This is a genomic window from Achromobacter sp. 1012554356 (assembly GCF_059760815.1).
Window position 1 is genome coordinate 1 of the sequence record NZ_JCBANC010000021.1, and the last position, 55073, is coordinate 55073.

Here is a 55073-nt window from a genome sequence, read left to right on the forward strand (position 1 = left end):
CCCGGGTGTATGGTGTAGCAGCGCCGGCCATCGCGGCCGGCCTTTCGTGTCAACTTCGCCAAACAGGAGCGCGTTGGATATGGAATGGAAACTGCATCGGTCGGGCTGGATCGAAGAACGCAACTTTGACATCGAATTTGCCGAAACGCCTGACGGGTATCACACCCGCGTGCGCATCTTCGGCTTTCCCATCCTGGAAGACACCAAGCACGTGTTTCCCAACGAGGCGCTGGCAGAAAAAGGCGCGCTGACGCTGCTCAAGAGCCAATTTGCCGGCACGCCCGATCTGGAAGAGAAGTAGCCTGCCAAGGGGCGGCAGCGGGGGCGTTCTGCAATAATCTTTTGGTTTCCATCCAGGCCCGGCGGGGGTGCCGGGGGGGCGTATCGGGAGGCGCATGAGCCCACTGGAGTTGTTTCGGTCGAACGTCCGCGCGATGCGGATCCTGAGCGGCGAGGCGCGCCATGGCTGACGGCGAAACGCTTGCCGGTGCGCGCCGGCGCCGGACGCGCCGCTATTCCATGCGGACGGGCCTGCTGGCCCTCGTCTTTGCCTGTATTTCTCCAGCGCTCCTCGTGGCGACGGTCGCGGTCTACGAAAGCTACGTCATCCAGAAGGAACGCATCTTTCGCGACACGATCTTCCTGGCGCGCAATCTCACGGCAATCCTCGATCGCGAGCTCACTGGCGTTGAAGCCGGCCTGCAGATGCTGGCTTCGTCTCCGGACCTGGTCGAAGGAGACCTTGCCGGCTTCCATCGCCGCGCGCGCGAGTCCGTGCGGTTCCAGATCGTCGACAGCTACGTCCTGACCAATAAGGAAGGGCGCCAGATCATCAACACGCAGGTGCCCTATGGCACGGCGTTGCCGTCCACGGGTGCCCCTGATCAACTGCTTCGCGTCTTCCAGTCGCGCATGCCCGTGCTGACGGGTCTGTTCGCCGGCGGTCTGAACAAGGATCCCACCATCGCGCTGGGCGTGCCGGTCGTGCGAGGCGGGGAGGTGGTCTACAGCCTGAACGTGGGACTGTCGCCCGAGCGCATCGGCAACGTGTTGGGCCGCCGCGCCTTGCCCGAGGGCTGGGTGGCCGCGGTGTTGGACGACTCCGGAACCATCGTCGCCCGCACCCGCGACACGTCGAAATTCGTCGGCCAGAAGGCGGTGCCGGCGCTGGCCCGCGCTGTCCAGCAGGAAGGCGAAGGATCGCTGGAAACGATTACCAAGGAAGGCACGCCGGTCTACACCGCGTTCAGCCGGTCGGCGCTATCGGGCTGGACGGTTGCCGCGGGTGCGCCGATGCAGTTGCTGACCACGGACCTCTACCGCTCCATTGCGTGGATCGGTTTGGGCACGTTGTTCGCATTCGGCCTGGGGTTGTGGCTGGCCCTCAGGCTGGCGAGCCGGCTGACGTCGGCAGTGCAAGGGCTGGTCGCGCCAGCGCTGGCGCTGGGCGAGGGCCGCACCGTGGAGCTGCCGGCCACGCGCATCAAGGAAGCCCAGGAGGTCGGGGCCGCGATGCTGCAGGCATCGCGCATGCTGGCGCGCGCGCAGCACCTGGCGCACTACGATCCGCTGACCGGCTTGTGCAATCGGGTGCTGTTCGGCGAGCTCGTGCTGCGCGAGCTGGCGGTCGCGCAGCGCAGCGGCGATTCGTTCTCGATCCTGGCGATCGACCTGGACGGCTTCAAGGCCGTTAACGACATGCACGGCCACGCCGCGGGCGACACGGTGCTCAAGGAGGCCGCCGACCGCATGGCGAGCGCCATCCGGGTTTCCGACGTGGCGGCACGCCTCGGCGGTGACGAGTTCGCGGTGCTACTGCTGGGCGCCCATCAAGAGGACGCGCGGCTGGTGGCCGAGGCGCTGGTCGAGAGCCTGTCGCTGCCGTATCCCAACATTCGCGTCGCGGTGTCGGCGAGCATCGGGATTGCGGTGTATCCCCAATCGGGCGCCACCATGCTGCAATTGCTCGAGCGCGCCGATGTGGCGTTGTATCGGGCCAAGGGCCTGGGCAAGCGGCGGGTGGCGCTGGACCAGTGAGTCCGGCGCCAGGCCGGACGCGTCAGGTGCCGTGGCGCGGCGTCAGGGCCGTCACGACTTCGCCTGATCCCAGGCGATAGCGCTTATCGTCCAGCGCGATGACGGAATCGCCTTCGGATGTTCTGAATATGTAGCGCAAGCCGGCGCGCGGCACGGCATCAGCCCCTGCATCCTCCGTCCGCAAGAACACTTCAATGCGGTAAAGCCGCCCCGAATTCGTGCTTGCCAGCACGTCGCTCAACCTGCGTGTGGAAATAGCCATGCCGCGATTTCTCCGTTCGGTTTTCGCTAAACTTGCCGCCTTGGCGCCGGGCCAGCCCAGTTCTTGCACAGGCACGGCGCGCAATCGGAAACAGTAATGCAATTGAATCCTGGCCGGAATGCGGCCACTTCCCTCGGTTTGCTGGCGATCCTGCTGTGGGGCACGGTCGTCGGACTGATTCGAGGCGTCAGTGAAAACTTCGGCCCGATCGGCGGCGCCGCGCTCATATATTCGGTGGGTTCGATCTTCCTGGTGTTGTTGCTGGGCTTTCCCAAGCTGCGCACGTTTCCCCGGTCCTACCTCATCGTGGGCAGCCTGCTGTTTGTCGCTTATGAGATCTGCCTGTCGCTGTCGCTGGGATTCGCAGTCGATCGCGGACAAGCCATCGAGTTGGGCATCGTCAACTACCTGTGGCCGTGCCTGACGGTGGTGTTTGCCATGCTCATCAACGGCCAGCGGGCAAGCGTCTGGGTAGCGCCGGGCATCTTGTTGTCGGTTTGCGGCATCGTGTGGGTCGTGGGCGGAGCCGGCGGGCTGTCGTATGAACGCACCGTCGCCAATGTGTCGAGCAATCCTCTCAGTTATGGATTGGCCTTCAGCGGCGCCATCATCTGGGCCGTGTATTGCAACGTGACCAAGCGCTTTGCCGACGGCAAGAACGGTGTCGCGCTGTTTTTCGTGCTGACCGCTGCTGTCCTGTGGATCAATTACGCGATCAGCGCGGAACCCGCGCTTGCGTTCACAACGCCGGCCACGATCGAGCTATGCGTGGCCGGTGGCGCAATGGCCAGCGGCTACGCATTCTGGAACGTGGGGATACTGCGAGGCAACCTGACCTTGCTGGCCACCGCGTCGTACTTCACGCCTGTCTTCTCCACCTTTTTTGCCGCGCTCTGGTTGGCGACGCCGCTTACCCTGTCGTTCTGGCAGGGCGTGGCGATGGTCACCGCCGGTTCATTGTTGTGTTGGACGGCAACCCGCGGCAGACCGGCCCGTAACGGATAGTCCGGGCCTGGCCTTCGGTGGGGAGACTACTCGACGAGCATCGTCAGGGCAACGGCGAACCCCAGCGGAACCAGCATTAGCGATGCAAAGGTGGAACTCACTATCGCCGCCGATATCTTCAGCCAGGGTTCGGGCCCTGCGCTTCGTATCGTTTGAATCACCAACGCGACGATACCCATAACCATCAAACAGCTCATGAAAACTGCTACGTAAGTCATGTTGTCTCCGTCCTCGCCTTATTTAGGGGATTCGGCGCCGCTGAGCGGTCTTGATGTTTGAGACGATTGTGCGCCTGTATTGCAGGACTGCACCCTAGGGTTTTCCTTGCCGGTCGTCGGCTTTGTGGCGTATTAGCCGCGCACGCTGCAGCATGAAATCGGTGTGCGGATGCAGCATTTTCCAGGCGTCGTGTTCGGGGGCGGCGGCTTGGCGCGATTGCGCTACGATGGCGTCATCGAAACACCGAAGAGGCCGCCAGATGCCGCAAGAATTACGTCCCGGCACGCGCGCCACCCTGCAGGTCCGCCAGCTTTCGCCTGGTGAATTTGCGTGGATCATCACCTTGCTTGATCCCCAATCCGGGAATGTGCGCAGCACCAATTACTCGGACAGGCGATACGCCAGCCAGGATGAAGCCTCCGCCGCCGGCAAGGCCGCCGTTGTTGCTTTTCTTGCGGGCGATGCCCCCGACCGTGGGGTCGCTTTGACCGGCAGCAAGCGCAAGGACTGACGGATTTGCGCTTTCCTCAAAGGCACTGAACCCTTGAAAGGTCTCGGGCACGCCATTTGCTGATGCTCAACCGAAGCGCGTCTTGCGCTGCTTGAGGAGAGGCAATCATGTCCCAGATCCCGCATCGAGAACCCGGTCAACCGGACGATCTTACGCCCGACGATCCGGCGCTTCCGGGCAATGCCCCTGCGGACGATCCGCGTCCGGACCCGGGTCGTCCCACCGACAATCCCGGCGTCATCGATCCCACGCCGCCCGCGCCGGATCCCCGCGCCCCGGGCACCATCGACCTGGCCTGATTCCGGCCAGCGACATTTCCATCCAGATCCATTCATCGAAGCAAGGAGGTTTCCATGCGCTCCATCCTGTTGTGGCTGCTTGGCGTGCCCATTCCGATCATCATTCTGCTGGCGTTGTTCTGGCACTGAAGGCCGGTTCGTCATTCCCGCTTTGGCACCCGCGTCTGCGCGGCTGCGTAAGACTCTGGACAAGGATCGATCATGCAAAATACATCTTCATTGAGCCAACCCTATGCCGATGGCGTGCCTCCACGTGAGTCCGCCATTTCGGCCGTGTCGTGGGCGGCGGTTTTCGCCGGCGCGGTGATTGCCGCCGCGCTCTCGCTCGCGTTGTTTGCCGGTGGCACCGGCCTGGGTTTCCTGTCCGTATCGCCGTGGGGCGACGAGGGCGTGTCGGCCCCGACCATCGGTATCGGCATCATTGTCTGGATGCTGATCACGCAAATCCTCTCGTACGGCATCGGCGGCTATGTCGCCGGACGCCTGCGCACCAAATGGGTCGACGTGCACTCGGATGAGGTCTATTTCCGAGATACGGCGCATGGCTTTCTGGTCTGGGCGCTGAGCGCCGTGGTCAGCGCTGCGCTGCTGGGATCGGCGCTAGCGTCCATGGCATCGGGCGCGGCCAAGGCCGGCGCGGCCGTGGCGGCCACTGCCGGCACCGCGGCGACCGCAGCTGCGACGGCTGGCGCGGCGGGTGCGAGCAATGGCGGCGGCATGGAACGCGCCACCGACTATCTCACCGACACCCTGATGCGCTCGGAACGCCCCGAAGCCAACACCGACCCCGAAGCGGCCCGTGCCGAAGTCGGCCGCGTCGTCGCCATGAGCATCACGCGTGGCGACATGACGCCCGCTGATCGCGACTACGTTGTGAAGGTCGTGGCCGCGCAGGCCGGCGTGGAACCCGCCGTGGCGCAACGCCGCGTCGACGAGGCGATCCAGAACGCCAAGAAGACCGCGGAAGAAGCCAAGGTGAAGGCCAAGGAAGCCGCGGACACGGCTCGCAAGGCCGCTGCGGCGTTTGCGCTGTGGGGCTTTGCGTCGATGCTGATTGGCGCGTTCGTGGCGAGTCTGGCTGCGACGTGGGGTGGGCGTCGACGCGATACGGTGTATCGGACTTGATGGGTTGAGGCTGGTATTGTCCGAATGAAAAAGGCCCGCACAATGTGCGGGCCTTTTTGAATTCTTTGGTGGCGCATCCCTGATTCGAACAGGGGACCTGCGGATTATGATTCCGTCGCTCTAACCGGCTGAGCTAATGCGCCATCTTCTTAGCTGAACAGTTTGCGTTGCAATTGCTGCTCAACGAAGAACGAAATTCTAGCACGAAGTTTTTTTGGAGTGCAAGTGGACGGGCGCAAAAATCCCCTCAATCATCCCGAGCCAGCCGGATGCCCGAGAACTGCCACCGCGCCTCGGGCGGAAAGAAGTTCCGGTAGCTTGGCCGGATGTGATCGCGGGGCGTGGCGCAGGAGCCGCCCCGCAGCACGTACTGGTTGCACATGAATTTGCCGTTGTATTCGCCGACGGCGCCGGCGCTGGGTTTGAATCCGGGGTAGGCATCGTAGCCGCTCGACGTCCATTCCCACGCGTCGCCAAACAGTTGCACGGGACCGCCCTGGCCATTGCGTCCGGGGGCGGGGCGGGTGTCCAGGTGGCCGTTTTCCAGCAGGTTCGCACGGGCCGAGTAGGTGTCTTCCGAAAGCTGGCGGGCGGCGTGTTCCCATTCGGCTTCTCGCGGGAGCCGCGCGCCTGCCCAGCGCGCGTAGGCATCGGCTTCGAAATAGCTGACGTGCGTGACGGGCGCCTCCCATTCCAGGGGCTGCATGCCGCGCAATGTGAAGACGTGCCAGTCGTCGCCGTCGCTTTCCCAATAGAGCGGCGCGCGCCAGCCTTGCGCGCACACCATGTCCCATCCCATGGACAGCCACAGTTCGGGACGCTCGTACCCGCCATCCTGTATGAAGTCCAGGAATTCGCGCTGGGTCACGAGGCGATCGGACAGGGAGTAGGGCGTCAGCAAGACATCGTGAGCCGGGCCTTCGTTGTCAAAGGCAAACCCGCGTCCGTCGTGGCCGATGCGTGTGACGCCACCTTCGTAGCGGGTCCACCCTGCGTCCGTCGCAGGCGGCAGCGCGGGCTGGCCGGGCGCGACGTACGCGGGCCTGAGCGGATTGGCCGACAGCATGTGCTTCAGATCGGTAAGGATCAGTTCCTGGTGCTGCTGCTCGTGGTTCAGGCCAAGCTCAAGCAACGCGTCGAAGTCGGCATCGTTGCCGCCCAGGCGCGAGATCAGCGCGTGCATGGCCTCGTCGACGTGTTGGCGGTACCGCAAGATCTCGGCGAGCGGGGGGCGCGACAAGAGGCCGCGTTGCGGCCGCGGGTGCTTGGCGCCGACGGCGTTGTAGTAAGAGTTGAAGAGCATCCGGTATTGCGGATGGAAAGGCGGCGTGGATGCGTCGAAGCGCGCCAGCAGGAATGTTTCGAAGAACCAGGTGGTGTGGGCCAGATGCCATTTGACGGGGCTGCAATCCGGCATGGATTGCACCTGGCAATCTTCCGGACTGAGCGGGGCGGCGAGGGCCGAGGTGGTCGAGCGTACGGCATCGTAGCGGTCGTGCTGTCCGGCCTGTCCGCTGGCATAGGGCGCGATGGCGGGATGGGTCAGCAGGCATGCGGGGTCCATGGCGATCCTCCGGGGGCGTCGTGGGTGGTCCCGCGTCAGGCGCGGGCGCTGAAAACAGAAAACCAGTCGCGGGCATCCGACCAGTGCGCGACATCGCGAAAGCCCGCGCGATGAAGCAGGTCGCTGAAGGCCTGTGGCGTGAACTTGTACGAGTTTTCCGTATGGATGCGCTCGCCGCGCTTGAAGTCGCGATGACCGCCGGGCCAGGCGACGCGCAACGCGCGCTGCGCTTCCAGGTGCATCTCGACCCGCGAACGTTCGCTGTTGAAGATGGCCACATGGCGCCAGTCGTCGACATTGAAATCGCTGCCGAGCACCGCATTTACGTGGCGCAGCAGGTTCAGGTTGAACGCGGCCGTCAAATGCAGGGCGTCGTCGTACGCGGGTTCAAGCACGCTTCGGGGCTTGACGCGGTCGACGCCGATCAGCAGGCCACCGCCGGAACACGACTCGCGGATCCGCCGCAGCATGGCGTACGCGTTGTCGGGACCAAGATTGCCGATGCTGGATCCTGGATAGAAGAAAAGGCGCTGCGGTGTCGGTATGTTGTCGGGCAACGCAAGTTCATGCGAGAAATCCTGTCCCACGGCCGTGATCCGCATGTCGGGATAGGACAGCTTCAGCCGCCGTACAGCCGCCTGCAGATAATCGGCCGAGATGTCGACCGGCACGTAGTGGCTGGGCCGCAGGCTGGCGAATAGCCGCTCGGCCTTGACGCAATCGCCGGCGCCCAGGTCGACCATGGCCTGCACCGGACCGACATGGCGGGCGATGTCAGCGCCATGACGCTGAAAGATTTCGTCCTCGCAGCGCGTCGGGTAGTACTCGGGCAACTGCGTGATGGCCGTGAAGAGCGATGAGCCCAGCGCGTCGTATAGGAACTTAGGGTCGATGTGGGCGGGGCTGTCCAGCAACCCATCGTGCAATTCGATCTGCTCGGCGCTTTGATGCTGCGGTTCTTGCGCGACGAATTCAGGAGAAACGGCGGCAAGGAGTGCGGAAGGGGAAACCATGCGTTCAGTTCCTTTTTGGGGCGGTTGAAGCGCATTGAGAAGGCCTATTGTGGCGGCTGAGGGGGTTTGTGTGTCAAGCGCCAAGCCTCTGAATGCAATGGACTTTTACGAAATCGAAAACGCGTTTGCCCGGGCGAGACAAGATGTGCCTGCTGATTCGCACCCGGCGTCAGACGTTGCCATCAGCAAGTTTCGCTCCGCTGAAATATCGGTTTACGGCTGGTTGCGAAAGCTCGGGCAGTTGGGGCCATAGCTATGGACAATGGGGCTTCGGCCATGCGGAACGATGTGTTCCGCGGCCCTGGCGATGCTGCGTTGCATCAGGCAACGGTTGCGTTAGCCGGGACGGTCCAAAAAAACAAGGAGCTAACCATGAATCGAAAGCACCAGCGCGCTGAAATGGCTTTGCATCGTGAACGCGTGAATGACAGCTTCCACGAACTGCTGGCCGGGACGGAGGACCTCTTGCGTTCGACCGCGTCGTATACGGGCTCCGAAATCGAATCGGCGCGTGCGCGCCTGAAGCGCCAGCTTGCAGATGCGCGTGAATCGGCAGGCGGGTGGGAAGGCGTGGCTCGGGAACGGGCACGCCGGGCCACGGCTTACGCAGACGAATACGTGCATGAGAATGCGTGGAAGTCGGTCGGCGTGGCGGCGCTGGTGGGCGCCGTGCTCGGCTGCATCTTCGTGGCGGGCAACCGACGCTAGAGGCGCATCATGAGCCCATTACCGGCCCTGAGCCGGGGTGGGCCGCGCAATGCCTTGCAGGAACTGACGGCCGGCGCGCGCCGTCCTGTTTGCGTGCGTCGCGTCCGTGCTCGCCGCCTGCGCCAGCGTCCCGGACGCGCAGGAACGGCACGCGCGCGCCGCGCAGGCCGGCCTGTCCGCGGATGCGGCGCAGGACAGTTACCGTCGCGGGCAAGGCATTGCAGCGGACCCTCAAACACCCAAGGACGACTTCCTTGCCCGGCACCTGGCGGTGGAGCAGGCGGTCAGCGGCGCGCCGCTGGTCAAGGGCAATCGCGTGCGGTTGCTTACCGACGGTCCCAGCACGTACAAGGCGATGCTCCAGTCCATCGGACAGGCGCGCCGCTACGTCCACATGGAAACCTACATCTTCGAGGATGACGCCGAAGGCCAGCGCTTTGCCGAGGCGCTGATCGCGGCGCGCAACCGGGGCGCCGAGGTCTCGTTGATGGTGGACGCGGTCGGGACGATCAAGACGCCCGATGCGTTGTTTCAGCGCATGCGCGACGCGGGCGTCCAGGTGGCGGTCTTCAATCCCGTCAATCCGGTCAACGCCCGCGCCGGCTGGTCGCCGAACCAACGCAACCACCGCAAGGTGCTGGTCGTCGACGGCAAGGTGGGCTACCTGGGCGGCATCAACGTCAGCAGCGTGTACGAGTCGTCGTCGTTCTCCGGCGGCAGTGGCTCGGGTTCGGGATCGGGCGGCGGCTCTGGCGGCGGCTCCGGCGATAAGGCCGGCGACCCGCCGGAAGACGCCGATTCCGCGCCGTGGCGCGACACGCATCTGCGCATCGAAGGCCCGGCGGTGGCAGAGTTGGAGCAGGTGCTGCAGGCCGGCTGGGCGTCGCAGGCGAAGGAGCCCATCAAGGGCGGTGATTCGCGGGTTGCGCCGCCTGTCGGCAATACCACGGTCCGCATTCTGGCCAACCAGCCCGACCGCAGCGACGGCTACACGGTCTACCTGACGCTGATGTCCGCCTTCGAAAGCGCGCAGAAATCCATCCACATCACGATGGCGTACTTCGTGCCCGATCCTGCGTTTATTGAGGTGCTGCAGTCTGCGGCCCGGCGAGGCGTGGACGTGGTGCTGGTGCTGCCGGGCTTCAGCGATTCGTCGCTGGTGTTCCACGCGGGGCGGTCGCATTACACCGATCTGCTGCGCGCCGGCGTGAAGATCTACGAGCGGCGTGACGCGTTGCTGCATGCGAAGACGGCGGTGGTCGACGGCGTCTGGTCGACCGTGGGATCCAGCAACATGGATTGGCGCAGCTTTGCGCTGAACTATGAGATCAATGCTGTGGTGCTGGGGCCCGAGTTCGCGGCCGAGATGGAGACGTTGTTTCAGCGCGACGTGGCCGATGCCGTGCAGATCACGCCCGAGGCCTGGAAGGAACGCGGCCTGGACGACCGCTTCATGGAGTCGTTCTCGCGCATGTTCGAGCGCTGGTTGTAGCAGACGCGGCGGCCTGAGCGGCGTGTTCCCGCGCGAGCGCCGTGGTGATGTCGTGCGTGGGCTGGAATGACTGCGCCTGCGCCATCGCCCAACCTGCACGAAACACTTGATGCCGGAACTCGCCGCGCAGCAGTTCGCCGGGCGCAAGCTCGGGGAACAGCGCGGACAAGAGGCGGATTTCGCTGGGGGAGATGCGGCGCGCGATATGGTGCGGACGCAACTGGCTGGGGTGGGTCAACCCCGCCGCGGCCAGCAGTTCGGCAAGCGCGTGCAGCGTGTTCTTGTGGAAGTTGGCCACGCGCTGCGCTTTGTCCGGAACGACCAGCGCGCGTTGCCGCAGCGGATCCTGCGTGGTGACGCCGGTGGGGCACTTGCCGGTGTGGCAGGCCTGCGCCTGAATGCAGCCGATGGCGAACATGAAGCCGCGCGCGGCGTTGCACCAGTCCGCGCCCATCGCCATCACGCGGGCCATGTCGAAAGCGGTGATGATCTTGCCCGACGCGCCCAGCTTGATGCGGTCGCGCAGGTTCACGCCGATGAGCGTGTTGTGCACCAGCCGCAGCGCCTCGCGCAGCGGCGTGCCGACATGATCCACGAATTCCACGGGCGCCGCGCCCGTGCCGCCTTCAGCGCCGTCCACCACGATGAAGTCCGGCGTGATGCCGGTTTCCAGCATGGCCTTGACGATGGCGAACCATTCCCACGGATGCCCCACGCAGAACTTGAAGCCGACGGGCTTGCCGCCCGAGAGCTCACGCAGGCGCGCCACGAATTTCATGAGGCCGATGGGGCTGTCGAACGCGGAATGGCTGGCCGGCGAATTGCAGTCCTGCCAGGGCGCGACGCCGCGCGCTTCGGCGATCTCGATGGTTACCTTGCCCGCGGGCAGGATGCCGCCGTGGCCCGGCTTGGCGCCTTGAGAGAGTTTGATCTCGATCATCTTGACCTGCGGCGTACAGGCGTTGCGCACGAAGGCTTCTTCGGAAAACGCGCCGTGCTCGTCGCGGCAGCCGAAGTAGCCCGAGCCGATGTTCCACACCAGGCTGCCGCCCGGCTGGCGATGGTAGCGGCTGATGCCGCCTTCGCCCGTGTCATGCGCGAAGTCGCCTTGCCGCGCGCCTTCGTTCAGGGCCAGCACCGCGTTGGCCGACAGCGCGCCAAAGCTCATGGCCGACACGTTGAACACCGACATGGAATAGGGCTGCGTGCAATCGGGCCCGCCCACGGTCACGCGAAAGTCGGTGTCGTTGATGTGCGAGGGCGACATGGAATGGTTGATCCATTCGTAGCGGTCGCCGTAGACGTCTTCCTGGGTGCCGAAGGGGCGCTTGTCGATCTCGCGCTTGGCGCGCTGGTACACGATGGAACGCTGCGCGCGCGAGAAGGGCGAGGCCTGCGTGTCGTCCTCGAGGAAATACTGGCGGATCTCGGGGCGGATGAATTCGAACAGAAAGCGCAGGTTGCCCAGCACGGGATAGTTGCGGCGGATGGCGTGGCGCGGCTGAATCAGGTCGTACACGCCCAGCGCGCCCAGCAGCGCCAGCGGCACGGCGGCTGCAAGCCACCACAACGACGCGGTGACGGCCAGGACTGCGGTGATCGCCGCGCCGGCCAGGGTCAGGAAAAAGGCCGTGAAGCGGCCGGCTATCCAGTTCATGTCCATCTCCGTATTTCGGAATGGAGCCACCATACACCAGGGCAGCCGTCTGGCGGATGAATGGCGCGCGGTGCGAGCCTGCGCTGGCGTGGGCCTCGCGCAAGTGTGCCTCACGCCGAAACCCGCATGGCTGCTGGCTTTGCAGCAAGGCAAAAAAATGGCCTCCCGTGTCGGGAGGCCATTGTTGGAACACTGTTTCTCAGCAACTGGACGCCGGCGGCGTCTTCTCGACGGCCAGGCCGAAGAGCGGACGCAGGCGCACGCCCAGCGCGCTGCCGGCGAACGCGGCAGGCAGCCACAGCCAGGCATGCAGGCTGCCCGACAGGATGCCGCTGAAGTAGGCGCCGATGTTGCAGCCGAAGGCCAGGCGCGCGCCGTAGCCGAGCAGCAGGCCACCGATCACAGCGCCGGCGAGCGAACGCGCGGGCACCTTCCACACGGGCGCGAACTTGCCGGCCGCGCTGGCGGCGGCCAGTGCGCCGAGCATGAGGCCAATGTCCATGACGGTGGTGACATCCTGGCGCAGCGGCGCGGCAAGCGACGGCTGCTTGGCCCAATAGGCCCAGGTGGCGACGTCGCCGCCCGCCGCGTCCAGCGCCTTGGCGCCCCACAACGCGAATGCCGACGTGATGCCCCACGGACGGCCGGCCAGCGCCAGCGTCGCGAAGTTCAGCACGACCAGTGCCACGCCGCCCCAGATGAGCGGCCATGGGCCTTGCAGCAGCGAGGCCGGGCGCGCAGTGCGCGACGCGAAGGAAATCACGTGGCCGTGGCGGCGCTTTTCCAGCGCGGTGGCGATCCAGGCGATCAGGGCAAACACGGCCAGGTTGGCGATGATGGCGGGCGCCAGGCCCCACGTCTTGATGAGCGAGGTGGGCGCCAGCGCCGGCAGGCTGGACCACCAGCCGAAGTTGGCGGTGGCGATGACCGAACCCACGATGAAGAACAGCAGCGTCACCACCATGCGGGTGTTGCCGCCGCCCACCGCGAAGAGCGTGCCGGATGCGCATCCGCCGCCCAATTGCATGCCGATGCCGAACAGGAATGCGCCCAGCACGACCGACACGCCCGGGGGCGACACGAAGCCGGTGACCGGCTGGCCGAACAGCGTGCCGGCAGCCAGGAAGGGGAAGAACAGCAGCACGCCCGCGGCCAGCATCAGCATCTGCGCGCGCAGGCCCGCGCCGCGGCGGTCCGATACGAACACGCGCCAGGCCTGTGTGAAGCCGAACGAGGCGTGGTAGAGCGTGACGCCGAGCAGCGCGCCGATCACCCACAGCGCGCCTTGGCGCCAACTGACGGTCTGGTTGAGGTACAGCGCGCCGGCCAGCACCAGCAGCATTGCGATCCAAAGCGGCTTGCGGTTGATCTGGATGGGCGGCAGAGCCGGGGAAAGGGGCAGGGAGGAAGCGTTGGCGCTCATGGGAATCCCGAGGATAAGGCGTAAATGCAGGACGTAAATGCAAACGGGTGCGTCGACGCACCCGTGGGAATAGCCGCCAGTCTAGTCCTGGCATTAAATTTCTCAAACGAATGAATTGTGCTTTAACGATAACTAAAAGTTATATAAAGCGTTGGCGGGAAATAAGTCGCTTGCCGGTTACGAGACGGGATGCGCGCTGATCCACGCGACGAGCAGGCTGACCGTCAGCACCGACGCCACGGTACTGACAAGGATGGCGCGCGACGTGACGCGGGCATCGCGCCCGTACATCTTCGCCAGCATGAAGGGGCCGGTGCCGATGGGCAGCGCGCTCATCAGCACGGCAGTCCAGGCCCACAGCGGCGGCATCGAGAACACGTAGAACGCCAGCACTGCGGTTGCCGCCGGCTGCAGCAGCAGCTTGCCCAGCACCAGGCGCAATACGCCGGGCCCGGAACTGGCGGTTTCGGTTTGCGCCAGGAAGAGGCCGATGGTCACCAGCGCGCACGGACTGGCCGACGCGCCCAGCAAGGCCACATACCGGTCGACGCCTTCGGGCAGCGCCACGCCCGTGGCGGCCCAGGCCAGTCCCAGCACGGGGGCGGCCAGCAGCGGGTTGCGCACCAGCGCGCGGCCCACCTTGAGCAGCGTCGCCGGCAAATTGGGCGTCTGCTGGCGGTCGAACTCGATCAGCGCGATGGCAAATCCGAACAGAACGCTGGCGGTGAGCAACGTGGTGAAGGTGGCGGGCGCCAGGCTGTCGGCGCCAAGCAGCGCAAGGCACAGCGGAATGCCCATGTAGCCGGCGTTGGCGTAGGAAGCCGCCAGGCCTTCGATGCTGCGGTCGGTTAGCGTCTGCGGTCCGCGTTTGCGCGGCAGGAACGACACCAGGAACGTGACGGCGACGCCGCCGGCGAACGCGCCGACGAATCCCCAGTGCGCCATGTGCGCCAGGTCCACCTGCGTCATCGCGCGGAACAGCAGCGCAGGCAAGGACAGGTACACCACGTAGCGGTTCAGCGCGTCGGTCGCGTGAGTGCCCAGGATGCGCCAGCGGGCGGCCAGCCAGCCGGTCAGGATCAACGCAAAGACCGGCAAGGCGGCGGTGACGACGGCGTTCATGGGCGGAGGCGCGAGGGCGGAAAGGCGCTCATTCTACTTGGCGCTGTCGCTCGTCTTGCCCGATTTGCGGGTGACCAGCAGGATGCCCAGCGCGGCCAGCGCCATGCCGGGCCACGCCAACGGCGGGATGGATTCGCGCAGGATCAGCAGCGCAATGACCGCCGTGCAGGGCGGCACCAGGAAAAACAGCGCGGACACGCGCGATGCTTCGCCGTGGCGGATCATGGCAAGCAGCAAGGTGATAGCGACCAGGGAATTGCCCACCACCAGATACGCCAGCGAGCCCAGCAACGGTCCCGTCCAGTCGATGTGCATCGGCTCCAGCCAGAACGCCAGCGGCGCGGACACAGCAAGTCCCACGCCGTACTGGACGAAGTTGGACGCAACCGGATGGATCTGCGTGCCGAAACGTTTTTCGTAGAGCGTGCCGCCCGTGATGCATAGCAGGGCGCTGACCGCGAACAGCAGTCCCAAAGGGGCCACGACATCGATCGACGCCTTGGCCACGATCACGAGCGCGGCGCCCGTCACGCCCAGCGCCAGGCCGGCCCAGCGCCGGGCGTCGACGCGTTCATGCGCAATCGCGGGCGCCAGCAGGCCGATCAATATGGGTTGCAACGAGGTGATGAGCGCCACCCCGCCCGCGGACATGCCCTGCTTGAGCGACAGGTAGGTGAAGCAGAAGTAGCCGGCCTGCAATAGCAACCCGACCATGGCGAGATGCCCCCACGCGCTGGCCCGTGCGGGGAGCGGCGGCCGCAAGGCGAGCAGGAGCGGCGTCAGGATCAGCAGAACGCAGGCATACCGCAACGCCAGAAATGTTAGCGGATCGGCATAAGCCAAGCCCACCTTGAGCACGACGAAGCCGCTGGACCACAGCACAAGAAAGAGCGCGGGGGCGGCTTTCAACCAGGCGGGCGGTGCGGCAGGCGTCATGGCGGACCAGGGGGGCGGCAAGGGCAAGCCGCGATCGTACCCCTTTTCGCGCGTTCTTCATCCCTGCGAAAATGCGGCGTAGGATTCAGTTATTCATTTGCTGCAACGTAGGGGAAGGACATGTCGGCCAATAGACAGACAACGGTTCGTATCGCTTTGGGAACATGGGATCGCTTGCGCGACGACGCTTATTCAGTGCGCCATGCGGTGTTTGTGGTCGAGCAGAACGTGCCGCCGGAAATCGAGATGGACGACGATGATGCCGTGTCGGTGCACGCCGTGGCTTACGGACCCGATGGCACGCCGATGGGCACGGGGCGTCTCTTGCCCGACGGCCACATCGGGCGGATGGCGGTTCACAAGCGCGCCCGCGGCATGGGCGTGGGCGGACAATTGCTCGATGCGCTGATCGGCCAGGGTCACGGCGACGGCCATCGCATGCTGGTGCTGCATGCGCAGACACACGCCGCGGGCTTTTACGAGGCCCATGGATTCAAGGCCGAAGGCGATGAATTCGTCGAGGCCGGCATTCCGCACGTGGTGATGACGCGCACCTTGAAGTAGGGCGCGGCGCCGCCATGCGCCGCAGCCGATGGGCTGCGGCACAGTCCCCGAAAGGCGAAAGACCGCGCCTGCAAAATAAAGACCGCGCGTTAAACGACACGCGTACAAAGCAAAAACCCCGAACGCTTTCGCATTCGGGGTTTTTCTTTTGGCGCATCACGACAGGTACCTCGTGATGTAGTAATTGGTGCCCAGGAGAGGACTCGAACCTCCACACCTTGCGGCACACGGACCTGAACCGTGCGCGTCTACCAATTCCGCCACCTGGGCGCTGTTGCTTCACTTGTTGCGTCGCTTTCGCTTCGTTTCTTGTTCAGCAGCAGAGGAACGAGATTATGCACACTTTTTTTAATGTGTGCAAGTCGTGCTGCATTTTTTTCACTTTTTTTTGGGTGGGCCGCGAGTAGGCCGCTTTCGATATAGTGTCGCCCATGTCTCGAGCCCTCTGTACGCGCTGTCTGCGCCCGCTGTCGCACTGCCTTTGCGCCCTGATCCCGTCGTTGTCGTGCCGAACCCGCGTGGTGGTCCTGCAGCATCCCAGCGAAGCGCGCCATGCGCTGAACACGGCGCGTCTTGCGGTGCTGGGTCTGGCGGGCGCGCGCCGCGTGGTGGGCGAGTATTTTTCGGAGGCGGACTGGGCGGCGCCGGGCCATGCGCCGCGTCTGCTGTTTCCTGGTGAGGGCGCCGAAGTCCTGACGCCGGGTTATGGCCAGGACCTGGGCATGCCCATCCAGCTGATCGTGCCGGACGGCACATGGGGGCATGCGCGCAAGCTGCTGCACATCAATCCAGCGCTTGCCGCGCTGCCTCGCGTCATGCTGCCACCGGGTCTATCGACGCGTTACCGCGTGCGCCATGCCGATGTGGCCGGCGCGCTGTCGACCATCGAGGCGGTAACGCACGCGCTGAACGCCATCGAGGCCCCGCGCAATTTCGATGCGCTGCTTGCGCCATTCGAGGCGTTGATCGATGGGCAGATCGACGGCATGGGCGCCGATCTTTATGCGCGCCATCATTTGAATCGCAAGGTGCCCTGGCGATAAGGATGGGTCAAAAAAGGCGGGGGGGAGGGCGCCTTGCAACGGGCAAGCGTGGAAACGGAAAAAGCAAAAGCCCCGGAAACCTATCGATTTCCGGGGCTTTTTAGCCTTTTTTCTCAAGCCAGTTGAAAACTGCCTTGATTAGAATTCCGTGGTGCCCAGGAGAGGACTCGAACCTCCACACCTTGCGGCACACGGACCTGAACCGTGCGCGTCTACCAATTCCGCCACCTGGGCACTGAAAGATACTGTCAGAACTATGTGCTACGCTGCGTTCCAGTCACGTGAGTTTGTTCAGAATTCAAGCCGGATTTAAATCCGGATTCAATTCTTGAACTAATCCATGCGTCTGAATGCAGTTGGTTTTACAATCGGTTTTTTCAAACCCGGTTTTTAAACCTTCCTGACCATTTCTGCTTCAGTGTTCAGCCTTGGGCGAACCACAGAAGCTGCGCATTATATACGGAAAATTTAGCTTTGGCAAAACGATCGAATAACGAATCCAATAAGAACAGATCAACACCCTTGCCCGAAGCGCCGCCGGACTTCGACCCTGATGTTCCGTCCCGTGAAGCCATCCTGACAGCGCTGCGCGCCGCGGGTTCGCCGTTGTCTCCGGCTGAGCTGGCTGAGCGCATGGGCGTCGAGCGCGAGGCGACGTTGGTGGGGTTTGAACGCCGCCTGGGCGCCATGGAACGCGACGGGCAGTTGATGCCCAACCGCAAGGGCGTGTTGCTGCTGGCGACCAAGCTCGACTTCGTGGCCGGCAAGGTGCTGGGGCATCGCGACGGCTTCGGATTCCTGCTGCGCGATGACGGCGGTCCGGATCTGTTCCTGTCGCCCCGCGAAATGCTCAAGGTGCTGCATGGCGACCGCGTGCTGGTCAAGCCGGGCGGCGAATACCGGGGCAAGCCGGAAGGCACCATCGTCGAAGTCATCGAGCGCCGCACCAACAAGCTGGTGGGCCGCTTCCTGCACGAGCATGGCCTGTCCATCGTTGTGCCCGAAGATCAGCGCATCAAGCACGACATCCTGATTCCGCCGAGCGACACCAATGGCGCCCAGCACGGGCAAGTGGTCGCGGTGGAAATCATGGCGCAGCCCACGCGCCACACCCAGCCGCTGGGCCGCGTGGCCGAGGTGCTGGGCGAGATCGACGATCCCGGGATGGAAATCGAAATTGCCGTGCGCAAGTTCGACGTGCCGGTCGACTTCACGGATGGCGCCTTGAAGCAGGCCGCGCGCCTGCCGGATACGGTCCGCAAGTCCGACCTGAAAGACCGGGTCGACCTGCGCGACGTGCCGCTCATCACCATCGACGGCGAGGACGCCCGCGACTTCGACGACGCTGTGTATTGCGAGCCGGTGGAACTGGGCACGGGCCAGCGCAAGCGTCCGGGCTGGCGCCTGTTGGTTGCCATTGCCGACGTCAGCCATTACGTGCGCCCCGGCGATTCGCTGGACGACGATGCGATCGAGCGCGGCACCAGCGTGTATTTCCCGCGCCGGGTCATTCCTATGCTGCCCGAGTCGCTGTCCAACGGTCTTTGTTCGCTGAATCCTGACGTCGACCGCCTGGTGCTGGTGTGCGACATGGTCATTCCGGCCAGCGGCGCCAAGGCCGGCACGGTCACGGCGTACCAGTTCTACAACGCGGTCATGCACTCGCACGCCCGCACCACCTACACCAACATCTGGGCGGCCCTGCAGCAGCCGGGTGGTCCCGCCGCGCACGCGATGCGCAGCGTGATGCCGCAGGTCCAGCACCTGTACGAACTCTTCCAGGTGCTGTCGCAAGGCCGCAAGAAGCGCGGCGCCATTGATTTCGACACCGTCGAAACCAAGATCGTCTGCAACGAGCTTGGCCGCATCGAACAGATCGTGCCGTCCGTGCGCAACGACGCGCACAAGCTGATCGAAGAATGCATGCTGGCCGCAAACACCTGCGCGGCTGACTTCATGACGCGCAGCAAGCATCCGGGCCTGTACCGCATCCATGAAGGCCCCACGCCGGAACGCCTGCAATCGCTGCGCGAATTCCTGCGCACCATGGGTCTGTCGTTGGGCGGGGGTGAAACGCCCACCGCCAAGGACTACGGCGATTTCCTCGACTCGGTGCGCGGGCGTCCCGACTACCAACTGCTGCAGACCATGTGCCTGCGCTCCATGCAGCAGGCCGTGTACAGCCCTGACAACATGGGCCACTTCGGCCTGTCCTATCCGGGCTACAGCCACTTCACCTCGCCGATCCGCCGGTATCCCGACCTGCTCACGCACCGGGTGATCAAGGCGCTGCTGGCGGGGCAGAGGTATGTGCCCAGCCTGGACGACCACGCCGTCGTCATCGGCCGCACGCAGCGCGAACACGAGCACGCCATCTGGGAAAAGATGGGCCTGGTGCTGTCCGCCAGCGAGCGCCGCGCCGACGAGGCGTCGCGCGATGTCGAGGCCTGGCTCAAGTGCTGGTTCGTCAAGGAGCGGGTTGGCGAAGACTTCAGCGGCACGGTCACCGGCGTGGCAAGTTTCGGCATCTTTGTCACCCTGGACACGCTGCACGTCGAGGGCCTGGTGCACGTCTCGGAACTGGGCGGCGAGTACTTCCAGTTCAACGACGCCCTGCACGAACTGCGCGGCGAGCGCACCGGCATGCGTTACCGCCTGACCGACAAGGTGCAGGTGCAGGTGTCGCGCGTGGACCTCGAAGCGCGCCGCATCGAGTTCCGTCTGGTGCAGGGCACGAGCTTCGACGCGCTGCGCAAGGCGTCCGCGCGCGGCCCCGATGAACCGACGCGCCGCGTCAAGAAGGCCGCCTCGCCCAAGCCGGCGGGCCTTAAGGGCCAGACCGCCAAGGAACGGCGCGCCGCGGCCAAGAAAGCCAGCAAGCCGCCCAAGGCCGCCCAGCGGGCCGCGCCCGCCAAGTCGGCCACCCGCAAGCGCCACTGACAGGCCGCGGCGGATCCTTATGGCCATGCCGTCGTTTGGCGGCGTGGCCGTAAGGGGTAACATTGCGGTTATTGCCGGTCCCGTCCGGTGGCCCGCCCCCTCTGGGGCGGGTATTCGTTTATCTAAAGGTATTGTTTTATGGCGTCGACCCAAGTTCTGGCCGGGTTTCACGCGGTTGTCGCGCGGCTGCGCCACGCGCCCGAGTCGATCAAGGAAATCTACGTCGAGGCTTCGCGCCGCGACAAACGCATGCAGACATTCATCGAGCAGGCCGAGCGGGCAGGCCGCCGTGTGCACCCGGTTCCAATGGAACGACTGGATGGTCTGTCACGTGGCACCCGCCATCAAGGCGTCGTGGCGCTGGCCGACGAACGCCAGCTGGCGGTGGATGTCGACGAAGTGCTCGATGTGGTCGAAGGGCCGCCGCTGCTGTTGATTCTTGACGGCGTGACCGACCCGCACAATCTGGGCGCGTGCCTGCGCACCGCCGACGCCGCCGGCGTGCACGCGGTGATCGCGCCGCGCGACCGCGCCGTTGGGCTGAACGCCACCGTGCAGCGCGTCGCGTGCGGCGCGGCGGATACGGTGCCGTATCTGATGGTGACGAACCTGGCGCGCACCATGCGCAGCCTGAAGGATCGCGGCGTGTGGCTCGTCGGCACGGACGATCAGGCCACCGACAGCATGCACAAGATCGACGCGCGCCAGCCGATGGCCTGGGTCATGGGCGCCGAAGGCGAGGGCATGCGACGCCTCACGCGTGAAACCTGCGACCAGCTCGTGAACATCCCGATGCTGGGCTCGGTGGAAAGCCTGAACGTCAGCGTCGCCAGCGCCGTCTGTCTGTACGAGACCGTGCGCCAGCGTCAATCGTGATTCGTCCCATTCCGTAGATTCCCTTCTTTCTTGCGTCAGCCCATCATGCACCAGAACGGCTTTACCACCACGATCCTCCATTCCGACCGCAATCAATCCGTCGAGCACGGAGCGGTGCACAAGCCGATGCATCCGTCGTCCGAGTTTGCGTACGACGACGCGCGCGAACTGGCTGCCGTGTTCCAGGGCAAGGCGGGCTTTACGTATGCGCGCCAGGGCACGCCGACCACGACCGCGCTGGAAGCCAAGATCAGCCAGATGGAAGGCGGCAAGGGCACGGTCAGCTTCTCGACCGGCATGGCTGCGCTGGCCGCCATTTTCACCACGCTGCTGCGCCGGGGCGATCACCTGGTGTCGAGCCAGTTCGTGTTCGGCAACACCAACAGCCTGTTCGGCACGCTGCAGGAACTGGGCGTGGAGATCACGTTCGTCGACGCGACGGATTCGTCGCAGGTGCGCGCCGCCATCCAGCCCAACACGCGCATGGTCTTTACCGAGACCATCGCCAACCCGGGCACGCAGGTGGCCGACCTGGCCGTGATCGGCGAGATCTGCCGCGAAAAGGGGCTGGTCTATGTGGTGGACAACACGCTGACCTCGCCGTGGATGTTCCGGCCCGCCTCGGTCGGCGCGTCGCTGGTGATGAACTCGCTGTCCAAGTACATCGGCGGGCATGGCAACGCGCTGGGCGGCGCCGTGACCGACACCGGCCTGTACGACTGGGCCGGCAACGACAACATCTACGAAGCCTATCGCAAGGGCGCGTCCACCAGTTGGGGCCTTACGCAGATCAAGAAGAAGGGCCTGCGCGACATGGGCGGCACGCTCGCCGCCGAGCCGGCGCACCGCATTGCGGTGGGCGCCGAGACGCTGGCGCTGCGCATGGCCAAGCATTGCGCCAACGCGTTGGCGCTGGCGCGCTTGCTCGAAGAACACCCGGGCGTGGCGAAGGTGCATTACCCAGGCCTGGCCAGCCATCCGCAGCATGCGCGGGCGGCGGCGCTGTTCGGCTCGCGGTTTGGTGGCCTGCTGGGTGTTGAGCTGGCGGACGGCGTCGATTGCTTCGACTTTCTCAACCGTCTGCGCGTCGTCCTGATGGCGACGCACCTGGGCGACACGCGCAGCCTGGCGCTGCCCGCGGCCCATACCATCTATTACGAGATGGGCGCCGAACGCCGTCAGCAGATGGGCATTGCGGACAGCCTGATCCGCGTGTCGGTCGGCATCGAAGACGAGGCCGATTTGCTGTTTGATTTCGATCAGGCGCTCAATGGTTGCCTGAAGGGATAATTCGGCAGGCTCGGCCCCCCGCCAGGGCCGCGCCGGCAACGCAATCGGGTAGGAACCCATGCTCATACAGATCTCAGAAGTCTTCACGCCGCAAGAAGCGGCCGACATCCGCCAGCGGCTGGATGCCGCGGACTGGGTCGACGGCAAGGTCACTGCGGGTCATCAGTCGGGGCAGGTCAAGCGCAACCGGCAATTGCCCGAACAGCATCCCCTGGCGCAAGAGCTCGGTACCCTGATTCTGCAGCGCCTGTCGGGAAACAACCTCTTCATGTCGGCCGCGTTGCCGCGCAAGATCTTCCCGCCGCTCTTTAACCGCTACGAAGGCGGCGAGGCCTTCGGTTATCACGTCGACAACGCCGTGCGCGGCATCGCGGGTTCATCGGAGCGCGTGCGCACCGACCTGTCCGCCACGCTGTTCTTTTCGGATCCCGACAGCTACGACGGCGGCGAACTCGTCATCGACGACACCTATGGTCCGCGCGCCGTGAAGCTGCCGGCAGGACACATGGTGCTGTATCCGGGCACCAGCCTGCACAAGGTCAATTCCGTGACGCGCGGCGCGCGCGTCAGTTCATTCTTCTGGATGCAGAGCCTGGTGCGCGAAGACAGCCAGCGCGCATTGCTGCTGGACATGGACGTGGCCATCCAGCGCTTGAACCAGGATGTGGCGGGGCATGCGTCGATCGTGCAGCTCACGGGCATTTATCACAATCTGCTGCGCCGCTGGGCCGACGTTTGATGAAGCCTAAAGTGTTTTTTCGGGGTGTCGCGCAAACCCCTAAATGCGCGTTTTTGTTTATTGCGAAAACGCCTAAAAGCTAGTATTGACGCGGGTTGCCGTCAGGTTTTCTCTTGACAGCCGCTCTACGCCAAGGCCTAATGTACGTCTGCGTCGCTGACGGTTTGCAGGCAAGAAGCCAGCAAATCCTAAGCGGCGCAGCAGTTTAAAAGTTGTGCTTTGCAGCGCAAGAAAAAAGTTTATCCACTGTCTGTTCGTCGTTTGCCTGGTCTCGCGTCCATTTGTGGCATCCATCCTGACGGCCATGAACTCCGCCCCCGGCAGACTCCACACCTTGTGAGGGGTACACCTGCATGAACAAAACCGAACTCATCGATCACATCGCCAGCAAGGCCGATATCTCCAAGGCTGCCGCCGGCCGTTCGCTCGACGCCCTGATCGGTGCCGTGAAGACCACGCTGAAGAAGGGCGGTACGGTCACGCTGGTCGGTTTCGGCACGTTTGCCGTGTCGGCTCGCGCCGCGCGCACTGGCCGTAACCCGCGCACCGGCGAAACCATCAAGATCAAGAAGGCCAAGGTGCCGAAGTTCCGTCCGGGCAAGGCCCTGAAGGACGCCGTCAACTAATTGACGGTCGCTGATCGCAAGGCGCACGGCGCTGCGATTTGCCCACAAGTACGCGGTCCGGTATACTCCGGCCCGCGTATTGCTTTTGAGTACCCCAAGTTGGCAATTTTCCCGCGCTAATCGCGCCGGGCAGTTGCACTGAAATGGGTGCTTAGCTCAGTTGGTAGAGCGGCGCCTTTACACGGCGTAGGTCACAGGTTCGACCCCTGTAGCACCCACCAGAAGCACACGATTTCCGGTTCGGCAGGCACACCGTGCAAAGGCCCGAATCCGCATGTAACCCGCTCATGGCAACGTGGCGGGTTTTTTGTTTTCTGCGCCAAGCGCCAGCCCTTTTTCGTAAGCGTTTTATTGATCTCGCTTTGATTCCGATCAGTGGTGCTACGCTGTGCCATTCGAAATACAACGTGCGAATCATTCGCATTTGAGATACTATGACGGGCTTGTACCGGTCAGCCCGGCGCCGCGGTCTTGTGCGCGTCAACTTCCTGGCTGGCCGGAAAAGTCAATGCTCCCTGGCTGATTCATGCCTAGTCTTCAACCCGGTTGGAACTCTACTTCGCGGTCTTCTTTTGGTATACGCGCAGGCGCTGGTCTGGCGGTCGTCGCGCTTCATGCAGCGGTGATCGGCGCCATTTTCATGGCGCCGGAAAGCCGTCCTGAATTGGAGGAACCCGAGGCAATCATGGTGAGCGTGGTGGACGCCCCCGTCCCCCAGATCGCCAAAGCCGAACCCACGCCTGAAGTGCCGCAGCCGGTGACCGAGACGCCGCCCGAGCCTGAACCCGAGATCGAGCCCGAACCTGAGCCCGAACCGGAATTGAAGCCCGAGCCGGAACCGGAACCCGAGCCCGAGCCGGTGGTTGAAAAGCCGCCGATGCCGGCGCCCAAGCCGCCTCCGCCCAAACCCAAGCCCAAACCCAAGCCTCAGCCCAAGCAGGACGTCAAACCCGAGCCCAAGCCCGACACGCCGCCGCAGCAGACGCCGCCCAGTGGTGCGCCGGAAGGCACGCAGGCGCCGCAGGGGCCGACGCAGGGACCGCCTCCCGATCAGCCCGTGCTGGTCTCGAGCATCGAGTTCCAGGGCGCGCGTCCGATGCCCAACTATCCGATGGCATCGCGCCGCATGCGGGAAGAGGGCCGAGTCGTGGTGCTGGTGGAAATCAACACCCAGGGCTTGGTCGAGCGCGCCACCATCGACGCTTCGTCGGGCTTTCCGCGCCTGGACGAGTCGGCGCTGGCAGCCGCCCGCAAAGGCCGTTTCAAGCCGTATACCCGTAATGGCGTGGCTTATCCCGCCAAAGCAAAAATTCCGTTCGATTTCGTAATGAGGAACTGAGATGTCCAACGCACTGCATAGCGCCACCCTGGTGGCGCAGGCGACTACCAGCCCGGCAGCAGCGCCGGCTGCCGCCGCCGCGCCCGCAGCCCAGCAAGCCGCCACGACGGGCGGCGGGGTCGCCCAGCAAGCCGCTGGCGCCGTCCAGCAGTCGGCCGACGCGCTGCACAGCGCTGCGGCGGCGATTGCGCCCGCGCCGGCTCCTGTCCCCGACATGGGCTTCCTGCACTTCGTCGCGCAGAGCGACTTCGTGGGCAAGAGCCTGTTCGTCATCCTGATCCTCATGTCGCTCGTGACCTGGTATCTCATCCTGGTCAAGGCGGGCAGCAACGTCAGCATGCGCAAGCGTTCGGCCGATTTCCTGAACAAGTTCTGGAACGCGAGCTCGCTGGAGCAGGTCGAGCACGAAATCAGCACGCACGGCGCGCGCGATCCGTTCTCGCATCTGGCCAGCCACGCCATGCATGCGCAGGCGCACCACAACAAGTTCGGCGCCACCAAGCTGGAAGAGTCGGGCAGCAATTCGGATTTCGTCACGCGCACCATGCGCAAGGTCATCGACGAAGAAACGGCCAAGCTGGAAAACGGCCTGACCGTGCTGGCCTCGGTGGGTTCGACGGCGCCGTTCGTCGGCCTGTTCGGTACGGTCTGGGGCGTGTATCACGCGTTGGTCGGCATCGGCCTGTCCGATGGCGTGACCATCAACCGCATCGCCGGTCCGGTGGGCGAGGCCCTGATCATGACGGGCCTGGGCCTGGCGGTGGCAATTCCGGCGGTGCTGGCGTACAACACGTTCGTGCGCAACAACCGCGTGTACCTGTCGCGCCTGGATGCCTTTGCACATGACCTGTTTGCGTTCCTGACCACTGGCCAGCAAGTCGCGCTGTCCGACGGCAAGGTGCGCGCGCTGCGTCGCCAGAACGGCCACGCGGCTCAACGCGGGAGCGAATAATGGCCTTTGGCAGCTTTGAGGGTAAAGGGTCCGGAAGCCATGCGGTGTCCGAGATCAACATGGTGCCCCTGATCGACGTCATGCTGGTGCTGCTGGTGATCTTCATCATCACGGCGCCGCTGTTGGCGCACTCGATCAAGATCAACATGCCCCAGGTGGCTGCCGAGCAGATCGAGGAAGAACCCAAGACCGTGGACCTGGCGATCGACGCCGCGGGCGCACTGTTCTGGGACGAGAAGCCGGTCAATATCGATGACCTGCCCAATCGCTTCAAGTCGATCGCCGGCACCAAGCCGCAACCCGAGATCCGCATCCGCGCCGATCAGAACACCCGTTACGAAACGCTGGCCAAGGTGATGGCCTCGGCGCGCCGCTCGGGCATGACGCGTATCGGTTTCGTCACGACGCCGCCCTCGGGTGGCGCACCGGCAGCGGGAGCGCCCGCCGCCGCGCCGGCTCCGTCCGGCGGGTGAACGAATCCAGGAAGGGGGCGCATTTCGCGCCCCTTTTTTTTTGGATCGCGCTAGAATCGCGGCATGCGAGTTCTGGTAATCGAAGACGACACCACCCTGGGCCATGCGCTCCAGGAATTCCTGGCCGACCAGGGTTATGCGGTCGACTGGCTGACCGAGGGCGACCGGGTTCTGGGCGCGCTGGCGGGCCAGCCGTATGACCTCATGCTGCTCGACCTCAATCTTCCCGGCATGAGCGGCCTGGACGTGCTGCGTCAACTGCGGCAGGACGGCAATCAGGTCCCCGTGCTCATCCTCACCGCCCGCGATGGCATCGAAGACCGCGTTGCCGGTCTGGACGCTGGGGCGGACGACTACGTCACCAAGCCCTTCGAGCTGCCCGAGCTGGCCGCGCGCGTCCGCGCCTTTGGCCGCCGCCGCGCGGGCCAGGCCCAGCCGCTCATCGAAGTCGGCCCGCTGGTGTTCGACACCGTCGGCCGCGAAGTCCGCGCCAACGGCCAGCGCCTGTCGCTGTCGGTGCGTGAACTTTCCGTCCTCGAAATGCTGATGGCCCGCGTGGGCCGCGTCGTGACCAAGCGCCAGATCGTCAATTCCCTGTCCGCCTGGGATGCGGATTTCAGCGAGAACGCCGTCGAAGTCTACGTGTACCGCTTGCGCAAGCGCCTGGAAGGCACGGGCGCCAGCATCCAGACGGTACGTGGCTTTGGCTACATGCTGGATGTGGAAACGGCCTGATGGGCCGGCCGCGGCCGGTGATCGCCGTCCGCGCGTTTTCATCCGCCTCATCGAGGGCTTCGCGCCATGACGCAGGAACGCACTCCCCAACCGTCTCCGGCTGCGCGCCCCCCCATGCTTCCCTCCCGATCGCTTGCCCGGCATCTTGTCATTCGACTGATGCCGCCCATCCTGCTGCTCGTCCTGCTGGACCTGGCGGCAACGTGGGTCATCACCCACAAGATCGACATGTCGCTGTGGATGCTGGAAGACTTCTTCTGGCTGATGGTCGTGGGCCAGGTGGCGCTGATCGCGCTGTTTGCGTGGGTGGTGATGCAGGGCGTGCGGTCCGGGTTGCGGTCGGTGAACCATCTGTCCGAAGAGATCCGGCAACGCTCCATCGACGACATGCAGCCGTTGGAGGTTGCAGGCGTGCCGGTGGAGATCGAGCCGCTGGTCACCCACACCAATGACCTGCTGCTGCGGCTGGACGCGTCGCTGGCCGCTCAGCGGCGCTTCATCGGCCATGCCGCGCATCAGCTTCGAACACCGCTGGCGGGCCTGCGGCTGGAGTCCGAACTCATGTTGGCGCGTCCCTTGCCGGACGACGTCCGGGCCCGCGCCGAGCGCATCAAGGCTGTCAGCGATCGCATGATCCGGCTAGGCCAGCAGCTACTGGTGCTGGCCCGCGCCGATCCCAACGCTCGTCCGCAGGACAGCTTCGTGCGTATCGACCTGTGCGAGTGGGTGCGGGTGCATGGCGCGGAGTGGTTTCCGCGGGTGCGCGAGGCGCACTACGAACTGGATCTGGCTGCGCCCGAGTCGCCCATCTGGATCGACGCGGACCCCTTGCTGCTCGCGGAACTGCTGGGCAACCTGATCGACAATGCGCTGCGCTATGGCAACCCGACGGGCCGCATCACGCTGATCGTCGGCGCCAATCCGCCCTCGCTGACTGTCGAGGACGACGGTCCCGGCATTCCGCCCGAAGAGCGCGACCGCGTGTTCGAGGCGTTCTACCGGTCGCCCACCGCGACGGCGGGCGGCTCCGGCCTGGGATTGGCCATCGTGCGTGAGATCGCGCACGCGCACGGCGCCTGGTGGAAGCTCACCAGCCGGCCCGATTTTTCTGGAACGCGGCTGTCCGTCGTGTTCCCCGGCCCCCGCAAGGGGGCTCAACTCACTCGCCAAGAATCTGCATCATGAGCCAAGGCACGGTCAGCGCTGCTTCTTTGCCCCCAGGCCATCCCGGCGGCGCACACGCCCCTTCATCGCGCGCGGCGCTGGTCCTGGGCGCCCTGGGCGTGGTCTACGGCGACATCGGCACCAGCCCGCTGTACACGCTGCGCGCCTGCCTGACCGGCCTGAGCGTGCACACCGACCTGGAGCCGGCCCATCTGCTGGGTGTGCTGTCCATCCTGTTCTGGATGCTGATGGTGGTGGTGTCCCTGAAATACGTGATGCTCGTGCTGCGCGCGGACAACCGCGGCGAGGGCGGCACGCTGGCGCTGCTGGAGCTGGCGGTGCGCGCACGCGAAGGCAAGCTGCGCTGGGTGCTGATCGTACTGGGCATCTTCGGCGCGGCGTTGTTCTATGGCGACAGCATGATCACGCCAGCGATTTCCGTGCTGTCGGCGCTGGAAGGCATCGGGATCGTGTCGCATACGCTGGACCACTGGGTGGTGCCGATCGCGCTGGTCGTGCTGATCGCGTTGTTTGCGATCCAGTCGCATGGCACGGCCGCCATGGGCAAGCTGTTCGGTCCGGTGATGTTCGTGTGGTTCGCCACGCTGGCCGCGCTGGGCGGCTGGCAGATCTGGCAGACCCCCGAGGTGCTGGCCGCGCTGAACCCGATGTGGGGGCTGCGCTTCATCGTCGAGGCTCCGTGGGTCAGCTTCGTGCTGCTTGGCGCGGTGGTGCTGGCGCTGACCGGCGCCGAGGCGCTGTATGCCGACATGGGCCACTTTGGCCGCCCGGCGATCCGCCGCGCCTGGTTCAGCATGGTGCTGCCGGCGCTGACGCTGTGCTACTTCGGCCAGGGCGCGCTGCTGCTGCGCGACCCCACTGCGATCCGCAATCCGTTTTTCCTGATGGCGCCGGAATGGGGGCTCGCCCCGCTGGTCGCGCTGGCCACCATTGCCACCATCGTGGCGTCGCAGGCCGTGATTTCGGGCGCCTATTCGGTGACGCGCCAGGCGGTGCAGCTCGGCTTCTGGCCGCGCATGCAGATCCTGCATACGTCCGCGATCGAAAAGGGCCAGATCTATCTGCCGCAGGTCAACGCGTTGCTGCTGTGCGCGGTGCTGATCCTGGTGCTGTGGTTCCGCAATTCCGACAACCTGGCAGCCGCGTACGGCTTTGCGGTGACCGGCACGATGTTCACGACCTCGGTGCTGGCATTTGCGGTGCTGCCGCGCGGCAGCAAGGGCATCAAGCGCATGATGTGGTTCCTGGTGCTGGGACTGTTGCTGCTGCTGGATGTGCTGCTGTTCTCGGCCAATGTCTTCAAGATCCACGAAGGCGGCTGGCTGCCGCTGGTGGTGGCGATCGTGGTGTTCACGCTGATGATGACGTGGCGCCGGGGCCGGCGCCTCTTGTCCGACATGCAGCAGCGCGACCGCCAGCCGCTCAAGGAATTCATGGAGCAGCTCGAGCAGTATCCGCCGTCGCGCGTGCCGGGCACCGCCATCTTCATGACGATGAATTCGGGCAACGTCCCGCCGGCGCTGCTGCACAACCTGAAGCACAACAAGGTGCTGCACGACCACGTGCTGTTCCTCTCGATCCAGTCGGCCGACGTGCCGTACATCGCGCTGGAAGAACGCTTCGAGGTGAACAAGCTCAGCGCAACGAGCTGGGCCGCCGTCGTCACCTACGGCTTCAAGGAAGATCCGGATGTGCCGGAGGCGCTGCGCCTGATTGCGGAGGCCTATCCTGAGCTGGACCTGGAGCCGATGCGCACGTCGTTCTTTCTGTCGCGCCAGACGGTGGTGGCGGCCAAGAAGCCCGCCTTGTCGCGGTGGCGGCGCGCGGTATTCTCGTTCATGGCGCGCAATTCGACCCGCAGCACCAAGTTCTTCAAGATCCCGGCTAACCGGGTCGTGGAAATGGGCATGCAGGTCGAGCTCTAGACGCCACGCCGGCGGCGTCGCGGCCACGGCGCGCCGCAGCCAGGCGAAAAAAAACCCTCGGTGTGAAAACCGAGGGTTTTTGTTTGGCCTTGAAGAATTACTTCTTCGAGGTTGTGTCCTTCAGTTGGGGCAGCGACGTGCCGCTGGAGGCGAGCAGGCCGGTCTTGACGTACGTGAACAGCTTTTCGCGCGTGTCGACGATGTCGAGGTTGCGCATGGTGAGCTGGCCGATGCGGTCCGCCGGCGTGAAGGGGGCGTTTTCCACCTTCTCCATGGACAGGCGCTCGGGCGCGTACGTGAGGTTGGACGACACGGTGTTCAGCAGCGAGTAGTCGTTGCCGCGGCGCAGTTCGATGGTGACTTCGCCGGTGATGGCGCGGGCCACCCAGCGCTGGGCGGTTTCGCGCAGCATGATGGCTTGCGGGTCGAACCAGCGGCCCTGGTACAGCAGACGGCCCAGCTTGCGGCCGTTTTCGCGGTACTGCTCGATGGTGTCTTCGTTGTGGATGCCGGTGACCAGGCGCTCGTAGGCGATGAAGAGCAGGGCCAGGCCCGGGGCTTCGTAGATGCCGCGGCTCTTGGCTTCGATGATGCGGTTTTCGATCTGGTCGCTCATGCCCAGGCCGTGACGGCCGCCGATGCGGTTGGCTTCGAGCAGCAGTTCGACGGGATCGGCGTATTCGACGCCGTTCAGCGCGACGGGCTGGCCTTCTTCGAAGCGCACCGTGACTTCCTCGGCCTTGACGGCGACGTCGTCGCGCCAGAACGCCACGCCCATGATGGGCTTGACGATGCGGATGCCGGAATTCAGTTGTTCCAGGTCCTTGGCTTCGTGCGTGGCGCCGAGCAGGTTGGAGTCGGTGGAGTAGGCCTTTTCAGCCGACATCTTGTAGTCGAAACCGGCCTGGCGCATGTATTCGGACATTTCCGAACGGCCGCCGAGCTCGTCGATGAAGCGCTGGTCGAGCCAGGGCTTGTAGATCTTGAGTTCCGGGTTGGTGAGCAGGCCGTAGCGGTAGAAACGCTCGATGTCGTTGCCCTTGAAGGTGCTGCCGTCGCCCCAGATGTTGACGTTGTCTTCCTTCATGGCGGCCACCAGCATCGTGCCGGTGACGGCGCGGCCGATGGGCGTCGTGTTGAAGTACGTGATGCCGGCGGTCGAGATGTGAAACGCGCCCGATTGCAGAGCGGCGATGCCTTCAGCCACAAGCTGCGCGCGGCAGTCGATCAGGCGGGCGTTTTCGGCGCCGTAGGCCAGGGCCTTGCGGGGAATCTCGTCGTAGTCGGATTCGTCGGGCTGGCCCAGGTTGGCGGTGTAGGCGTAGGGAATGGCGCCGTTGTTGCGCATCCAGAGGAGCGCCGCGCTGGTGTCCAGGCCGCCGGAAAAGGCGATGCCGACTTTCTGGCCGGTGGGCAGGTTCGGGAGGATAGTGGTCATTGTTTGAGGTGAGACGCCAACAGGACTTTGACAGCAACGAGCCGCCAAACAAGAAAATAGCCCGCCATTTTAACTCTTTTGAGGGGGGCTGGCCGCCGGGGTTTCGGCGCGGGGGGCGCCCGGCGCGAACAGCGCCGCAAGCCGCAGGCCGCGGATCAGCTCGCCCGTGGCCGCGGCCAGCCGGGTGGCCGGGCGATGGCGGGCGCTGGCCAGCACCAGGTTGTTGGTGATGGTGGGCGAGCTGATGGCGCACAGGGACAGTTCATGCTCGGCGGCTGGGCCGCGCGCCGCCGAGCGCGGCAGGATGGCATAGGCATCACCCTGCGCGGCCAGTTCCACAATGGTCTGCACGGCGTCGACCTCGGCCGCGACCTTGAGCCGCACGCCCTGCGCACGGCAGACGCTTTCGACAAGGGTGCGGATGGCGTTGGGCAGGCTGGGCAGCACCAGCGGATAGTCGCCCAGCCGCGCGACCGGCACGCGGGCGGGCAGGGGCGGCTGATGGCCCGCCGCGGCCGCCAGAACCAGGTCTTCGCGGAACAGGGACTCGTAGACAAGCTGCGGAGACGGGGCCGGATCGTAGAGCAAGGCCAGGTCCACCCGGCCGGCGAGCAGCCATTCGCGCACCTGGGCGCTCAAGCCTTCAGCCACCGCGATCGACGCGTCCGGAAAATTCTGGCGGAATGCCTGAACCAGCGGCGGCGTGAGCACGCGCGCGATGCGCGGCGGCAGGCCGATCATGACCTTGCCGGTGGGCGTTTCGCGCAGCGTCTGCAGGTCTTCCTTGGCGCGCTCGGCCAACGCCAGCAGGGCGCGGGCGTGCTCGAGAAAGCGCAGGCCCGCTTCCGTGGGCTCGGCGCCGCGCCCGTTGCGGTAGAGCAGGTGCTGGCCCAGCTCCAGTTCCAGCAGCCGCACTTGGCGGCTGAGGGTGGGCTGCGCGACGTCCAGCATTTCGGCGGCGCGCGAGAAGCTGCGGCGTTCGGCCACGCGCACGAAGTATTCGATCTGCTTGAGGTCCATCGGGATATTAGGTTTTTCGATATCAGAAATATACGGTATAGCATTGTTCGCCCACCGGCATTCCGCGACCATGGCGCTTTCCATGCAGGAACTTCCCGTGCCCGATTGCCGTCCGCCGCTTGCCTCGCCCACCCGTCCCCGCCATGCGCTGCCGCCGGGCGCATGCGACGCGCACTGCCACGTCTTCGGACCCGGCGATGTATTTCCGTATGCGGAAGGCCGCTCGTACACGCCGCCGGACGCGTCGTTCGCCAGCATGGCGGCGCTGCATACCCATCTGGGCATCGAGCGCGCCGTTGTGGTGCAGGCCAACTGCCATGGATCGGACCATCGCGCCTTGCTGGACGCGCTGGCGCGTAGCAACGGGCGATATCGCGGCGTGGCGCTCCTGGGCGCGGACGCCACCGCCGCCAGCGTCAAGGCGCTGCATGAAGGCGGCGTGCGGGCCGCGCGTTTCAACTTCGTGCCGCATCTGGGCGGCGCGCCCGAGCCGGCGGTGTTCGACCATGTGGTCAAGCTGATCGCGCCGCTGGGATGGCACCTGTGCCTGCACGTGGACGGCGCGATGCTGCCCGAATTGCTGCGGCGGCTGCTCACGCTGCCGGTGCCGTTCGTCGTGGACCACATGGGCAGGCTGAAGGCGGCCGATGGGCTGGACTCGCCCGCGATGCGCGCCTTGCTCGGTTTGGCCGACGTGCGCGAGGCCTGGGTGAAGGTGTCCGGCATCGACCGGATCTCCGCCGGCCGCCGCCCCTTTGCGGAAGGCATTCCGTTCGTGCGCGCGCTGGTGGAGGCCATGCCGGACCGCACCTTGTGGGGCACGGACTGGCCGCATCCGAACGTGGCCGGCGACATGCCGGACGATGGCGAATTGGTGGACACATTTTTCGAGGCGTGCCCGGACGCCGGGTTGCGCCAGCGCGTGCTGGTGGACAACCCGGCACGGCTGTACGGATTTCAGTAGCAGGCAATGACCGCGGAACGAGGGCCAGGAAGCCCCCGCCGCTCGCACATCCCCATCAACGAGGAGACAACATGTTCAAGAAAATCATCTCGGCCGCCGTGCTGAGCCTGGCCGCCGCTAGCGCGGCCCATGCCGACGGCCCCGTGCGCCTGATCATTGCATTCCCGCCGGGCGGTCCCGTGGATCTGGTGGGACGCGTGCTGGCCGAGCAACTGGGCAAGGAGCTCAAGCAGAACGTCATCGTCGAGAACAAGGCGGGCGCCAACGGCAACATCGCGGCCGCCTACGTGGCGAAGGCGCCGGCCGACGGCTCGGTGCTGTTTCTGACCAGCGTCGGCGCGGTGGCGATCAGCCCGGCGCTGTACAAGGACCTGCCGTATGACCCCGCGCGCGATTTCGCGCCGGTTTCGCGCGTGGTGAACAACGCCACCGTGTTCGTGGTGAACCCGTCCAATCCGGCGACGGATGCCGCCGACTTCGTGAAGAAGTCGCAGGCCGCGTCGCAGTCGGTGGCCATCGGCTCGTCGGGCATCGGCAGCATTCCGCACCTGACGCTGGAAATGTTCGCCGATTCCAGCAAGGCCAAGGTGCTGCACGTGCCGTACAAGGGCGCGGCTCCCGTCATCAACGACGTGATGGGCAATCAGGTATCCGGTTTCTTCGGCGACGTGCCCGGCTTGATCGGCCACATCCAGGGCGGCAAGCTCAAGCCGTTGGGCTTGGCCGCGCCGACGCGCCATCCGCTGCTGCCCGACGTGAAGACGCTGGCTGAGCAAGGCATCCCGGGCGTCGAGTCCAACAACTGGTATGGCCTGGTCGCGCCCGCGGCCACGCCGGCCGCCACCGTGGACAAGTTGAACCAGGCCGTGCGCGCCGCGCTGGGCAACGAGAACGTCCGCGCCCGCCTGGAAAAGTTCGGCGCCGAGGCCGCGCCCAGCACGCCGCAGGAACTGGGCGCGCTGATCGCCGCCGACCGCGAGAAGTGGACCGCGCTGATCCAGCGCAAGAACATCCGTCCGGAGTAACCATGAGCGCGCGCCGAATCGAACCCGTCGTACCCGGCACCCGCCCGGAACTGGCCGTGCTGGAGGCGCGCATCGCCGCCGCGCGCGGCCGCATCTCGCCGCTGTATCAGGTGCTGTTGAACAGCCCGGCGGTGGTCGAGGGCTGGGAAGCCATGCTGACCGCGATCCGGCAAAAGACGTCGCTGGCGCCGCGGCTGCGCGAGCTGATCATCCTGCGTGTGGCGACGTTGAACAATGCGCCATACGAGTTCGAGGCGCACGTGCCCCACGCGCTGGCGGGCGGCATGCCGCAGGCGGTCATCGACGTGCTGCGCGGCAACCCCGCGCCGGATCAGGTGCAGGGACTGGAACCCGGAGAAGCCGAGGTGCTGGCGCTGACGGATGCGATGACCCGCGACATCGAGGTGCCGGACGCGGTGTTTGCGCCGCTGCGGGAACGCTACGATGATGCGCAACTGGTGGAACTGACGGCAACGGTCGGCGCGTACAACATGGTGTCGCGCTTTCTGGTCGCCTTGCGCGTCGGACATTGAAGGAGAGGGCTGTGCAGGAAACGATGTTGCTGGTGTCGCTGGGCGAACGGTTTGACGAGGCGCGCGCCCGGGATCTGGCCGGACGTCTCGCGGACGGGCTGGCGGATGTGAAGATCAGCGCCTTTGCCGCGCTGGAAGCCGAGGACACCTACGTATACGTGCGCGGGGCCCGTGCATTGCCGGAGATCCAGGCCCGCCTCGCGGAACTGGCGCCCGGCGCGCATGCGCGGGTGCTGCACCTGACGCTGCACCTGCCCGGCGCGTCGGCGGGGAAGGAGGCGCCGTGGCATTACATCGTCGAAACCGACGTGCTGCCCGAAGCCGAGGCCGACCTGAACGCGTGGTATGACCAGGAGCATCTGCCGGGGCTGGCGTCGGTGCCCGGCACGGTGCGCGCGCAGCGCTGGGAATGCCGCGATGAATCGCCGCGCTACCTGGCCTGCTACGACCTGCACACGCAGGAAACCTTTGGCAGCCCGCCGTGGCTGGCCGTGCGCGCAACCGATTGGAGCAGCCGCGTGCGGCCGTCGTTCCGCAACACGCGGCGCACGATGTTCAGGAAGATCCTGTAGCGCCAAGCGTTTTAGAAAGCGGAAAGTCAAAAGCAGAAGGGCCCGGACATCGCAGGATGTCCGGGCCCTTTTCATGCGTACAGGACGGGTTTAGTCGACCTGACCCAGCAGCAGGAATTCCATCAGCGCCTTCTGCACGTGCAGGCGGTTCTCGGCTTCGTCCCAGACCACGCTTTGCGGTCCGTCGATGACTTCGCCGGTGACTTCCTCGCCGCGGTGGGCGGGCAGGCAGTGCATGAAGACGGCCTGCGGGTCAGCCGCGGCCATCATTTCGGCGTCCACGCACCAGTCGGCGAATGCCGCGCGGCGCTCTTCGTTTTCGGCCTCGTAGCCCATGCTGGTCCACACGTCGGTGGTGACCAGATGCGCGCCCTTGCAGGCTTCCATGGGGTCCTTGAATTGGCGCAGCACCTTGTCGGACGGCGTGCCGATGCGCGAGGCTTCGAGTTCGTAGCCGGCCGGCGTGGACACATGCAGCGTGAAGCCCAGCATTTCGGCCGCGTGCAGCCAGGTGTAAGCCATGTTGTTGGCATCGCCCACCCAGGCGACTGTCTTGCCGGCGATGGGGCCGCGGTGCTCGATGTAGGTGAAGATATCCGCCAGAATCTGGCAGGGGTGGAATTCGTTGGTCAGGCCGTTGATCACGGGCACGCGCGAATGCGACGCGAAGCGCTCGATGCGGGTCTGCTCGAACGTGCGGATCATGACGATGTCGACCATGCGCGAGATCACGCGCGCGGTGTCCTCGATGGGCTCGGAGCGGCCGAGCTGCGAGTCGTTGGACGTCAGGTTGATGACCGAGCCGCCCATCTGGTACATGCCGGCCTCGAACGACACGCGGGTGCGCGTGCTGGCCTTTTCGAACACCATTGCCAGCGTGCGGTCGTGCAGCGGCATGTGGGGCTCGTAGCGTTTGAACTTTTCCTTGATCAGGCGCGCGCGGTCCAGCACGTAGGCGATCTCGGCGGACGAGAAGTCCTTGAACTGCAGAAAGTGCCGCAGCGGGCCGTTTTGAGTCGTGGGAGGAGTCATGTTGATGTCGCAGGTCATTGGGCCCCGCCAGGCTCGTGGCCCGGCAGGGACGTTGATTATGGTTTTTCGGCCAGGAACTGTTGGATGAGCGGCACCAGAAGGGCGACGATCTGGTCGGCCTCCTGGCGCGTCAGGATCAGCGGCGGCAGCATGCGGATGACGCGGTCGCGCGTGACGTTGATGAGCAGGCCTGCTTCCATGGCGCGTAGCGCAAGGACGCCGCAGGGGCGGGCCAGCTCGATGCCCAGCATGAGGCCGCGGCCGCGGATGTCGGCCACGCCGGGCGTGCCGGCCAGCGCGCCGGCCAGGCGGTCTTTCAGGTATTCGCCCACGTCATGGGCGTTTTCAAGCAGGTTTTCGGATTCCAGCGCATCGAGCACCGCGAGGCCCGCGGCGCACACCAGCGGTCCGCCGCCGAACGTGGTGCCGTGGCTGCCCGGCGTGAAGACGCCCGCGGCCGGACCTGCGGCCAGCATCGCGCCGATGGGCACGCCGCCGGCCAGGCCCTTGGCCAGTGTCATGACGTCGGGGCGGATGTCGGCCCATTGGTGTGCGAACCACTTGCCGGTGCGCCCGATGCCGGACTGGACTTCGTCGATCATCAGCAGCCAGCCGCGCTCGGTGCACAGTTGGCGCAGCGCCTGCAGGTAGGCGATGTCGGACGGGCGGATTCCGCCTTCACCTTGCAGGACTTCCAGCAGCACGGCGGTGGTGCGCGGCTCGGCGTCGCCGGCGGCGCGCACCGCCTCCAGGTTGTTGTACGGCACCTGGATGAAGCCGCTGGGCAGGGGCTCGAAGCCCTTGCGCGCCTTGTCGCTGCCGGTGGCCGCCAGCGTGGCCAACGTGCGGCCATGCCAGGACGAATCCATGGTGATGATGTGGGCGTGCTGGTTGCCGCGCTGGTAGGCGTAGTAGCGGGCGAGCTTGATGGCCGCCTCATTGGCTTCGGAGCCGCTATTGTTGAACGCGACTTCCTGCATGCCGGACAGCGCCGTCAGGCGGGCGGCAAGCTCGGTCTGCTGGGGGATGCCGTAGATGTTGGAGGTATGGATGACGCGGGCGGCCTGCTCGGCGATGGCGGCGACCAGCTTCGGATGGGCATGGCCCAGGCACGAGACGCCGATGCCGGCCAGGGCATCCAGGTACTTGCGGCCGCTTGCGTCCCACAGCCAGACACCCTGGCCGTGCGTGAACGATACCGGCAGCCGGGCATAGATATTGGCCAGAGGCGAGCTCATCGCGGATCCTCCTGGGGGAATGGCATCGACAGCATGCCCGCTTGCTAGGGCGAATCAGGGGAGAATCGCGGTTCGAAAGAGGGCAAAGGATCAATCATATACAATTCGCGGCGCGGCACGCATGTTTGATCACGCCGAAGATCCGGCTTTCGTGAAAGGCGTCCCGCAGTGAAGAACACATGGCAACTCGCGTCAGACAATTCGTAATTCATGGCGTTACCGAAAGCGGTAGCCGCTTCCGCCCGAGCGATTGGGCCGAACGGCTCGCCGGCGTAATGGCACAGTTCCGGCCCGCCGGCTGTGCTGGTAACCACCTCACTTATTCGCCTTATGTGCTGCCCGTCGTGATCGATGGCGTGCGCGGGATCGTCGTCGACCTGCGCCTGCGCGACCTGGAGCCGCTGGCCTACAAGTTCGTGGTGGATTTCGCCCGCGACAACAACCTCAAGACGGAAGAACGCGAAATCTAGGCCCCCAGAACGAAAAAGCGCCCCAACCGGGCGCTTTTCTCATTCTGTGACCCCTGCACGCCGGCGAGGCGGGCCGGGCGCTACCCGCCGCACGGACGATTGCCCGCGCGGCGGCTACGCGCGTATCACTTCGCGTACACCAGATCGCGCAGCCCCAGCGACAGCCCGGGCCAGTAGGTGATGACCATCAGGCACAGGATCACCACGCCGACGAAGGGCACCAGAGGTTTGATCAGGCGCTCCAGCGGCAGCTTGGCCACCGCGCAAGCGGCAAACAGGTTCACCCCGAACGGCGGCGTGATCATGCCCAGCGCCAGGTTGACCACCATGATGATGCCGAAGTGCACCGGGTCCACGCCGAACTGCAGCGCCACCGGCAGCAGCAACGGGGCCAGCACGACGATCGACGCCGAGGTTTCGATGAACATGCCGATCACGAACAGCGCGGCGTTCACGCCCATCAGGAAGCCGAACTTGGTGTCGAAAATCTGAGCTAGCCACGTGCCCAGCGCGTCCGGAATGCCGGCGCGGTTGAGCAGGAAGCTGAAGATGCCGGCGTTGGCGATCACGAACATGATGACGGCGGTGGACACGACCGACTTGTGCAGCGTGTCCGACAACTGACGGAACGTGAGGCGGCGGTAGATGAATTTGCCCACGAAGACCGCGTACATCACGGCCACGACCGACGCTTCGGTCGGCGTGAAGACGCCGCCGTAGATGCCGCCCAGGATGATGACGGGCATCAGCAGCGCCAGCCAGGCGCGTTTGAACGCGGGCCACAGCGGCAGCCGGCCTTCGCCGTCGCGCTTGCCCAGGTTGTTGCGCTTGGCGTAGAGCCAGACGTAGAACATCAGCGCAATGCCGATCAGGATGCCGGGCATGACGCCCGCAATGAAGAGTTCGCCGGTGGACGTGTCGGTGGACACGGCAAACAGGATCATCGGGATGGACGGCGGGATGATGACCCCGAGTTCCGCCGCACTGGCCTGCAATGACGCCGCAAAGGGGGCCGGATAGCCGTGCCGGATCATGGCGGGGATCAGGATCGCGCCGACCGCAAAGGTGGTGGCCACGCTGGAACCCGCGACCGCCGCGAAGATCATGCAGGTCAGCACGCAGGTGCAGGCCAGGCCGCCCTGGATGCCGCCGACCACGCTTTTGGCGAATTCCACCATGCGTTCGGAGATGCCGCCGGCTTCCATCAAGTTGCCGGCCAGGATGAAGAAGGGGATGGCCACGAGCGGGTACTTGTCCAGCGCGGCAAACAACTGCTGCGCGACGACCAGCCAGGGCAGGCCCGAGGCGCCGACTCCCGCCAGGCTGGCCAGGCCGATCGACACGGCGACCGGCACGGACAGCCCGAAGAAAATCAGCATCGAGACAATCATTAATTGGGACATGGCGATTTCTGCTGCTCAGGTTCGATAGGGGGCGGCTCAGCCTTGCGCGTCGTTGCGCACGGGCACGTCGTCTTCTTCGCCGGCGCACCAGCGGGCCAGCACGGCAATGGCCGCCAGCGTGGCGCCCACGGGGATCGCAAGGTAGATCCAGGAAATCGAGATGTCCAGGCTCGGCACGTTCTGGAAACGCACGCGATAGGTCATGTTGCCGCCGATCCAGGCCAGAAAGCCGAGAAAGCCCGCGCAGATCAGGCCGATGATGGCCTCGAGCACGCGGCGGCGCGTGCCGCCCAGCAGGTTGCGCAGCAGTTCCACGCTGATCATGGCGCCGTGGCGGAAGGCCAGGGCCACGCCCAGCAGCACGGTCCAGATGAGGAGGGCGCGGGTGAGGACCTCGCTCCAGTCGGCGGGCGAGTGCAGCACGAACCGGGCGATGACCTGGTAGAACGCGGCGGCCGCGGCGGCCACCAGCAGAAGTTGGGCGAGGGCCGAGACCAGCTTGAACAGGCCGCGGTCGAAGGCGCAGAGCAAACGCATGGTGAATTCCGTTGGCGATAATCGCGGAAAAAGGGGGGGCGGGCGCACGGCGAAAGCCGGCCCGCCGCCAGGCGACCGGCCCCGCAAAGGGGGCCGTGCCCGCTTATTTCGTGTCGCGGATCGAGTCGATCAGCTTCTTGTCGAACTTCTTGTAGTACTCGGGGTAGGCCGGTTCCACGGCGGCGGCAAAGGCGGCACGGTCCACTTCGGACACCTGCATGCCTTCCTTCTTGAGCTGCTCGACGCCCGTCTTCTCGATGTTGTCGACGTAGGCGCGCATGGCCTGGGCCGATTCCTTGCCGGCCTTGTCGAAGTTGGCCTTGTCGGCGGCCGACAGGCCTTCATAGACGTTGGCGGACATCAGCACCAGGGCCGGGCCGTACACGTGGCCGCTCAGCGACAGGTACTTCTGCATTTGCGACAGCTTGGCCGAGGTGATCACGGACAAGGGGTTTTCCTGGCCGTCGATGGTGCCCTGCTGCAGCGCGGTGGCCACTTCGGGCCAGGCCATCGGCGTGGGCAGGATGCCGATCTGGCGGAAGGCCAGGATGTGAATCGGGTTTTCCGTGGTGCGGATCTTCAGGCCCTTGGCGTCCGCCGGGGTCTTGACCGGGCGCACGTTGTTGGTCAGGTGGCGAAAACCCTGTTCGCCCCACGCCAGCGCCACGATGCCGCGGCTGGGGAACTTGGCCAGCATGTCCTGACCGATCTTGCTGTCGAGCACGGCACGGGCGTGCGGCAGGTCGCGCAGCAGGAACGGGATGTCAAAAACGCCAGTCTCGGGAACAAAATTCAGGGTTGCACCGGTCGAAACGATCGCCAGGTCGATGGTGCCGATCTGCAGGCCTTCGATCACTTCGCGTTCGCCGCCCAGCGCGCTATTGGCAAATTGCTGGACCTTGAACTTGCCGTTGGTGGAGCCTTCGATGGATTTGGCCATCGCGTCGGCGCCGGCGCCGTAGTGCGACGACGTCGACAGCGCGTAGGCCATTTTCAGGGTGGTCTGCGCCGCCAAGGGCAGGGAGGTGGCGGCCGCGCAGGCGGCCAGAATCGTGGCCGCAAGCCAGGTTTTACGCATTGTCTTCTCCGGAATTGGTTATCTTTATGGGCGGCTTTGCCTCCCGCCCCGGGATGATATCGGGATTCGGACGCCCCACAGGCGCTTAGTTAACATAGACGAATGATGGATTTCCCTGATATGTCACAGGCCAAGCGCCCTGGTTTATGGTCCACCTTGCGCCTGGGCGCCCGGATGATGATGCGCGACGCGCGCGCCGGCGAACTCCGCCTGCTGGTCCTGGCCCTGGTCGTGGCGGTGGCCGCCGTCACCAGCGTGGGCTTTCTGGCCGACCGGGTCGGCCGCGCGCTGGAACGCGACGCCGGCCAGATGCTGGGCGCCGATCTGGTGCTGGACGCCGATGAGCCCGTGCCCGCCGCCTTCAAGGATCAGGCGCGCGAGCGCGGTCTGACGGTTTCCGGCACGTGGCAGTTTCCGTCCATGGTGGGCGCCGGGGACGGCGCGCAACTAGCGGCGCTGAAAGCGGTGGAGCCGGGCTATCCGCTGCGCGGGGCCTTGCGGGTGGCAGAGGCGCCGTTCGCGCCCGACGCGGCCACGCGCGACGTGCCGCCCGAAGGCGCGGTGTGGGTCGACGCGCAGCTGCTGGCGCTCTTGAACCTGAAGGTGGGCGATACGCTGAATGTGGGCGACGCCCATATGCGCATCGACCGCGTCATCACCTATGAGCCGGACAAGGGCATGCAGTTCGTCAACGTCGCCCCGCGCGTGCTGCTGCGCGCCAGCGACCTGCCGGCCACCGGTCTCATCGCCCCGGGCAGCCGCATCGGCTATGCCATGCTGGTCGCCGGCCAGCCCGACGCCGTGGCCGGGTATTCGACCTGGCTGAATCAGAATCTGAAGCGTGGCCAGAAGATCGCCACGCTGGAATCGGGCCGCCCGGAAGTGCGCCGCACGCTGGACCGCGCGCAGCGCTTCCTGTCGCTGGTCGCGCTGCTGGCCGTGCTGATCTCGGCCGTGGCCGTGGCGCTGGCGGCGGGGCGCTACATGACGCGCCACCGCGACGGCATTGCGGTCATGCGCTGCCTGGGAGCGGTGCAATCGCAGGTCGCCCGCATGCTGACGCTGGAATTCACGCTGGTCGGGCTGTTTTCGTCCGCGGCCGGCTGCCTGCTGGGGTTTGGCGTGCATCAGGTGCTGGTCATGCTGCTGGGCTCGCTGATCGATACGACGTTGCCCGCGCCATCGGCCATCCCGGCGCTGCAAGGCCTTCTGACCGGACTGCTGCTGCTTCTGGGCTTTGCGCTACCGGCGCTGGCGCAGCTGCGTCACGTGCCGCCCGCCCGCGTCCTGCGGCGCGACGCGGACACGATCAGCGCGCGCAGCGCCTTCGGTTATGTGCTGGGCGCGGCCGGATTTGCGCTTCTGATCTGGTGGTTCGCGGGCGATGCCAAGCTGGGCGGCGTGGTGGCCGGGGGCTTTCTGGGCGCCTTTGGCGTGTTCGCGCTGGTCGCCTGGCTGTGCATCCTGGGCCTGGCGCGCGTGCGCCGGCTGGCCGCCGGACTGCCCGCGCTGCGCTTTGCGCTGGCGGGCGTGGTGCGCCGCCGGGCAGCCACGATCACCCAGGTGTGCGCGCTGGCGGTCGGCTTGATGGCGCTGCTGCTCCTGACCATGACGCGCACCGATCTTATCCAGGGCTGGCAGCGCACCATGCCGCCGGACGCGCCCAACCGTTTCCTGATCAACGTGCAGCCAGACCAGCGTCAGGCCGTGACTGATGCGCTGACGCGCGAAGGCCTCGGCCGCATCACGCTGTCGCCGATGGTCCGCGGACGGCTGATTGCCGTCAACGGCAAGCCGGTGGGCCCGGACGACTACGACGAACCGCGCGCCAAGCGCCTGGTGGACCGCGAATTCAACCTGTCCTATGGCGACGAGATGCCGTCGTCCAACCGCATCGAACAGGGCCGCTGGCTGACGCCGGGCGCGGCCGAGGTCTCGCTGGAGGCGGGGCTGGCGCAGTCGCTGCGCATCGGGCTGGGCGACAAGATGACGTTCGACGTGGCCGGCCAGCAGGTCGAGGTGGCGGTGTCGAGCATCCGCCGGGTGGATTGGGATACGATGCGCGTGAATTTTTTCGCCATCCTGACCCCCGCCGCACTGGCCGACATGCCCCAGAGCTGGATCACGTCCTTCTACCTGCCGCCCGACAAGGCGGCGGTGCTGCCCGCCCTGGTGCGGGAGTTTCCGAACCTGACGGTGTTCGACGTGGGCGCCATCCTGCAGCAGTTGCAGTCCGTGCTGAATGAAGTGGGCCGCGCGGTGCAGCTTCTGTTCCTGTTTACCCTGGCTGCGGGCGTGCTGGTGCTGTCCGCGGCGCTGACCGCGACGCGCGACGAGCGCATGCGCGAGGCGGCGGTGCTGCGCGCGCTGGGCGCCACGCGGCGTCAGCTTGCCCGTTCGCAGCGCATCGAGCTGTGGGCCGTGGGCGGGTTGGCCGGCCTTCTGGCGGCGGCCGGCGCGACCGCCATCGCTTGGGCTTTATCAACCCAGGTGTTCGACTTCACCATTACCCTCAGCCTCTGGCCGTGGCTGGCCGGCATCGGCGCCGGCATGCTGGGGGCGTGGGCGGGCGGCGCGCTTGCCCTGCGCGGCGTCCTGCGCACGCCGCCGCTCGTCACCCTCCGAGAAACCTGATGACGTCCCGCGTCCACACCATCACAGAACCCGTGGAAAATTCCCGCACCATGTTTGACCTTCTTGGCGGCGAAGCCGGCGTGCGCGCCCTCGTCGACCGCTTCTATGACCTGATGGACATGGAGCCCGACCTCAAGGAACTGCGCGCCGCCCACGGCCCCAGCCTGGACGAGGCGCGCGACAAGCTCTTCTGGTTCCTGTGCGGCTATTTCGGCGGTCCGGATCACTACATCGAACGCTTCGGCCATCCCCGCCTGCGGGCGCGCCACCTGCCGTTTTCCATCGGCGAGGTCGAGCGCGACCAATGGGTGACCTGTATCGGCCGGGCAATGGAAGACGAGGGCATCGAGCCCGTCCTCGTCGAGCGCTTGCTCGAATCGTTCTACGGCGTGGCCGACTGGATGCGCAACCGTGAAGGCTGACGATCAATCCGGCGCGCGGCGCTCCGCCTGGGATGGCCCGCTGGCTGGCGCCATGCTCAGCGACGCCCGGCGCCTTGCGGACGCGGGCCCCGAAGTCTTCAACCCCGCGCACTATGGCGACCGGGCCCGGCCCGTGGACTCCGGCGGGCGTCAGGCCGCGTGGTTCGTCGAGGGGCAGGGCTGGCAGGGCGTGCTGCGGCGCTACCGCCGCGGCGGCATGATCGCCCGCATCAGCCGCGACGCGTATCTCTGGAACGGCGAGTCGCGCACGCGCAGTTTTCGCGAGTACCGGCTGCTGGCCGCCCTGCGCGCACAAGGGCTGCCGGTGCCGGCGCCGCTGGCGGCCGCCTACTGGCGCCAGGGCCCGATCTACCGCGCCGCCATCGTGGTCGAACGCATTCCCGGCGTGCGCCCGTTGGCGCAGGCGCTTTCCGAACCCCTGTGGCAGCCGGTAGCCGATGCCATCGTGCGCATGCACCGGGCGGGCGTCTGGCATGCCGATCTGAACGCGTTCAACATCCTTATCGGCAACGACGGCCGGGTCTGGCTCATCGACTTTGACCGCGGCACGCAGGGCGGGCTGTCGGAGCGGCAGCGCCAGGCCAATCTCGACCGCCTGCGCCGGTCGCTGCGCAAGGTGGCCGGCGAGGCCGGGGACCGTTTCTGGATGCGCCTGCGCGACAGTTACTGGACGGCCTGGGGCATCGGAATCCAGCCCTGACCGCCGGCCCGTCCGCCGCGGGCAGCCACGGCAGCAATTGCGCCAATTACCCCGCAAAGTTGGGCAGGTCAACGCAAAATGGCTTTATTATTTCGCCTTTTGGTACTCCTGTCACAAACGGCATAGAGCAAGGGGGCTGGACATAATGGAACTTAAGGCGGGAATGCGCTGGGCGCTCGGCGCGGTGCTGGTCGCGGCGGCCACATCGGCGGCGGTAGCGCAGAACAAGGTCGTCAACGTCTACAACTGGGCCGAATACACGGCCCCGGACACGATCCCGGGTTTCGAAAAGGAAACCGGCATCAAGGTCCGCTATGACGTCTACGACAGCAACGACGCACTGCAGGCCAAGCTGCTGGCCGGCAAGTCGGGTTACGACGTCGTTGTCCCGTCCACCCATTACGCCTCGCGCCAGATCGAAGCAGGCCTGTTCCAGAAGCTGGACAAGTCCAAGATCCCCAACTGGAAGTACCTGGATCCCGAAGTCATGGCGCTGGTCGCCACGGTCGATCCCGGCAACGAACACGCCATTCCGTGGGGCTACGGGACCAATGGCCTGGGCTACAACGTCACCAAGGTCAAGCAGATCATGGGCGACGACGTGGACCTGGCCAACTGGGACATGATCTTCAAGCCCGAGAACGCCGCCAAGCTCAAGGAGTGCGGCATCTCGATGCTGGACGAAGCCGCGCAGGTGTTCCCGGCCGTGCTCAAGTACCTGGGCAAGGACCCCAACAGCACCAACGCCGCCGACTACCAGGCCGCGATGGAAGTGCTGAAGAAGATCCGTCCGTACATCCGCCAGTTCAGCTCGTCGGGCTACATCGACGAACTGGCCGTGGGCGACCTGTGCATGGTCTACGGCTTTTCCGGCGACGTCATGATCGCCCGCAAGCGCGCGCAGGACGCCAAGAAGCCCTATGAAGTGAACTACTTCATTCCGAAGGGCGGCGCGCCGGCGTGGTTCGACCTGATGGTCATTCCCAAGGATGCGCCGCATCCCGAAGAGGCGCTGGCGTTCATCAACTACATCGAAACGCCGAAGGTCCATGCGGCCATCACCAACACCATGTTCTACCCGAACGCCAACAAAGAGGCGCGGCAGTTCGTGAACAAGGATGTGGCTGAAAATCCCATGATCTACCCGCCCGCCGAGGTCTCCAAGACCCTGTACGTGATCAAGGCCTTGCCCTTGAACATTTCACGGCTGCAGAACAAGTTGTGGTCCGAGCTGAAGTTGGGAAATTAGTCATCATGAACGATAGCCGTTACTCGGCGCAGCACGCGGCGGACCCGGACGAGTTCGTCCGGGTCTCCGATGTTGTAAAGATCTTTGGCGACGTGGTGGCCGTGCGTTCGGTCAACCTGTCCGTCAAACGAAACGAAATCTTCGCGCTGCTGGGCAGCTCGGGTAGCGGCAAGTCCACCTTGCTGCGCATGCTGGCCGGATTCGAGGAAACCACCTCCGGCCAGATCCTGCTGGACGGCGAGGACATCACCAGCGTGCCGCCGTACCGCCGGCCCGTGAACATGATGTTCCAGTCGTACGCGCTGTTCCCGCACATGACGGTCGAGGCCAACGTGGCCTTCGGCCTCAAGCAGGAAGGCGTGGATCGCGCGGAAATCCATGATCGCGTGTTCGAAGCCCTGGACCTGGTGCAGATGGCGGGCTATTCGCGCCGCAAGCCCAACCAGCTTTCGGGCGGGCAGCAGCAGCGCGTGGCGCTGGCGCGCAGCCTGGTCAAGCGTCCCAAGCTGCTTTTGCTTGATGAACCCATGTCGGCGCTGGACAAGCAGATTCGCCAGAAGACGCAGATCGAGCTCGTGAAGATCCTGGAGCAGGTCGGCGTGACCTGCATCATGGTCACCCACGACCAGGAAGAGGCCATGACCATGGCGCACCGCCTGGCCGTCATGACCGAAGGGCAGATTGTCCAGTGCGGCACGCCCCAGGACGTTTACGCCTTCCCGAACTCGCGCTTCGTCGCCAGCTTCATTGGGTCGACCAACATGTTCACCGGCACCATCGTGGTCGATGAGCCCGATCACGTGGCCATCGAATGCGCCGAGCTGACCCGTCCGCTCTTCGTGAACCACGGGGTCAGCGAACCACTGGGGATGGAAGTGCACGTGTCCATCCGGCCCGAGCGCCTGCTGGTCTCGCGTGAACAACCGGACGGCGACTACAACTGGGCCCACGGCATGGTCAGCCATATGGCCTGGATGGGCAGCTACGCCCTCTATCAGATCCGCCTGGATTCCGGCAAGACGGTCGAGGCCAGCGTGCCCAGCCGTCTCTTGGCCCAGATGGACGCGCCGGGCATCGACGAAGAAATCTTCGTGAGCTGGGACGCCGACAGCGCGACGGTGCTGGCGTCATGATCCGCTTTTCGCCCCGCGACTGGCTCCCGTCGGGCAGGGCCCTGGCGGTGGTGCCGCCGTTCGCCTGGCTGGTGCTGTTTCTGCTGCTGCCGTTCCTCTTGGTGCTGAAGATCAGCTTTGCCGAGATGAAATTCGGCATACCGCCGTATACGTCGCTGGCGCAGTTCCAGGACGAGGCGATCCAGTTCAGCCTGCACCTGCGCGGCTACATCCTGCTGTTCACGGAAAACCAGTATTTCCGCACGTACCTCAGCTCGGTGAAGATCGCCGGCATCACCACGCTGGTCTGCGTGCTGATGGGCTATCCGATCGCGTACTACATCGCCCGCTCGTCGGCGCGCGTGCGCAACCTGCTGCTGCTGGCGGTGATCCTGCCGTTCTGGACGTCGCTGCTGCTGCGCGTGTATGCCTGGGTGGGCATCTTGCGCAACGACGGACTGCTCAACAACCTGCTGCAGGGTCTGGGCCTGATCTCCAGTCCGCTCGAGATCTACCGCACCGACCTCGCCGTGTACATCGGGATGGTCTACGCCTACCTGCCGTTCTTCATCCTGCCGCTGTACGCGACGCTCGTGAAGATGGACCTGCGCCTGCTTGAAGCCGCCTATGACCTGGGCGCGCGGCCTTGGCAGGCGTTCTGGCAGATCACGGTGCCGATGTCGCGCCAGGGCGTGATCGCGGGCGCGATGCTCGTGTTCATTCCGGCCGTGGGCGAATACGTGATCCCGGAAATGCTGGGCGGCGCCAACACGCTGATGATAGGCCGCGTGATGTGGAATGAATTCTTCAACAACGCCGACTGGCCGATGGCGTCGGCCGTGACGTGCGTGATGGTGTTGCTGCTGCTCGTGCCGCTGGTGTACTTCCAGTACAGCCAGGTCAAGCAGCAGGGCGGAGACCGCAAATGAACGGTCCGAACAAGACGCTGCGCGCCGTGGTGCTGGGGCTGGGCTACTTCTTTCTGTACGTGCCCATCCTCAGCCTGATGGTGTTTTCATTCAACGAGTCGCCCTCGGTCACGTCGTGGACCGGGTTTTCGTTCCGTTGGTATCACTCGCTGGTCAATGACGACGCGCTGTTGCGCGCCGCCTGGCTGTCGTTCCGCATTGCCGTGCTGACGGCCACCGCCGCAGTCGTCATCGGCACGTGGGCGGGTTACGTGCTCGGACGCATGGGGCGCTTTCGCGGCTTTGCGCTGTACGTCGGCATGCTGAGCGCGCCGCTGGTGATTCCCGAGGTCGTGCTGGGCATCTCGCTGCTGCTGATGTTCGTCGAGGTGCGCGGCGCGCTGGGCTGGCCTGAGCAGAACGGCATGTTCACGATCTGGGTGGGGCACGTGACGCTGTGCATGGCGTTCGTGGCCGTGGTCATCCAGACCCGCATCCGCGACCTGGACCGCTCGCTGGAAGAAGCCGCGCTGGACCTGGGCGCCACGCCGATCACCGTGTTCTTCAAGATCACGCTGCCGCTCATCGCGCCGGCGCTGGCATCGGCCTGGCTGCTGTCCTTCACGCTGTCGCTGGACGACGTCGTCATCGCGTCGTTCCTGTCCGGCCCCGGCTCCAGCACGCTGCCCATGGAAGTTTTCTCGCGGGTGCGGCTGGGCCTCAAGCCCGAGATCAACGCGCTGGCCACCCTGTTCATCCTGGCGGTGGGTACGTGCGTGATCCTCGCCAACCGCATGCAATGGCGCAAGGAGTCCGAATCCAAATGACGCAAACCACCCTGTATGGCCTGACCAAGTGCAGCACCTGCGTGAAGGCGCGCGACTGGTTGACCGAGCATGGCGTCGACCACGCCTTCGTCGACTACCGCGACGATCCGGTGCCGGCCGCGATGCTCAAGGCCTGGTCCGAGCAAGTCGGCGGCTGGGAAAAACTGGTCAACCGCGCCTCCATGACGTGGCGCAACCTGCCCGAAGACCGCAAGACCGCCCACACCGATGCCCAGTGGACCAAGCTGATTGCTGAATTTCCGGCCCTGGTGCGCCGTCCGGTCACCGTCACGCCGGATGGCGAGGTGAGTGTTGGTTTCAGTGAAAAGCGCTACGGCGAACGTTTCGCCTGAGGCCCGCGGCGGGGCCGGACGCGCCCTGCCGGACGCCTTCTTCGACCGCGACGCGGCTCAGCTTGCGCGCGAGTTGCCCGGCAAGGTGATCCGCCACCGGGTCGGCGGTCTGTGGCTGTCGGCCCGCATCATCGAGACCGAGGCCTATTACCTGGAAGAGCGGGGCAGCCATGCCTCGCTGGGATACACCCACAAGCGCCGCGCCCTGTTCATGGACGGCGGCACCGTCTACATGTACTACGCCCGCGGCGGCGATTCGCTCAACTTCAGCGCAGGCGGTCCCGGCAATGCGGTGCTGATCAAGTCGGCCTATCCATGGACCGATGCGCTGTCCGGCCCCGAGGCACTGGAACGCATGCGCGAACTGAATCCCGATGCGCAAGGCCGGCCCCGGGCGCTGGGCGCGCTTTGCGCAGGGCAGACGCTGCTGTGCCGGTCGCTGGGCTTGAAAGTGCCCGAGTGGGACGCCCGCCGTTTCGATCCCGACGCCCTGTACGTGGAAGACGTGGGCGAGTCGCCGCCGTACCTCATATGCACCACGCGGCTGGGCATTCCGGCGGGGCGCGACGAACACCTGAGCTATCGTTTCGTGGACCCGGCCTACGCCGCGTTTTGCACGCGCAACCCGCTGCGTCGCGGGCAGCGCGCGGGACAGGATTACGTGTGGGTGGACCGGCAGGGCATCGTGCTGCCCGAGGCGCCGGCCGGGGGCTAGAAGCCGGCTTCGCGCACGCGCTGGGCCAGGGATTCGCGCAGTTCGGCGTACTTGCGTTGCAGGCGGCGGCGGTTCAGACGCTTGCTCCACGCATACAGCGGGATCAGCGGCAGCACGCCGAAGCCGTCGATCAGGTACAGCCCCTTCTTGCCGTCGGCGTTCAGGCCGACCGCGATGTTGCTGGTCGACATGTCGTGGACCACGACGTGCGCATCGGCCAGGTCATCGAAGAACGCATCCAACTGCGCCTTCAACGCATCGTCGAACAGGCCTTTCTTGGCCAGATCGGTCACGGTCGGCGCCATGTTGCCGGCCTCGTCGGTGATCTTCTCGACCACGAGGCCCAGGCCCAAAGAAGTCTGCGCGACCCCGACGATGCGTGCCATGGGCACCTGCCACACGCCGGACGGGCGCGTCGTGGTGGTGACGTATTCCGAGATTTCGTTCAGATACACGCGGTAGGCGCTTTCGCGCTGATACTGCTTGTACCAGCGCTTGAACGGCCGCGCTTCCAGGTAGATCGCCCGCGCGCGCATGTCCATGACCTTGACGAGCAGGGCCGGAGAATGCGGGTGCTGGAAAATGTGCCGGTCACCGCCCGTGGCGAGCGGCGTTGCCGAGTCCAGGTTCAGCGGTCCGAAGACGGACTGGAATGAGACGGCAGGCGTGCAGGCGGAGCGGTCGGCGGAGTTCAAAGAAGCGAGGGGATTCATTCAGATGGGCGCCAGTTTAATCCGGTTGCTCGCGCTGCGTCTTTGCGCTGGCCGCGCGGGCTGGAAAGGGGGGCGGAATGGGACCTACAATTCGCGCTTTGGAGATGCCTTTCTTGAACGACATTCTGCTTTGGGTCGCCGCGGGCGGCGCCGTGCTGGCTTTCGTGACCGCCGTGCTGGCATGGCTGCGTCCATCCGCTTCCGATGCCCGCCTGGACGCCCTGCTGGAAGGCCTGGAACGCACCGAGCGCGCGCTGCGCGCCGACATCGCCGAAGGCCAGCGCGGCCTACGCAGCGAGTTTTCCGAATCCACGCGCTCGCTGCGGCAGGAGCTGTCGCAGTCGCACGGCGACCTGCGCGCGGGCCTGTCGCGCGATGCGCAGGCCGCCCGCGCCGAGTCCGCCGAATCGCTGTCGCGCTTTGCCGCGGGCTTCTCGGAACAATTGCAGGGACTTATCCAGATCAACGAGCGCCGCCTGATGGAAGTGCGCGCCACGGTGGATCAGCGCCTGCAATCGCTGCAGTCTGACAACAGCGCCAAGCTCGACGAAATGCGCCGCACCGTGGACGAAAAGCTCCACGCCACGCTGGAGCAGCGGCTGGGTGAGTCCTTCAAGCTGGTGTCGGACCGCCTGGAGGCCGTGCACAAGGGGCTGGGCGAGATGCAGGCGCTGGCGGCCGGGGTCGGCGACTTGAAGCGCGTGCTGACGAACGTGAAGTCCCGCGGCACGTGGGGCGAAGTGCAACTGGCGCGCCTGATCGAAGACAACATGACGCCCGATCAATACGCCAGCAACGTCAAGCCGGTGCCGGGCAGCGATGCCGCGGTCGAATTTGCCATCCGGCTGCCCGGGCGCGGCGACGGCGGCGATCCCGTCTGGCTCCCGATCGACGCCAAATTCCCCAAGGAAGAATACGAACGCCTCATGGACGCGCAGGAAGCGGCCGACGGCGAAGGCGTCAAGGCGGCCGGGGCGGCACTGGGCCGCGCGGTCGAAGTGCAGGCGCGGCTGATTGCCGGCAAGTACATCGCGCCGCCGCACACGACCGACTTCGCCATCATGTTCCTGCCCACGGAAAGCCTGTATGCCGAGGTGCTGCGCCGCCCCGGCCTACTGGACAAGCTGCACGACCTGCGGGTCAACGTGGCGGGCCCGAGCAATCTGGCCGCGCTGCTGAACAGCCTGCAAATGGGATTTCGCACGCTGGCGATCGAACAGCGTTCCTCCGAGGTGTGGCAGGTGCTGCGGGCGGTCAAGACGGAGTTCGGCAAGTTCGGGGAATCGCTGGCCAGTGTCAAAAAGACCCTGGACACCGCCAGCAACAAGATCGGCCAGACCGAGGTGCGCACTCGTGCCATGCTGCGCAATCTGAAGGGCGTGGAGGCGCTGCCTGATGCCGACGCCCTGCGCCTGCTTGGCGGGGCATCGGCCGAGGCGACGGACGCCGAGGACGACGACGCCGAGGAACCCCACGCGCCCTCGGCCGGCACCGTCTGACACGGGCACGCCGTAGACCCGTGCGCGTCGCCCGCTGCCGCGCGCGCTTGTTGCCCGCCTTGACTGCCGATATCCTCATGCTTGCGGCACTTCGCCGTCGATACCTGGAGCATCGTCAGCATGAGCATCGCCGAACGCCATGATTCCTCTTCTCTCGACGCGACGGCGCTGGGCGCCGATATCGCCCAAGGCGCCACCACCGCGCTGACTGCCATGCAGCAGGCGGTGGAGCGCGTCGCAGCCCGCAACCCGTCCATCAACGCCGCCTGCGGCGTGCAGGCCGAAGCCGGTTTGCGGCTGGCGCAGGCGCTGGACGGCGAACTGGCGTCGCTGACGTCCGAACAGCGCCTGGCGCTGCTGCGCGATCGGCCGTTCCTGGGCGTGCCGACCTTGCTCAAGGACCTTGCAACGGCGGCCATCGGCCTGCCGAGCGCGATGGGGTCCGTGCTGTACGGGCAGGTCCAATGGAACCTCGACGCCGACATCGTCAAACGCTATCGCCGTGCCGGCCTGATCCCGTTCGGTCGCACCACCAGCGCCGAACTGGGCCTGAGCCCCACGACGGAATCGCCCGTCTATGGTCCCGCTACGCAGAACCCCTGGAAAAAGGGCCACAGCGCGGGCGGCTCCAGCGGCGGCGCCGGGGCGGCGCTGGCCAGCGGCATGGTGCGCATCGCGCATGGCAGCGATGGCGGCGGGTCGATCCGCATCCCCGCGTCGTGCTGCGGCGTGCTGGGCCTGAAGCCCTCGCGCGGACTCATGCCGCTGGGTCCGCTCAAAGGGGAGGGCTGGGGTGGCCTGGCCACCGAGCATATGATGACCCTGTCCGTGCGCGACTGCGCGGCGGCGCTGGACATCAGCGCGGGCGCCGACGTGGGCGCGCCTTATGCCGCGCCCGTCCCGCCCGCGGAATCCTATCGTGGGGTGGTGAGCCGGGTGGCTGCCGATCCGCGTTCGGCGCCGCGGCGTCGCATTGCCTTCATCAACACCACCTATGAGGGCGAGGCCATCCACCCCGATGTTGCCGCCACGCTGGACGAGGCGGCCGGGTTCTTCGCCTCGCTGGGGCATGAACTGGTGCAGGCGGCGCCGCCCGTCGGCTCCGAAGAAGTCCTGTCGCCGATGCTGCCGCTGATCGCCAGCGCGGCCGCCAATGCCATCGACAGCTTCGTAGCCGCGCGCGGCAAGCGCCTGGCCGCCGACGAACTGCAGCCCACCACGCTCGGCGCGCGCGAGTACGCCCGCGCGATCTCCGGCTCGCAGTACGTCAGTTGCATCGACACCTGCCACGAGATCACCCGCCGCATCGGGTGCTTCCTGCATCGGGACGGCGCCCAGGGGTATGACCTGTTTATCTGCCCGGTGCTGGCGTTGCCGCCCGCGCCCATCGGCCGCTACGCCATGGACAACGCCGATTATCTGGCCTACCGTCTGGGCAAGAAGGGCGTCATCGGCTATTCGCCATTCGCCCCGCTGGCCAACCTGACCGGCATGCCGGCCATTTCGATCCCGTTTGGCAAGTCCGCGGACGGGCTGCCCATCGGCATTCAGGTGATGGGGCCGCTTGGCGCGGAAGCCCAGTTGCTGGAACTGGCGGCGCAGGTCGAAGCGCTGCGGCCCTGGCCGCTGACCGCGCCCATGGCTGGGTAGCGGCCGCGGGGCAACCCGCGCCGCGGCGGCCGTTCGAACCAGGGAGACCTCATGTCATCGTTCGCGACGCATACCGTGTTCAACCAGGTGCCGCCCCTGGAAGACTATTCCCTGTACGACACCGACCCGGCGCTGCGCGAGGCCGTGCGCCGCGAAGGCGCCGAGGCCTGGGCGGGCGACCTGAACGCGCACGGCGCCTGGCTGGGCCGCGCGCAGACGCTGGCTGCGGGCGCCGAAGCCAACCGCTGTCCGCCGCGCCTGGTCAGCTACGACCGCGCCGGCCATCGCGTGGACCGCATCGACTTTCACCCCGCCTGGAACGTGCTGATGAGCGGCATCATGGCGCGCGGCCTGCATAGCCGCGCGTGGATGCAGCCGGCGCCGGGCGCGCAGGTGGCGCGCGCCGCCGCCTACCTCATGCAAGGCCAGGTCGAGGCCGGCACGTTGTGTCCCACCACCATGACCTTTGCCGCCGTTCCACTCTTGCAGCGCGAGCCCGCCGGCGTGCTGGATTTTGCGGGCCAGTGGCTGCCGGCGCTTTACGCGCGGGAATTCGACGGCAGCGACGCGCCGCTCAGCGCCAAGCGCAGCGCGCTGATCGGCATGGGCATGACCGAAAAGCAGGGCGGCTCGGACCTGCGCGCCGTCACCACGCGCGCCACGCCGCTGGGCGCGCCGGGGCGCGGATGCGCCTATCAGCTTGTCGGACACAAATGGTTCTTTTCGGTGCCGCAGGCGGACGCCCACCTGGTGCTGGCGCAGACCGATGAGGGCTTGAGCTGCTTTTTCGTCCCCCGCTGGATACCGGACGGCCCGCGCAATGCCGTGCGCGTGCGGCGCCTGAAGGACAAGCTGGGCAACTGGAGCAACGCCAGTTCGGAAGTCGAATTCGAAGACGCG

General features: G+C 65.7%; 54 protein-coding genes and 4 tRNA genes (1 of these 58 running past the window's edge). 39 read left to right on the forward strand and 19 right to left on the reverse strand.

Annotated features, from left to right (window positions below; genetic code table 11):
- The first annotated feature begins 79 nt into the window (after positions 1–79).
- Together AC6LJW_RS12980 and AC6LJW_RS12985 are read left to right on the forward strand one after the other, a co-directional pair.
- Positions 80–301, forward strand: coding sequence for a hypothetical protein (locus AC6LJW_RS12980; RefSeq protein ID WP_056567253.1), 222 nt, complete (start codon positions 80–82; stop codon positions 299–301).
- Between the two features lie 161 nt (positions 302–462).
- Positions 463–2037, forward strand: coding sequence for a diguanylate cyclase (locus AC6LJW_RS12985; protein ID WP_498087495.1), 1575 nt, complete (start codon positions 463–465; stop codon positions 2035–2037).
- A gap of 22 nt (positions 2038–2059) precedes the next feature.
- Here AC6LJW_RS12985 and AC6LJW_RS12990 read toward each other — a convergent pair whose 3' ends face one another.
- Positions 2060–2374, reverse strand: a complete 315-nt coding sequence (locus AC6LJW_RS12990) for a 6-phosphofructokinase (protein ID WP_235512242.1) — start codon at positions 2372–2374, stop codon at positions 2060–2062.
- A 21-nt stretch (positions 2375–2395) separates the two neighbouring features.
- Between AC6LJW_RS12990 and yddG the strand changes: the two genes are divergently transcribed.
- Entirely contained in the window at positions 2396–3304 is a 909-nt protein-coding gene (gene yddG / locus AC6LJW_RS12995) for an aromatic amino acid DMT transporter YddG (RefSeq protein ID WP_498087496.1), read from the forward strand.
- A gap of 26 nt (positions 3305–3330) precedes the next feature.
- Here yddG and AC6LJW_RS13000 read toward each other — a convergent pair whose 3' ends face one another.
- Positions 3331–3522 carry a hypothetical protein gene (locus tag AC6LJW_RS13000; RefSeq protein WP_056567242.1) on the reverse strand — a complete coding sequence of 64 codons (192 nt, stop codon included), beginning with the start codon at positions 3520–3522 and terminating at the stop codon, positions 3331–3333.
- 260 nt (positions 3523–3782) lie between these two features.
- On the opposite strand from AC6LJW_RS13000, the gene AC6LJW_RS13005 reads away from it, so the two are divergent.
- The 3 genes from AC6LJW_RS13005 (at position 3783) to AC6LJW_RS13015 (ending at position 5458) form a co-directional block, all read left to right on the forward strand.
- Positions 3783–4034 carry a hypothetical protein gene (locus AC6LJW_RS13005; RefSeq protein WP_056567239.1) on the forward strand — a complete coding sequence of 84 codons (252 nt, stop codon included), beginning with the start codon at positions 3783–3785 and terminating at the stop codon, positions 4032–4034.
- Positions 4035–4141: 107 nt separating this feature from the next.
- On the forward strand, positions 4142–4333 hold the full coding sequence (locus AC6LJW_RS13010) for a hypothetical protein (RefSeq protein WP_498087497.1): 192 nt from the start codon (positions 4142–4144) through the stop codon (positions 4331–4333).
- Positions 4334–4534: 201 nt separating this feature from the next.
- Complete coding sequence (locus AC6LJW_RS13015) at positions 4535–5458, forward strand: hypothetical protein (RefSeq protein WP_056567232.1); 924 nt, start codon at positions 4535–4537, stop codon at positions 5456–5458.
- Positions 5459–5524: 66 nt separating this feature from the next.
- Here the strand turns inward: AC6LJW_RS13015 and AC6LJW_RS13020 are convergent.
- The 3 genes from AC6LJW_RS13020 to egtD all read right to left on the reverse strand — a co-directional run bounded on the left by AC6LJW_RS13020 (position 5525) and on the right by egtD (position 8035).
- A tRNA-Met gene (locus AC6LJW_RS13020) sits at positions 5525–5601 on the reverse strand.
- Between the two features lie 104 nt (positions 5602–5705).
- A complete protein-coding gene (gene egtB / locus AC6LJW_RS13025) occupies positions 5706–7022 on the reverse strand; it encodes an ergothioneine biosynthesis protein EgtB (RefSeq protein WP_056567229.1) in 1317 nt (438 codons plus the stop codon).
- Positions 7023–7057: 35 nt separating this feature from the next.
- The gene (gene egtD / locus AC6LJW_RS13030) at positions 7058–8035 is read right to left on the reverse strand and encodes an L-histidine N(alpha)-methyltransferase (protein ID WP_498087498.1); all 978 of its coding nucleotides are present in this window, start codon (positions 8033–8035) and stop codon (positions 7058–7060) included.
- Between the two features lie 372 nt (positions 8036–8407).
- Here egtD and AC6LJW_RS13035 point away from each other — a divergent pair, with 372 nt between their 5' ends.
- Both AC6LJW_RS13035 and AC6LJW_RS13040 read left to right on the forward strand, forming a co-directional pair.
- Positions 8408–8743 carry an ElaB/YgaM/YqjD family protein gene (locus AC6LJW_RS13035; protein WP_056567225.1) on the forward strand — a complete coding sequence of 112 codons (336 nt, stop codon included), beginning with the start codon at positions 8408–8410 and terminating at the stop codon, positions 8741–8743.
- A gap of 106 nt (positions 8744–8849) precedes the next feature.
- Entirely contained in the window at positions 8850–10235 is a 1386-nt protein-coding gene (locus AC6LJW_RS13040; protein ID WP_498087499.1) for a phospholipase D-like domain-containing protein, read from the forward strand.
- Here the strand turns inward: AC6LJW_RS13040 and AC6LJW_RS13045 are convergent.
- The 4 genes from AC6LJW_RS13045 to AC6LJW_RS13060 all read right to left on the reverse strand — a co-directional run bounded on the left by AC6LJW_RS13045 (position 10195) and on the right by AC6LJW_RS13060 (position 15373).
- Complete coding sequence (locus AC6LJW_RS13045) at positions 10195–11892, reverse strand: FMN-binding glutamate synthase family protein (protein ID WP_498087500.1); 1698 nt, start codon at positions 11890–11892, stop codon at positions 10195–10197. The two genes, AC6LJW_RS13040 and AC6LJW_RS13045, sit on opposite strands and share 41 nt — an antisense overlap.
- A gap of 199 nt (positions 11893–12091) precedes the next feature.
- Positions 12092–13315: a YeeE/YedE family protein gene (locus AC6LJW_RS13050; protein ID WP_056567220.1), complete on the reverse strand. Its 1224-nt coding sequence runs from the start codon at positions 13313–13315 to the stop codon at positions 12092–12094.
- 177 nt (positions 13316–13492) lie between these two features.
- Positions 13493–14437, reverse strand: coding sequence for an AEC family transporter (locus AC6LJW_RS13055; protein WP_056567218.1), 945 nt, complete (start codon positions 14435–14437; stop codon positions 13493–13495).
- 33 nt (positions 14438–14470) lie between these two features.
- A complete protein-coding gene (locus AC6LJW_RS13060) occupies positions 14471–15373 on the reverse strand; it encodes a DMT family transporter (RefSeq protein WP_056567217.1) in 903 nt (300 codons plus the stop codon).
- A 120-nt stretch (positions 15374–15493) separates the two neighbouring features.
- Between AC6LJW_RS13060 and AC6LJW_RS13065 the strand changes: the two genes are divergently transcribed.
- Entirely contained in the window at positions 15494–15937 is a 444-nt protein-coding gene (locus tag AC6LJW_RS13065; protein WP_105238053.1) for a GNAT family N-acetyltransferase, read from the forward strand.
- Positions 15938–16122: 185 nt separating this feature from the next.
- Here the strand turns inward: AC6LJW_RS13065 and AC6LJW_RS13070 are convergent.
- A tRNA-Leu gene (locus AC6LJW_RS13070) sits at positions 16123–16207 on the reverse strand.
- A 161-nt stretch (positions 16208–16368) separates the two neighbouring features.
- On the opposite strand from AC6LJW_RS13070, the gene AC6LJW_RS13075 reads away from it, so the two are divergent.
- Complete coding sequence (locus tag AC6LJW_RS13075) at positions 16369–16980, forward strand: tRNA-uridine aminocarboxypropyltransferase (RefSeq protein WP_400525404.1); 612 nt, start codon at positions 16369–16371, stop codon at positions 16978–16980.
- 149 nt (positions 16981–17129) lie between these two features.
- Here the strand turns inward: AC6LJW_RS13075 and AC6LJW_RS13080 are convergent.
- Positions 17130–17214, reverse strand: a tRNA-Leu gene (locus AC6LJW_RS13080).
- Positions 17215–17454: 240 nt separating this feature from the next.
- Between AC6LJW_RS13080 and rnr the strand changes: the two genes are divergently transcribed.
- The 12 genes from rnr (at position 17455) to AC6LJW_RS13140 (ending at position 30060) form a co-directional block, all read left to right on the forward strand.
- The gene (gene rnr, locus AC6LJW_RS13085) at positions 17455–19920 is read left to right on the forward strand and encodes a ribonuclease R (protein ID WP_056567214.1); all 2466 of its coding nucleotides are present in this window, start codon (positions 17455–17457) and stop codon (positions 19918–19920) included.
- Between the two features lie 138 nt (positions 19921–20058).
- Positions 20059–20796 (forward strand): 23S rRNA (guanosine(2251)-2'-O)-methyltransferase RlmB, encoded by a 738-nt coding sequence (gene rlmB / locus AC6LJW_RS13090; RefSeq protein ID WP_056567211.1) that lies wholly within the window; start codon positions 20059–20061, stop codon positions 20794–20796.
- 45 nt (positions 20797–20841) lie between these two features.
- Positions 20842–22086 carry a cystathionine gamma-synthase family protein gene (locus tag AC6LJW_RS13095; RefSeq protein ID WP_056567203.1) on the forward strand — a complete coding sequence of 415 codons (1245 nt, stop codon included), beginning with the start codon at positions 20842–20844 and terminating at the stop codon, positions 22084–22086.
- Between the two features lie 58 nt (positions 22087–22144).
- Entirely contained in the window at positions 22145–22825 is a 681-nt protein-coding gene (locus tag AC6LJW_RS13100; protein ID WP_498087501.1) for a Fe2+-dependent dioxygenase, read from the forward strand.
- Between the two features lie 353 nt (positions 22826–23178).
- A complete protein-coding gene (locus AC6LJW_RS13105; RefSeq protein WP_003812968.1) occupies positions 23179–23451 on the forward strand; it encodes an HU family DNA-binding protein in 273 nt (90 codons plus the stop codon).
- A 145-nt stretch (positions 23452–23596) separates the two neighbouring features.
- Positions 23597–23672: transfer RNA gene (locus AC6LJW_RS13110), tRNA-Val, on the forward strand.
- Positions 23673–23977: 305 nt separating this feature from the next.
- Positions 23978–24790, forward strand: coding sequence for an energy transducer TonB (locus AC6LJW_RS13115; RefSeq protein WP_056567197.1), 813 nt, complete (start codon positions 23978–23980; stop codon positions 24788–24790).
- 1 nt (position 24791) lies between these two features.
- The gene (locus tag AC6LJW_RS13120; protein WP_498087502.1) at positions 24792–25742 is read left to right on the forward strand and encodes a MotA/TolQ/ExbB proton channel family protein; all 951 of its coding nucleotides are present in this window, start codon (positions 24792–24794) and stop codon (positions 25740–25742) included.
- Complete coding sequence (locus tag AC6LJW_RS13125) at positions 25742–26215, forward strand: ExbD/TolR family protein (RefSeq protein ID WP_498087503.1); 474 nt, start codon at positions 25742–25744, stop codon at positions 26213–26215. The genes AC6LJW_RS13120 and AC6LJW_RS13125 overlap by 1 nt, the downstream gene beginning before the upstream one ends.
- 63 nt (positions 26216–26278) lie before the next feature.
- Positions 26279–26950, forward strand: a complete 672-nt coding sequence (locus AC6LJW_RS13130; RefSeq protein ID WP_006218435.1) for a response regulator transcription factor — start codon at positions 26279–26281, stop codon at positions 26948–26950.
- A gap of 114 nt (positions 26951–27064) precedes the next feature.
- Positions 27065–28135, forward strand: coding sequence for a sensor histidine kinase (locus AC6LJW_RS13135; protein WP_498087504.1), 1071 nt, complete (start codon positions 27065–27067; stop codon positions 28133–28135).
- Positions 28132–30060, forward strand: a complete 1929-nt coding sequence (locus tag AC6LJW_RS13140; RefSeq protein ID WP_498087505.1) for a potassium transporter Kup — start codon at positions 28132–28134, stop codon at positions 30058–30060. The genes AC6LJW_RS13135 and AC6LJW_RS13140 overlap by 4 nt, the downstream gene beginning before the upstream one ends.
- 97 nt (positions 30061–30157) lie before the next feature.
- Here the strand turns inward: AC6LJW_RS13140 and argG are convergent, their stop codons facing one another.
- Positions 30158–31498, reverse strand: a complete 1341-nt coding sequence (argG, locus tag AC6LJW_RS13145; protein WP_056567185.1) for an argininosuccinate synthase — start codon at positions 31496–31498, stop codon at positions 30158–30160.
- Between the two features lie 69 nt (positions 31499–31567).
- On the reverse strand, positions 31568–32518 hold the full coding sequence (locus tag AC6LJW_RS13150) for a LysR family transcriptional regulator (protein WP_082578982.1): 951 nt from the start codon (positions 32516–32518) through the stop codon (positions 31568–31570).
- Positions 32519–32615: 97 nt separating this feature from the next.
- Here AC6LJW_RS13150 and AC6LJW_RS13155 point away from each other — a divergent pair, with 97 nt between their 5' ends.
- From AC6LJW_RS13155 to AC6LJW_RS13170, 4 genes are all read left to right on the forward strand, one after another.
- Positions 32616–33482, forward strand: a complete 867-nt coding sequence (locus AC6LJW_RS13155; protein WP_498087528.1) for an amidohydrolase family protein — start codon at positions 32616–32618, stop codon at positions 33480–33482.
- Positions 33483–33553: 71 nt separating this feature from the next.
- On the forward strand, positions 33554–34507 hold the full coding sequence (locus tag AC6LJW_RS13160) for a Bug family tripartite tricarboxylate transporter substrate binding protein (protein WP_056567179.1): 954 nt from the start codon (positions 33554–33556) through the stop codon (positions 34505–34507).
- Between the two features lie 2 nt (positions 34508–34509).
- Positions 34510–35040 carry a carboxymuconolactone decarboxylase family protein gene (locus AC6LJW_RS13165; RefSeq protein ID WP_175125766.1) on the forward strand — a complete coding sequence of 177 codons (531 nt, stop codon included), beginning with the start codon at positions 34510–34512 and terminating at the stop codon, positions 35038–35040.
- Between the two features lie 11 nt (positions 35041–35051).
- On the forward strand, positions 35052–35612 hold the full coding sequence (locus AC6LJW_RS13170; protein ID WP_498087506.1) for a hypothetical protein: 561 nt from the start codon (positions 35052–35054) through the stop codon (positions 35610–35612).
- A gap of 90 nt (positions 35613–35702) precedes the next feature.
- On the opposite strand, the gene argF is transcribed toward AC6LJW_RS13170, so the two are convergent.
- On the reverse strand, positions 35703–36644 hold the full coding sequence (argF, locus tag AC6LJW_RS13175) for an ornithine carbamoyltransferase (RefSeq protein ID WP_175138749.1): 942 nt from the start codon (positions 36642–36644) through the stop codon (positions 35703–35705).
- Positions 36645–36700: 56 nt separating this feature from the next.
- Positions 36701–37882 carry an aspartate aminotransferase family protein gene (locus tag AC6LJW_RS13180; RefSeq protein WP_498087507.1) on the reverse strand — a complete coding sequence of 394 codons (1182 nt, stop codon included), beginning with the start codon at positions 37880–37882 and terminating at the stop codon, positions 36701–36703.
- Positions 37883–38061: 179 nt separating this feature from the next.
- Here AC6LJW_RS13180 and AC6LJW_RS13185 point away from each other — a divergent pair, with 179 nt between their 5' ends.
- Positions 38062–38352, forward strand: a complete 291-nt coding sequence (locus tag AC6LJW_RS13185) for a DUF3579 domain-containing protein (RefSeq protein WP_013392635.1) — start codon at positions 38062–38064, stop codon at positions 38350–38352.
- Between the two features lie 125 nt (positions 38353–38477).
- On the opposite strand, the gene AC6LJW_RS13190 is transcribed toward AC6LJW_RS13185, so the two are convergent.
- The 3 genes from AC6LJW_RS13190 to AC6LJW_RS13200 form a co-directional block, all read right to left on the reverse strand.
- On the reverse strand, positions 38478–39755 hold the full coding sequence (locus AC6LJW_RS13190) for a TRAP transporter large permease (RefSeq protein WP_175125758.1): 1278 nt from the start codon (positions 39753–39755) through the stop codon (positions 38478–38480).
- A gap of 36 nt (positions 39756–39791) precedes the next feature.
- The gene (locus AC6LJW_RS13195; RefSeq protein ID WP_056567167.1) at positions 39792–40292 is read right to left on the reverse strand and encodes a TRAP transporter small permease; all 501 of its coding nucleotides are present in this window, start codon (positions 40290–40292) and stop codon (positions 39792–39794) included.
- A gap of 103 nt (positions 40293–40395) precedes the next feature.
- On the reverse strand, positions 40396–41370 hold the full coding sequence (locus tag AC6LJW_RS13200) for a TRAP transporter substrate-binding protein (RefSeq protein WP_498087508.1): 975 nt from the start codon (positions 41368–41370) through the stop codon (positions 40396–40398).
- 102 nt (positions 41371–41472) lie between these two features.
- Between AC6LJW_RS13200 and AC6LJW_RS13205 the strand changes: the two genes are divergently transcribed.
- The 9 genes from AC6LJW_RS13205 to AC6LJW_RS13245 all read left to right on the forward strand — a co-directional run bounded on the left by AC6LJW_RS13205 (position 41473) and on the right by AC6LJW_RS13245 (position 50311).
- On the forward strand, positions 41473–44004 hold the full coding sequence (locus tag AC6LJW_RS13205; protein WP_498087509.1) for an ABC transporter permease: 2532 nt from the start codon (positions 41473–41475) through the stop codon (positions 44002–44004).
- Positions 44004–44426, forward strand: a complete 423-nt coding sequence (locus AC6LJW_RS13210) for a group II truncated hemoglobin (protein ID WP_082578979.1) — start codon at positions 44004–44006, stop codon at positions 44424–44426. Before AC6LJW_RS13205 ends, AC6LJW_RS13210 begins: the two co-directional genes overlap by 1 nt.
- Complete coding sequence (locus tag AC6LJW_RS13215; protein WP_498087510.1) at positions 44416–45147, forward strand: 3-deoxy-D-manno-octulosonic acid kinase; 732 nt, start codon at positions 44416–44418, stop codon at positions 45145–45147. Before AC6LJW_RS13210 ends, AC6LJW_RS13215 begins: the two co-directional genes overlap by 11 nt.
- A gap of 145 nt (positions 45148–45292) precedes the next feature.
- The gene (locus AC6LJW_RS13220) at positions 45293–46396 is read left to right on the forward strand and encodes a polyamine ABC transporter substrate-binding protein (RefSeq protein WP_427987776.1); all 1104 of its coding nucleotides are present in this window, start codon (positions 45293–45295) and stop codon (positions 46394–46396) included.
- 5 nt (positions 46397–46401) lie between these two features.
- On the forward strand, positions 46402–47529 hold the full coding sequence (locus AC6LJW_RS13225; protein WP_056567149.1) for an ABC transporter ATP-binding protein: 1128 nt from the start codon (positions 46402–46404) through the stop codon (positions 47527–47529).
- The gene (locus AC6LJW_RS13230) at positions 47526–48437 is read left to right on the forward strand and encodes an ABC transporter permease subunit (protein ID WP_056567140.1); all 912 of its coding nucleotides are present in this window, start codon (positions 47526–47528) and stop codon (positions 48435–48437) included. The genes AC6LJW_RS13225 and AC6LJW_RS13230 overlap by 4 nt, the downstream gene beginning before the upstream one ends.
- Complete coding sequence (locus AC6LJW_RS13235; protein WP_056567137.1) at positions 48434–49243, forward strand: ABC transporter permease subunit; 810 nt, start codon at positions 48434–48436, stop codon at positions 49241–49243. The genes AC6LJW_RS13230 and AC6LJW_RS13235 overlap by 4 nt, the downstream gene beginning before the upstream one ends.
- Positions 49240–49596, forward strand: coding sequence for a Spx/MgsR family RNA polymerase-binding regulatory protein (locus AC6LJW_RS13240; protein WP_056567133.1), 357 nt, complete (start codon positions 49240–49242; stop codon positions 49594–49596). The genes AC6LJW_RS13235 and AC6LJW_RS13240 overlap by 4 nt, the downstream gene beginning before the upstream one ends.
- Positions 49565–50311 (forward strand): DNA-3-methyladenine glycosylase, encoded by a 747-nt coding sequence (locus AC6LJW_RS13245; protein ID WP_427987779.1) that lies wholly within the window; start codon positions 49565–49567, stop codon positions 50309–50311. The genes AC6LJW_RS13240 and AC6LJW_RS13245 overlap by 32 nt, the downstream gene beginning before the upstream one ends.
- On the opposite strand, the gene AC6LJW_RS13250 is transcribed toward AC6LJW_RS13245, so the two are convergent.
- The gene (locus AC6LJW_RS13250; protein ID WP_056567124.1) at positions 50308–51024 is read right to left on the reverse strand and encodes a PhoP regulatory network YrbL family protein; all 717 of its coding nucleotides are present in this window, start codon (positions 51022–51024) and stop codon (positions 50308–50310) included. The two genes, AC6LJW_RS13245 and AC6LJW_RS13250, sit on opposite strands and share 4 nt — an antisense overlap.
- A 104-nt stretch (positions 51025–51128) precedes the next feature.
- On the opposite strand from AC6LJW_RS13250, the gene AC6LJW_RS13255 reads away from it, so the two are divergent.
- The 3 genes from AC6LJW_RS13255 to AC6LJW_RS13265 form a co-directional block, all read left to right on the forward strand.
- Complete coding sequence (locus tag AC6LJW_RS13255; RefSeq protein WP_498087511.1) at positions 51129–52523, forward strand: DNA recombination protein RmuC; 1395 nt, start codon at positions 51129–51131, stop codon at positions 52521–52523.
- A gap of 120 nt (positions 52524–52643) precedes the next feature.
- Positions 52644–54173 carry an amidase gene (locus AC6LJW_RS13260; RefSeq protein WP_498087512.1) on the forward strand — a complete coding sequence of 510 codons (1530 nt, stop codon included), beginning with the start codon at positions 52644–52646 and terminating at the stop codon, positions 54171–54173.
- Positions 54174–54224: 51 nt separating this feature from the next.
- A protein-coding gene (locus AC6LJW_RS13265) for an isovaleryl-CoA dehydrogenase (RefSeq protein WP_498087513.1) crosses the window boundary here: on the forward strand, positions 54225–55073 show its 5' portion. The gene runs 816 nt beyond the window's last position; the window shows 849 of its 1665 coding nt (coding positions 1–849); the start codon lies at positions 54225–54227; its stop codon lies off the right edge, out of view.

Bases quoted from the DNA above. Each gene is read 5' to 3' on its own strand.
- AC6LJW_RS12980 (WP_056567253.1), top strand. From the start codon at position 80: ATGGAATGGAAACTGCATCGGTCGGGCTGGATCGAAGAACGCAACTTT.
- AC6LJW_RS12985 (WP_498087495.1), top strand. From the start codon at position 463: ATGGCTGACGGCGAAACGCTTGCCGGTGCGCGCCGGCGCCGGACGCGC.
- yddG (WP_498087496.1), top strand. From the start codon at position 2,396: ATGCAATTGAATCCTGGCCGGAATGCGGCCACTTCCCTCGGTTTGCTG.
- AC6LJW_RS13000 (WP_056567242.1), bottom strand. From the start codon at position 3,522: ATGACTTACGTAGCAGTTTTCATGAGCTGTTTGATGGTTATGGGTATC.
- AC6LJW_RS13005 (WP_056567239.1), top strand. From the start codon at position 3,783: ATGCCGCAAGAATTACGTCCCGGCACGCGCGCCACCCTGCAGGTCCGC.
- AC6LJW_RS13010 (WP_498087497.1), top strand. From the start codon at position 4,142: ATGTCCCAGATCCCGCATCGAGAACCCGGTCAACCGGACGATCTTACG.
- AC6LJW_RS13015 (WP_056567232.1), top strand. From the start codon at position 4,535: ATGCAAAATACATCTTCATTGAGCCAACCCTATGCCGATGGCGTGCCT.
- egtB (WP_056567229.1), bottom strand. From the start codon at position 7,022: ATGGACCCCGCATGCCTGCTGACCCATCCCGCCATCGCGCCCTATGCC.
- egtD (WP_498087498.1), bottom strand. From the start codon at position 8,035: ATGGTTTCCCCTTCCGCACTCCTTGCCGCCGTTTCTCCTGAATTCGTC.
- AC6LJW_RS13035 (WP_056567225.1), top strand. From the start codon at position 8,408: ATGAATCGAAAGCACCAGCGCGCTGAAATGGCTTTGCATCGTGAACGC.
- AC6LJW_RS13045 (WP_498087500.1), bottom strand. From the start codon at position 11,892: ATGAACTGGATAGCCGGCCGCTTCACGGCCTTTTTCCTGACCCTGGCC.
- AC6LJW_RS13050 (WP_056567220.1), bottom strand. From the start codon at position 13,315: ATGAGCGCCAACGCTTCCTCCCTGCCCCTTTCCCCGGCTCTGCCGCCC.
- AC6LJW_RS13055 (WP_056567218.1), bottom strand. From the start codon at position 14,437: ATGAACGCCGTCGTCACCGCCGCCTTGCCGGTCTTTGCGTTGATCCTG.
- AC6LJW_RS13060 (WP_056567217.1), bottom strand. From the start codon at position 15,373: ATGACGCCTGCCGCACCGCCCGCCTGGTTGAAAGCCGCCCCCGCGCTC.
- AC6LJW_RS13065 (WP_105238053.1), top strand. From the start codon at position 15,494: ATGTCGGCCAATAGACAGACAACGGTTCGTATCGCTTTGGGAACATGG.
- AC6LJW_RS13075 (WP_400525404.1), top strand. From the start codon at position 16,369: ATGTCTCGAGCCCTCTGTACGCGCTGTCTGCGCCCGCTGTCGCACTGC.
- rlmB (WP_056567211.1), top strand. From the start codon at position 20,059: ATGGCGTCGACCCAAGTTCTGGCCGGGTTTCACGCGGTTGTCGCGCGG.
- AC6LJW_RS13095 (WP_056567203.1), top strand. From the start codon at position 20,842: ATGCACCAGAACGGCTTTACCACCACGATCCTCCATTCCGACCGCAAT.
- AC6LJW_RS13100 (WP_498087501.1), top strand. From the start codon at position 22,145: ATGCTCATACAGATCTCAGAAGTCTTCACGCCGCAAGAAGCGGCCGAC.
- AC6LJW_RS13105 (WP_003812968.1), top strand. From the start codon at position 23,179: ATGAACAAAACCGAACTCATCGATCACATCGCCAGCAAGGCCGATATC.
- AC6LJW_RS13115 (WP_056567197.1), top strand. From the start codon at position 23,978: ATGCCTAGTCTTCAACCCGGTTGGAACTCTACTTCGCGGTCTTCTTTT.
- AC6LJW_RS13120 (WP_498087502.1), top strand. From the start codon at position 24,792: ATGTCCAACGCACTGCATAGCGCCACCCTGGTGGCGCAGGCGACTACC.
- AC6LJW_RS13125 (WP_498087503.1), top strand. From the start codon at position 25,742: ATGGCCTTTGGCAGCTTTGAGGGTAAAGGGTCCGGAAGCCATGCGGTG.
- AC6LJW_RS13130 (WP_006218435.1), top strand. From the start codon at position 26,279: ATGCGAGTTCTGGTAATCGAAGACGACACCACCCTGGGCCATGCGCTC.
- AC6LJW_RS13135 (WP_498087504.1), top strand. From the start codon at position 27,065: ATGCTTCCCTCCCGATCGCTTGCCCGGCATCTTGTCATTCGACTGATG.
- AC6LJW_RS13140 (WP_498087505.1), top strand. From the start codon at position 28,132: ATGAGCCAAGGCACGGTCAGCGCTGCTTCTTTGCCCCCAGGCCATCCC.
- argG (WP_056567185.1), bottom strand. From the start codon at position 31,498: ATGACCACTATCCTCCCGAACCTGCCCACCGGCCAGAAAGTCGGCATC.
- AC6LJW_RS13150 (WP_082578982.1), bottom strand. From the start codon at position 32,518: ATGGACCTCAAGCAGATCGAATACTTCGTGCGCGTGGCCGAACGCCGC.
- AC6LJW_RS13160 (WP_056567179.1), top strand. From the start codon at position 33,554: ATGTTCAAGAAAATCATCTCGGCCGCCGTGCTGAGCCTGGCCGCCGCT.
- AC6LJW_RS13165 (WP_175125766.1), top strand. From the start codon at position 34,510: ATGAGCGCGCGCCGAATCGAACCCGTCGTACCCGGCACCCGCCCGGAA.
- argF (WP_175138749.1), bottom strand. From the start codon at position 36,644: ATGACTCCTCCCACGACTCAAAACGGCCCGCTGCGGCACTTTCTGCAG.
- AC6LJW_RS13180 (WP_498087507.1), bottom strand. From the start codon at position 37,882: ATGAGCTCGCCTCTGGCCAATATCTATGCCCGGCTGCCGGTATCGTTC.
- AC6LJW_RS13185 (WP_013392635.1), top strand. From the start codon at position 38,062: ATGGCAACTCGCGTCAGACAATTCGTAATTCATGGCGTTACCGAAAGC.
- AC6LJW_RS13190 (WP_175125758.1), bottom strand. From the start codon at position 39,755: ATGTCCCAATTAATGATTGTCTCGATGCTGATTTTCTTCGGGCTGTCC.
- AC6LJW_RS13195 (WP_056567167.1), bottom strand. From the start codon at position 40,292: ATGCGTTTGCTCTGCGCCTTCGACCGCGGCCTGTTCAAGCTGGTCTCG.
- AC6LJW_RS13200 (WP_498087508.1), bottom strand. From the start codon at position 41,370: ATGCGTAAAACCTGGCTTGCGGCCACGATTCTGGCCGCCTGCGCGGCC.
- AC6LJW_RS13205 (WP_498087509.1), top strand. From the start codon at position 41,473: ATGATGGATTTCCCTGATATGTCACAGGCCAAGCGCCCTGGTTTATGG.
- AC6LJW_RS13210 (WP_082578979.1), top strand. From the start codon at position 44,004: ATGACGTCCCGCGTCCACACCATCACAGAACCCGTGGAAAATTCCCGC.
- AC6LJW_RS13220 (WP_427987776.1), top strand. From the start codon at position 45,293: ATGGAACTTAAGGCGGGAATGCGCTGGGCGCTCGGCGCGGTGCTGGTC.
- AC6LJW_RS13225 (WP_056567149.1), top strand. From the start codon at position 46,402: ATGAACGATAGCCGTTACTCGGCGCAGCACGCGGCGGACCCGGACGAG.
- AC6LJW_RS13230 (WP_056567140.1), top strand. From the start codon at position 47,526: ATGATCCGCTTTTCGCCCCGCGACTGGCTCCCGTCGGGCAGGGCCCTG.
- AC6LJW_RS13235 (WP_056567137.1), top strand. From the start codon at position 48,434: ATGAACGGTCCGAACAAGACGCTGCGCGCCGTGGTGCTGGGGCTGGGC.
- AC6LJW_RS13240 (WP_056567133.1), top strand. From the start codon at position 49,240: ATGACGCAAACCACCCTGTATGGCCTGACCAAGTGCAGCACCTGCGTG.
- AC6LJW_RS13250 (WP_056567124.1), bottom strand. From the start codon at position 51,024: ATGAATCCCCTCGCTTCTTTGAACTCCGCCGACCGCTCCGCCTGCACG.
- AC6LJW_RS13255 (WP_498087511.1), top strand. From the start codon at position 51,129: ATGCCTTTCTTGAACGACATTCTGCTTTGGGTCGCCGCGGGCGGCGCC.
- AC6LJW_RS13260 (WP_498087512.1), top strand. From the start codon at position 52,644: ATGAGCATCGCCGAACGCCATGATTCCTCTTCTCTCGACGCGACGGCG.